The 57,671-nt window shown below is 46.2% G+C and carries 52 protein-coding genes, 1 pseudogene and 1 riboswitch (1 of these 54 running past the window's edge); of the genes and pseudogenes, 32 read left to right on the forward strand and 21 right to left on the reverse strand.

Annotation, left to right across the window (positions count from 1 at the left end; all coding sequences use genetic code 11):
- Positions 1-149: 149 nt before the first annotated feature.
- The 3 genes and pseudogenes from A6049_RS24000 to mmuM all read left to right on the forward strand — a co-directional run bounded on the left by A6049_RS24000 (position 150) and on the right by mmuM (position 3,893).
- A complete protein-coding gene (locus A6049_RS24000) occupies positions 150-1,349 on the forward strand; it encodes a Ger(x)C family spore germination protein (RefSeq protein WP_063567062.1) in 1,200 nt (399 codons plus the stop codon).
- A 65-nt stretch (positions 1,350-1,414) separates the two neighbouring features.
- A riboswitch (SAM riboswitch) is annotated at positions 1,415-1,517 on the forward strand.
- 94 nt (positions 1,518-1,611) lie between these two features.
- Positions 1,612-2,865: pseudogene (locus A6049_RS24005) on the forward strand (amino acid permease); the annotation flags it as partial.
- 44 nt (positions 2,866-2,909) lie between these two features.
- Positions 2,910-3,893, forward strand: coding sequence for a homocysteine S-methyltransferase (gene mmuM / locus A6049_RS24010; RefSeq protein WP_063567063.1), 984 nt, complete (start codon positions 2,910-2,912; stop codon positions 3,891-3,893).
- A 165-nt stretch (positions 3,894-4,058) separates the two neighbouring features.
- On the opposite strand, the gene A6049_RS24015 is transcribed toward mmuM, so the two are convergent.
- From A6049_RS24015 to A6049_RS24050, 8 genes are all read right to left on the reverse strand, one after another.
- Entirely contained in the window at positions 4,059-5,210 is a 1,152-nt protein-coding gene (locus A6049_RS24015; RefSeq protein WP_063567064.1) for a PQQ-binding-like beta-propeller repeat protein, read from the reverse strand.
- 33 nt (positions 5,211-5,243) lie between these two features.
- On the reverse strand, positions 5,244-6,440 hold the full coding sequence (locus A6049_RS24020) for a hypothetical protein (protein ID WP_063567065.1): 1,197 nt from the start codon (positions 6,438-6,440) through the stop codon (positions 5,244-5,246).
- A gap of 35 nt (positions 6,441-6,475) precedes the next feature.
- Positions 6,476-6,709 carry a hypothetical protein gene (locus A6049_RS24025; protein ID WP_017692142.1) on the reverse strand — a complete coding sequence of 78 codons (234 nt, stop codon included), beginning with the start codon at positions 6,707-6,709 and terminating at the stop codon, positions 6,476-6,478.
- A gap of 139 nt (positions 6,710-6,848) precedes the next feature.
- On the reverse strand, positions 6,849-9,251 hold the full coding sequence (locus A6049_RS24030) for an ABC transporter permease (RefSeq protein WP_063567066.1): 2,403 nt from the start codon (positions 9,249-9,251) through the stop codon (positions 6,849-6,851).
- 3 nt (positions 9,252-9,254) lie between these two features.
- Complete coding sequence (locus A6049_RS24035) at positions 9,255-10,013, reverse strand: ABC transporter ATP-binding protein (RefSeq protein ID WP_205412039.1); 759 nt, start codon at positions 10,011-10,013, stop codon at positions 9,255-9,257.
- Between the two features lie 144 nt (positions 10,014-10,157).
- The gene (locus A6049_RS24040) at positions 10,158-11,600 is read right to left on the reverse strand and encodes a sensor histidine kinase (protein WP_063567068.1); all 1,443 of its coding nucleotides are present in this window, start codon (positions 11,598-11,600) and stop codon (positions 10,158-10,160) included.
- 21 nt (positions 11,601-11,621) lie between these two features.
- Positions 11,622-12,326, reverse strand: coding sequence for a response regulator transcription factor (locus tag A6049_RS24045; RefSeq protein ID WP_063567069.1), 705 nt, complete (start codon positions 12,324-12,326; stop codon positions 11,622-11,624).
- Positions 12,327-12,524: 198 nt separating this feature from the next.
- Positions 12,525-13,343, reverse strand: coding sequence for a helix-turn-helix domain-containing protein (locus tag A6049_RS24050; protein WP_082935232.1), 819 nt, complete (start codon positions 13,341-13,343; stop codon positions 12,525-12,527).
- 144 nt (positions 13,344-13,487) lie between these two features.
- On the opposite strand from A6049_RS24050, the gene A6049_RS24055 reads away from it, so the two are divergent.
- On the forward strand, positions 13,488-14,264 hold the full coding sequence (locus A6049_RS24055) for a sugar phosphate isomerase/epimerase family protein (RefSeq protein WP_063567070.1): 777 nt from the start codon (positions 13,488-13,490) through the stop codon (positions 14,262-14,264).
- A gap of 27 nt (positions 14,265-14,291) precedes the next feature.
- Entirely contained in the window at positions 14,292-15,311 is a 1,020-nt protein-coding gene (locus tag A6049_RS24060) for a Gfo/Idh/MocA family protein (RefSeq protein ID WP_063567071.1), read from the forward strand.
- Positions 15,312-15,641: 330 nt separating this feature from the next.
- On the opposite strand, the gene A6049_RS24065 is transcribed toward A6049_RS24060, so the two are convergent.
- The gene (locus A6049_RS24065) at positions 15,642-16,589 is read right to left on the reverse strand and encodes an aldo/keto reductase (protein WP_063567072.1); all 948 of its coding nucleotides are present in this window, start codon (positions 16,587-16,589) and stop codon (positions 15,642-15,644) included.
- A gap of 21 nt (positions 16,590-16,610) precedes the next feature.
- Positions 16,611-17,615 (reverse strand): Gfo/Idh/MocA family protein, encoded by a 1,005-nt coding sequence (locus tag A6049_RS24070; protein WP_063567073.1) that lies wholly within the window; start codon positions 17,613-17,615, stop codon positions 16,611-16,613.
- Positions 17,616-17,733: 118 nt separating this feature from the next.
- On the opposite strand from A6049_RS24070, the gene A6049_RS24075 reads away from it, so the two are divergent.
- From A6049_RS24075 to A6049_RS24085, 3 genes are all read left to right on the forward strand, one after another.
- Positions 17,734-18,570, forward strand: a complete 837-nt coding sequence (locus tag A6049_RS24075) for an AraC family transcriptional regulator (RefSeq protein WP_063567074.1) — start codon at positions 17,734-17,736, stop codon at positions 18,568-18,570.
- Positions 18,571-18,679: 109 nt separating this feature from the next.
- A complete protein-coding gene (locus tag A6049_RS24080; protein ID WP_063567075.1) occupies positions 18,680-19,087 on the forward strand; it encodes an Rrf2 family transcriptional regulator in 408 nt (135 codons plus the stop codon).
- Between the two features lie 39 nt (positions 19,088-19,126).
- On the forward strand, positions 19,127-19,576 hold the full coding sequence (locus A6049_RS24085) for a nuclear transport factor 2 family protein (protein WP_063567076.1): 450 nt from the start codon (positions 19,127-19,129) through the stop codon (positions 19,574-19,576).
- A gap of 127 nt (positions 19,577-19,703) precedes the next feature.
- Here the strand turns inward: A6049_RS24085 and A6049_RS24090 are convergent, their stop codons facing one another.
- Together A6049_RS24090 and A6049_RS24095 are read right to left on the reverse strand one after the other, a co-directional pair.
- Positions 19,704-20,918, reverse strand: coding sequence for a sugar efflux transporter (locus A6049_RS24090; protein WP_063567077.1), 1,215 nt, complete (start codon positions 20,916-20,918; stop codon positions 19,704-19,706).
- Positions 20,919-21,124: 206 nt separating this feature from the next.
- Positions 21,125-22,501 carry an MFS transporter gene (locus tag A6049_RS24095; RefSeq protein WP_063567078.1) on the reverse strand — a complete coding sequence of 459 codons (1,377 nt, stop codon included), beginning with the start codon at positions 22,499-22,501 and terminating at the stop codon, positions 21,125-21,127.
- 212 nt (positions 22,502-22,713) lie between these two features.
- Here A6049_RS24095 and A6049_RS24100 point away from each other — a divergent pair, with 212 nt between their 5' ends.
- From A6049_RS24100 to A6049_RS24115, 5 genes are all read left to right on the forward strand, one after another.
- The gene (locus A6049_RS24100) at positions 22,714-23,037 is read left to right on the forward strand and encodes an ArsR/SmtB family transcription factor (RefSeq protein ID WP_063567079.1); all 324 of its coding nucleotides are present in this window, start codon (positions 22,714-22,716) and stop codon (positions 23,035-23,037) included.
- 141 nt (positions 23,038-23,178) lie between these two features.
- Positions 23,179-23,367 carry a hypothetical protein gene (locus A6049_RS34190; protein WP_072735590.1) on the forward strand — a complete coding sequence of 63 codons (189 nt, stop codon included), beginning with the start codon at positions 23,179-23,181 and terminating at the stop codon, positions 23,365-23,367.
- Between the two features lie 84 nt (positions 23,368-23,451).
- A complete protein-coding gene (locus A6049_RS24105) occupies positions 23,452-24,366 on the forward strand; it encodes a helix-turn-helix transcriptional regulator (RefSeq protein WP_063567080.1) in 915 nt (304 codons plus the stop codon).
- A gap of 30 nt (positions 24,367-24,396) precedes the next feature.
- Entirely contained in the window at positions 24,397-25,395 is a 999-nt protein-coding gene (locus tag A6049_RS24110) for a C39 family peptidase (protein ID WP_240321525.1), read from the forward strand.
- A gap of 17 nt (positions 25,396-25,412) precedes the next feature.
- Positions 25,413-26,429, forward strand: coding sequence for a hypothetical protein (locus A6049_RS24115; protein ID WP_063567081.1), 1,017 nt, complete (start codon positions 25,413-25,415; stop codon positions 26,427-26,429).
- A gap of 175 nt (positions 26,430-26,604) precedes the next feature.
- Here the strand turns inward: A6049_RS24115 and A6049_RS24120 are convergent, their stop codons facing one another.
- A complete protein-coding gene (locus A6049_RS24120) occupies positions 26,605-28,167 on the reverse strand; it encodes an FAD-dependent monooxygenase (protein ID WP_063567082.1) in 1,563 nt (520 codons plus the stop codon).
- A 177-nt stretch (positions 28,168-28,344) separates the two neighbouring features.
- Here A6049_RS24120 and A6049_RS24125 point away from each other — a divergent pair, with 177 nt between their 5' ends.
- Positions 28,345-29,055 (forward strand): MarR family transcriptional regulator, encoded by a 711-nt coding sequence (locus A6049_RS24125; protein ID WP_063567083.1) that lies wholly within the window; start codon positions 28,345-28,347, stop codon positions 29,053-29,055.
- A gap of 272 nt (positions 29,056-29,327) precedes the next feature.
- Positions 29,328-29,510, forward strand: coding sequence for an aspartyl-phosphate phosphatase Spo0E family protein (locus tag A6049_RS24130; RefSeq protein WP_063567084.1), 183 nt, complete (start codon positions 29,328-29,330; stop codon positions 29,508-29,510).
- Between the two features lie 61 nt (positions 29,511-29,571).
- Here A6049_RS24130 and A6049_RS24135 read toward each other — a convergent pair whose 3' ends face one another.
- Together A6049_RS24135 and A6049_RS24140 are read right to left on the reverse strand one after the other, a co-directional pair.
- On the reverse strand, positions 29,572-30,450 hold the full coding sequence (locus tag A6049_RS24135) for a carbohydrate ABC transporter permease (protein ID WP_063567085.1): 879 nt from the start codon (positions 30,448-30,450) through the stop codon (positions 29,572-29,574).
- Between the two features lie 12 nt (positions 30,451-30,462).
- Positions 30,463-31,422, reverse strand: coding sequence for an ABC transporter permease (locus A6049_RS24140; protein ID WP_442950743.1), 960 nt, complete (start codon positions 31,420-31,422; stop codon positions 30,463-30,465).
- A gap of 265 nt (positions 31,423-31,687) precedes the next feature.
- Between A6049_RS24140 and A6049_RS24145 the strand changes: the two genes are divergently transcribed.
- The 6 genes from A6049_RS24145 to A6049_RS24170 all read left to right on the forward strand — a co-directional run bounded on the left by A6049_RS24145 (position 31,688) and on the right by A6049_RS24170 (position 41,959).
- Complete coding sequence (locus A6049_RS24145; protein ID WP_063567086.1) at positions 31,688-33,448, forward strand: sensor histidine kinase; 1,761 nt, start codon at positions 31,688-31,690, stop codon at positions 33,446-33,448.
- Positions 33,423-35,015 (forward strand): response regulator transcription factor, encoded by a 1,593-nt coding sequence (locus tag A6049_RS24150; RefSeq protein ID WP_063567087.1) that lies wholly within the window; start codon positions 33,423-33,425, stop codon positions 35,013-35,015. Before A6049_RS24145 ends, A6049_RS24150 begins: the two co-directional genes overlap by 26 nt.
- Before the next feature lie 99 nt (positions 35,016-35,114).
- Positions 35,115-36,767: an extracellular solute-binding protein gene (locus tag A6049_RS24155; RefSeq protein WP_063567088.1), complete on the forward strand. Its 1,653-nt coding sequence runs from the start codon at positions 35,115-35,117 to the stop codon at positions 36,765-36,767.
- A 303-nt stretch (positions 36,768-37,070) separates the two neighbouring features.
- On the forward strand, positions 37,071-38,759 hold the full coding sequence (locus A6049_RS24160; protein ID WP_063567089.1) for a DUF6138 family protein: 1,689 nt from the start codon (positions 37,071-37,073) through the stop codon (positions 38,757-38,759).
- Positions 38,760-38,824: 65 nt separating this feature from the next.
- Positions 38,825-39,871, forward strand: a complete 1,047-nt coding sequence (locus A6049_RS24165; protein WP_063567090.1) for a hypothetical protein — start codon at positions 38,825-38,827, stop codon at positions 39,869-39,871.
- 348 nt (positions 39,872-40,219) lie between these two features.
- Entirely contained in the window at positions 40,220-41,959 is a 1,740-nt protein-coding gene (locus tag A6049_RS24170) for a hypothetical protein (RefSeq protein ID WP_145921950.1), read from the forward strand.
- A 211-nt stretch (positions 41,960-42,170) separates the two neighbouring features.
- On the opposite strand, the gene A6049_RS24175 is transcribed toward A6049_RS24170, so the two are convergent.
- The gene (locus A6049_RS24175; RefSeq protein ID WP_063567092.1) at positions 42,171-43,274 is read right to left on the reverse strand and encodes a stalk domain-containing protein; all 1,104 of its coding nucleotides are present in this window, start codon (positions 43,272-43,274) and stop codon (positions 42,171-42,173) included.
- Between the two features lie 611 nt (positions 43,275-43,885).
- Positions 43,886-44,092: a hypothetical protein gene (locus A6049_RS24180; protein ID WP_063567093.1), complete on the reverse strand. Its 207-nt coding sequence runs from the start codon at positions 44,090-44,092 to the stop codon at positions 43,886-43,888.
- A gap of 337 nt (positions 44,093-44,429) precedes the next feature.
- Between A6049_RS24180 and A6049_RS24185 the strand changes: the two genes are divergently transcribed.
- From A6049_RS24185 to A6049_RS24205, 5 genes are all read left to right on the forward strand, one after another.
- The gene (locus A6049_RS24185; RefSeq protein WP_063567109.1) at positions 44,430-46,058 is read left to right on the forward strand and encodes a copper amine oxidase N-terminal domain-containing protein; all 1,629 of its coding nucleotides are present in this window, start codon (positions 44,430-44,432) and stop codon (positions 46,056-46,058) included.
- A gap of 310 nt (positions 46,059-46,368) precedes the next feature.
- Positions 46,369-46,821 carry a disulfide oxidoreductase gene (locus tag A6049_RS24190; RefSeq protein WP_063567094.1) on the forward strand — a complete coding sequence of 151 codons (453 nt, stop codon included), beginning with the start codon at positions 46,369-46,371 and terminating at the stop codon, positions 46,819-46,821.
- 17 nt (positions 46,822-46,838) lie between these two features.
- A complete protein-coding gene (locus A6049_RS24195) occupies positions 46,839-47,285 on the forward strand; it encodes a FixH family protein (protein WP_063567095.1) in 447 nt (148 codons plus the stop codon).
- 173 nt (positions 47,286-47,458) lie between these two features.
- Entirely contained in the window at positions 47,459-48,940 is a 1,482-nt protein-coding gene (locus A6049_RS24200; RefSeq protein ID WP_063567096.1) for an alpha/beta hydrolase family protein, read from the forward strand.
- A 24-nt stretch (positions 48,941-48,964) separates the two neighbouring features.
- On the forward strand, positions 48,965-49,372 hold the full coding sequence (locus A6049_RS24205) for a MerR family transcriptional regulator (protein WP_063567097.1): 408 nt from the start codon (positions 48,965-48,967) through the stop codon (positions 49,370-49,372).
- 114 nt (positions 49,373-49,486) lie between these two features.
- On the opposite strand, the gene A6049_RS24210 is transcribed toward A6049_RS24205, so the two are convergent.
- From A6049_RS24210 to A6049_RS24225, 4 genes are all read right to left on the reverse strand, one after another.
- Complete coding sequence (locus A6049_RS24210) at positions 49,487-50,164, reverse strand: succinylglutamate desuccinylase/aspartoacylase family protein (protein WP_063567098.1); 678 nt, start codon at positions 50,162-50,164, stop codon at positions 49,487-49,489.
- Positions 50,165-50,259: 95 nt separating this feature from the next.
- Entirely contained in the window at positions 50,260-51,228 is a 969-nt protein-coding gene (locus A6049_RS24215; RefSeq protein WP_063567110.1) for an ABC transporter ATP-binding protein, read from the reverse strand.
- 22 nt (positions 51,229-51,250) lie between these two features.
- Entirely contained in the window at positions 51,251-52,051 is an 801-nt protein-coding gene (locus A6049_RS24220; RefSeq protein ID WP_063567099.1) for an ABC transporter permease, read from the reverse strand.
- Positions 52,048-52,824, reverse strand: a complete 777-nt coding sequence (locus A6049_RS24225; RefSeq protein WP_063567100.1) for an ABC transporter permease — start codon at positions 52,822-52,824, stop codon at positions 52,048-52,050. The genes A6049_RS24220 and A6049_RS24225 overlap by 4 nt, the downstream gene beginning before the upstream one ends.
- A 305-nt stretch (positions 52,825-53,129) precedes the next feature.
- Between A6049_RS24225 and A6049_RS24230 the strand changes: the two genes are divergently transcribed.
- The 6 genes from A6049_RS24230 to thiD all read left to right on the forward strand — a co-directional run.
- The gene (locus A6049_RS24230) at positions 53,130-53,972 is read left to right on the forward strand and encodes a DegV family protein (RefSeq protein ID WP_063567101.1); all 843 of its coding nucleotides are present in this window, start codon (positions 53,130-53,132) and stop codon (positions 53,970-53,972) included.
- Positions 53,973-54,107: 135 nt separating this feature from the next.
- Complete coding sequence (locus A6049_RS24235; RefSeq protein WP_275078665.1) at positions 54,108-54,827, forward strand: response regulator transcription factor; 720 nt, start codon at positions 54,108-54,110, stop codon at positions 54,825-54,827.
- The gene (locus tag A6049_RS24240; protein ID WP_481853295.1) at positions 54,824-55,756 is read left to right on the forward strand and encodes a sensor histidine kinase; all 933 of its coding nucleotides are present in this window, start codon (positions 54,824-54,826) and stop codon (positions 55,754-55,756) included. The genes A6049_RS24235 and A6049_RS24240 overlap by 4 nt, the downstream gene beginning before the upstream one ends.
- Positions 55,757-55,885: 129 nt before the next feature.
- Positions 55,886-56,809: an ABC transporter ATP-binding protein gene (locus A6049_RS24245; protein ID WP_063567102.1), complete on the forward strand. Its 924-nt coding sequence runs from the start codon at positions 55,886-55,888 to the stop codon at positions 56,807-56,809.
- Positions 56,802-57,500 (forward strand): ABC transporter permease, encoded by a 699-nt coding sequence (locus A6049_RS24250; protein ID WP_063567103.1) that lies wholly within the window; start codon positions 56,802-56,804, stop codon positions 57,498-57,500. Before A6049_RS24245 ends, A6049_RS24250 begins: the two co-directional genes overlap by 8 nt.
- Before the next feature lie 104 nt (positions 57,501-57,604).
- Positions 57,605-57,671: the 5' end (the start) of a bifunctional hydroxymethylpyrimidine kinase/phosphomethylpyrimidine kinase gene (gene thiD / locus A6049_RS24255; protein WP_063567104.1), read on the forward strand. It continues 746 nt past the right edge of the window; the window shows 67 of its 813 coding nt (coding positions 1-67); its start codon is at positions 57,605-57,607; its stop codon lies off the right edge, out of view.

A 57,671-nucleotide genomic window follows, 5' to 3' on the forward strand; every position in this document is an offset into this window, starting at 1 on the left:
ATTTATATCATCGCCTTAATTCCCAAGGATGTGAACGAAACATTTCAACTGGGGGATGCGGTGGGTAATTTATCCATTTACCTATTTGGAATTCTGCCTACAGTCCTGCTGTTGATTAGCATCCTCCGCAAAAAAGGAGGGAAGTACGCATGAGTCGCAAAGTCAGATTAGCGCTATTGCTGCCTGGATTAATGCTGCTGTTGTTTACCTCTGGATGCTGGAGCAGCAAAGAGATTGAGGATCTTAGTGTGTACGTGGGACTGGGTATTGATGTTGCCAAAGAGACAGAATTTGAGAAGAGTGTGAATGAACAGGGTGGACACTATCCGAAAAGGAATAATATCACAGCTACGGTTCAGATTGTTCCTAAGGGATCATCCAAGGAAGAGAGCCAGCAAGGATCCCCTGGAGCAGGGAAGTCCTATTTTAACGAACAATTAACAGGCGATTCAGTTATACAGATATTTCGTCAGTTCTCTCTGAGAAGAGACCGGCCGCTGATTGGACATCATCTGAAAGTCATCGTGGTGTCCTCCGAGGTGGCCCGGAAATTCAGACTGGATCAACTGCTTGATTTTGTGTTGCGTGATAATGATATTCGGCCAAGCTGTCTGGTTGTTGTCAGTGATCGCAGGGCACTGGATGCATTGACGTCCAACGATCCCAGTGAGATTCCTTCATTCTACCTTACCGGACTTGTGGACAATGTGTATCGTACCAATAAAATTCTGCCACCAGTGTCACTCGCCAAATTGGATGCAACCATGCAATCGGGGTCGAGCTATTTGCTGCAAAATGTCATCTCCTATGAGGGGGAACACAAGTTTTCGGGAGCGGCCATTTTTAGCGGGAAAACGAACCGATGGATCGGAAGTCTGAATCAGACGGACATGGAGGGACTATCCTGGGTACAAGGAAAAGCGAAAGGTGGAGTCGTTAAGACGTATACACACAAAGACGGCAGCACTATAACCTACGAGATTAAACACATAAAATCGAAAATTATTCCCACAGTTAAGGGCGACGATATTTCATTTCATGTTCAAATTGAATCAGACGGCTGGTTTATGGAAAATTGGACAGCTCCGGAAGCGCATGGTTCTGAGCATTATCTGGATGGTCTGGAGAAGGACTTCGGTCATATGGCTGAACAACAGGTAGATCAATTGCTTCACAAAATGCAGGATGTCTACAAGGTGGATGCAGCAGGGTTTGGCGATAAGCTGCGAATCAAATATCCACGGGTATGGAAGAAAATTAAAAATAACTGGGACGAAACGTTTAGTGAAATTCCAATCACGTATGATATTAAAGTTAAAATCACAAATCAGGGATCATCGACGGAATAAGAGAGACGTTTCTTTTTAATAGTTGACACAAGCATGATAGATCGCTATTTTTATAAAAAATCATTTTCTTATCCAGAGAGGTGGAGGGACTGGCCCTTAGAAACCTCAGCAACAGATCTGAAGGATACTGTGCTAATTCCAGCGGGTGAACAGCCTGATAGATAGGAGCGTTTGTTTTTATTTGTCAGTAACGGCGCACTCTTCAGGAAGAGTGTGTCTTTTTGTTTTGTTGTTTTCTGGATGAAGAAGTAGGGGAGCAGACATGAATAACAACAAAGATACAGGGCATTTTCAGCGCAAAATGCAGGCACGTCATGTAATCATGCTCTCACTTGGTGGTGTCATTGGTACAGGTCTTTTTCTTAGTTCGGGTTATACCATCCAGCAGGTAGGACCGATCGGTACCATTCTGTCTTATCTGATCGGAGCGATTGTCGTCTAGCTGGTCATGCTCTGTCTAGGTGAACTTTCTGTTCATATGCCAGAGACAGGGGCGTTTCATAGCTATGCGGCAAAATATATTGGACCAGCAACAGGATACACTGTAGCCTGGTTGTATTGGCTCACTTGGACGGTTGCCCTCGGTTCCGAATTTACAGCGGCCGGGCTGTTGATGCAGCGCTGGTTTCCTTCAGTGAATGTTTGGATCTGGAGCACATTGTTTGCTCTTATGATCTTCCTGTTCAACGCGCTGACCGTCAAATTTTTTGCGGAATCGGAGTTCTGGTTTTCCGCAGTTAAAGTCCTTGCAATTTTAGTCTTCATTATTCTTGGGGGCGCAGCCATGTTCGGTATTATTCCAATGGCAGATTCGGAACCTGCACCGTTTCTATCCAATATTACAGCATCTGGTTGGTTCCCCAATGTGGCTACTGCGATACTAATGACGATGCTTGCCGTAAACTTTGCGTTCTCGGGTACCGAATTGATTGGGATTGCTGCCGGGGAAACAGAGAATCCGGAGAAGACGATTCCAAAAGCGATCCATACCACACTGTGGCGTTTAATTATCTTTTTTATCGGAACGATTATTATTCTCTCGGCCTTGTTGCCTATGTCGGATGCCAGTGTATTGGAAAGTCCGTTTGTAGCGGTAATGGAGCGGGTGGGAGTACCCTATGCAGCAGACATTATGAACTTTGTTATTCTGACGGCGATTCTCTCTGCTGCCAATTCGGGCCTCTATGCATCTTCACGGATGCTCTGGTCTCTGGCTGACAAGAGAACGATCTCTCCGTGGTTTGCCAAGTTGACCAAACGCGGAGTACCATTGAATGCGCTTCTGATTAGTATGGTGGGTGGTGCACTGGCTCTGCTGTCCAGCATCATTGCGCCAGGTACCGTGTATATTACACTGGTCTCCATTTCAGGTCTGGCTGTCGTTGCGGTATGGATGAGCATCAGTGCTTCACAGTATATGTTCCGCAGACAGTATATCCGGGAAGGACATGCGGTCAAAGATCTTGTCTATCGTACGTCACTGTATCCAGCGGTGCCTATTATCTCGTTTATATTGTACAGACTAATCCCATAGAACAGATCCTGCGTGAGTATCCGGTCATGATTCTGGATGGAGCGCTGGCCACGGAACTCGAACAGCATGGGTGTGATCTGGATGATCCACTATGGTCGGCTCGTGTATTGCTCGAGAATCCAGATGTTATCGTTCAGGTCCATGCGGATTATTTCCGCGCAGGAGCCGACTGTGCAATTACATCCAGTTATCAGGCGACGGTGGAGGGGTTCCGCAAGAGAGGAATCGGCGAGCAAGCAGCGTTGGACCTTATTCGCAAGACGGTGGAACTGGCTGCACAGGCGAGAGATGACGTATGGGCAGAAGTGCAGGACGGGGGATTTGAAAACACGGCAGTCAAACCGGAGGGCAATCTGGTATTCGGAACGGCACAACAAACGTCTGATGTCTTGGAGACAGGGGTCTTGGCTCGGCCACGACCGATGGTTGCTGCATCCGTTGGGCCCTACGGCGCTTATCTAGCTGATGGATCGGAGTATGTCGGTCACTACGGCGTGTCGGATGAGACGTTGGCTGCATTCCATCGTCCGCGTATGGCGGCGCTGATTGAAGCGGGTGCTGATATTCTGGCGTTTGAGACGATTCCTTCGTTGCAGGAAGCACAGGTGCTGGTTGATTTACTGAAGGAGTTTCCTCATGCGTATGCCTGGTTATCTTTTTCTTTAAAAGACGGGACGGCAATCAGCGAAGGCACGCCGATTGAGACATGTGCACGATTGTTTGGTTCCGAGCCGCAGATTGCTGCGATTGGCCTGAACTGTGCTCCCATGGAAGTGGTGACAGAAGCCGTAAGTATTCTCAGCCGTGCCAGCGACAAACCTGTTATTGTGTATCCGAACTCGGGAGAAGTATACGATGCTGCAACGAAGACGTGGAGTGGACAGGGAACGTGTGGCAGTATGAGTGATGCTTCGGAACAGTGGGTTGCTGCGGGTGCAAAAATTATTGGCGGCTGTTGCCGCACGACGCCACATCAGATTGGTGAACTTGCAAAGAAGTGGCGGAATTAAAAGACTTGATGTAGAGTTGTACCCCGAAAAGCTAGAGATACAACCAAATATAAAGAAGCCCTCACGACCCATTACTGGATTGGTGAGGGCTTTTTCAGTGTGATTTAGCGTTAACATCAACATGAGGACATTCCTCTTGTGATGCTTTTGATGCTTCTGATTATGCTATTTAATTAACTGAGTGCTAACTAAGGTACGACCTTCGTCGCTTAGGATGTACAGACCCGTTGTGTTATTGAGAAATAGACGTTCCTTATGAAGATCAAATTCGCCATTTTTGTAAGTGTACAAAACCTTCAGGTTGTTTGTGTCCATAATTATTAGTTCTAGTTCATCTGCGTCATTCTTTTCAGATTTAAACATCAAACTTGTGCCATCCAAAGCCATATTGGGATATGATACTGGCAGGTATGCCTTCTCAGCAATTAATCTACCTGAAGATGAATATAGCTTGATTCGTTTATTTTTATAATCCACAAATATAAAACGACCTTTCAATGCAAAAAGCTCTGTTGAATATTCCTTATAAGGAAGTTGTTTTGTCCAGTTTAGCTGCCCTATGCTGTTGTAGCCTTTAAGCGTTATTGTTTTTTTGTAGATATTATAATGCAGGAATGTGCCGTCAGATAGACTCTTAATCCCATTGTAACCTTTACCACCAGTAATCGTTTTAATTTTTTGTCCGCTGGTCAGGCTAATCAAGTAAAAATCGGGATTATCGCCAAATTTACTGCCGACAATCACATCACCATGAATCTGCTGCATAAAATATGGAACCTTGAACTTTCGACTTAAATTTCCACTAGCATCGTAATAGTAGAGTACATTGCTTTTATTATCATGGGAGACTGAAATCAAATATAGACTTCCATTTTCGCCTGGAATGGCTGATTCAGCCGAGTATAGTCTCCAATCTTCTGGCGGCCCGGGCAGAGGTGCTGTCCAACGGATCTGACCTGTGGCTATATGCTTGGCACTCACTTGATTATCGGCAAAAATAAACATGTATCCATCATCGGAAAGCGTGTACTCGTCGTCCGTTGGAATCGACCAAAGGAGCTCCCCTGTTTTGGCATCTACACTGTCGATATAATAATCATTATTCTTGTCTACTTTAGTTACGAGAAGACTTTCATTCCCCATGGCATCTGTAACACTCTTCATTGAATATGAGCTTGTTGCACTCTGTCCACCGTTGGTAATATCATACCCCCATTGGAATTGCAGCAGATCTTTAGCCAGAGCTGGCTCGGATGGGATTGCAAGGAAGAAGCATAGGCTGGCTATAAGCCAATAGTTGATTCGCTTTAAACTCATGATTGGTAGACTCCTTATGTAATGTTCTCTGGATTATGGAAGTAACTGATACTTTCTTATCGTCTGCCCGTCGGAAGGCAGGAAAAATAATTCATTTTGCTTATTGAGGAACAATTCATCTTGATTAAACCTTACATCGTTCCAATCGTTCTGTGTCACCCGATAGAGCTCTCTCAGATTATTTGAATCTCTAATCACGAGTTCTATTCCCTGTTCCGTGTATTGGATGTACATAAAACTCTGTAAATCGATTGCCATTTTCAGAGGGCTATTTGGATCACCTTGCATGTAGAAGGGATTTTCATTGACTCCTGTAATGAATTTTCCATCCGAATTCATAAGCATGATATTGCCTGCGGTTTGTTCCAGATACAGCACACGATTATGGATGATAAATATCTGGGGAGGCCCTTTTTTAAAAGAAAAATCATACTTCCATTTCAAAGCTCCCGTAGGCGAGTACGCCCTCAACTCAAGTTCACGGTTATTGATAAACTTCCGGGTTATTAGGGTTCCATCGTCCGTAACCCTATTCCCGTAGGGCAAGGTTGTTTCATTGGTCAGCACCGTTAGCTTCTTACCTGTAGAAAGATCAAAAACATGAGTATACGGACTTTTGTTGCCCGGTTGACCTAAAATAAATTTGCCTTCTATTGTGTAGTATTGCATATAGGGGAGAACAAGCTTTTTGCTTCGATGTCCCTGTTCATCATAATAATAAAGAGTTATATATTTGTTTTTGTGATAAGTAAAAGAATAAACTGTTCCGTTTTTGGTGAAATCTGAGGACTGACCTTCACGAAAGTAAGGGTTTATTGAGGACCATATCGGTTTACCGGTTGTCAGATCCGAGACCGTAATAATATCATCAAATCTTTTTTCATAGTCATCAGTTTCAGCAGGTTTGAAAGTATACATGTAACCATCACTGGTTGAACCATAATCAGATTCTGGCTTGGACCATCGGATGTCCCCGGTTTCACCACTAATGTTCTCCACATATATGAGGTCCTCATTCACAACCTTTCTCACCAGAATGTTTAGGTTGCCGGATGAATCCAGTCTGAAGTAATGCGGAGTGAATCCATCCCCCCATTGGCCAGAATCGACCTGCTTGACCCATTCAAGTTGTGGCACGGTCTTAGCCCAGGCCGAAGGCGTGCCAATCGACAACAATCCTACACTCAGGATGCTGATTAATAAACAAATTCGAATACAAAACCATTTCAAAATAAACAGCCCCTTAACAAAGATCGAGGTCAAACTTAATCTGGACCTACCGTTTCATTTTTAATATCCTGCACCAACCGTATGATCTCCGCAACACCTAGTAACAATAGTCCTGCTATAATACCGTTCATCATAACTGGAAGAGCCAAAGACCATTGAAAGCCATTGAACTCATTTTGCCCAACGAGGATACCGGCAATAATGGATAGAATGATGCTAATCCAAGCGATCCACTTCAACAATTTACTCGTTTTATTTTTGTTGTACAAAGAAATTAACTCCTTTACCATAGTATGCCATTAAGTCTATCATATCTATCATTGCTAGGTATATAGGACTATTTTTGTGTCGGATTTAGAGTTTTGTTGAAATATATTGTCATGTGTTTTAATGTCTGTCTGCTGCATATTATTCAATAACAAGAATGCGCGGGGATGCCTGACGAATCACCTTGGTTGATCTCCAGGAGCCAAAAGCTGCTGCAAGGATACTCAGAGAAGAGAAAAGTATAATCCCCCACCAATTCAGAACCAACGGGATTTGTACGATACCGTATCCAGAGAGCACCTTTTCAAGCAATAATGGAAGAAGGTACACACCTGCAATAACGCCAAACATCGAACCGATCAGGGATAACAATACAACTCCCAATGTAATAGAGGACCGAATACTGCCGGATGTCATTCCAATCGACTTATAAATGCCATACGTCTTGCTCTCTTTGCGAATACTGATCCGGCAGGTGCTGAAGATAATGATAAATGTAACCAAAATGAACAGCAGACCAATTAGAGCCATGGGGTACACAAAAATGCTTGCAGCTTCTGCATAAACAGAATCCAGCAGCGTTTTTTGTGTGACGATGGAAGCAGAGTCTTTGAACCGCTCATTCAATTGGTTAGCAATAGCTCCTGCCTGTGAAGGATCGTTGACATTGATAAACGCCACATTTACATCTCCGTAATCCGGATTCACGCTTCGAACCGCTTGAGCTGTGATTCTTCCGGATACCGACAAGTCGGAGATGGCCTGATAGATGCCCGAAATCATGAACGTGCGCTTCTCTCCTTCAATGTAGAGATCAATGAGATCTCCAATATCCTTGTTGAACATCTTGGCAACACTAACCCCGATTGAAATTTCATTTTCGAGTTCCGGATTGTTTCCTCTCAACGTCTCAAAACCAAGATCTTGATAGCTTCCATCCAGTACTCTTAGATAAAGACTGGTAGACTGGCTGGCCACGTCGGTTGAATCATCTGGAAGGATAACCCCTGTGATGTTCCCTTGCCAGCCCACATTTTTGATGCGAGGGTCCTCTTCCAGCACCTGCTTTAACTCATCCTTGGGGAAGGTAGATTTGTTCACAACGACGGCGGCGATGTTAGCATTGTCGTAGCCCCAATTGGCAGCTGTCTGATAAATTCCGGTAATGCTGGTCAGTACAACATATCCAAGGACAAGCACAGAGGCAGCCATCGTGGTTAACAGCAGCATCAGAACAGAGCTCTTGGTATTCTTGATCAGATTTCGTATGCCAATGACGGCGGCTACTGGCAGCCGGGCAAATCCAACCCGGTTGGCTAGAGGCGAATTCATTCGTCGGGCCAAGCGGGTATTTTCAGTTTCCGACATACCGTAGCGGATGGCTTGCACAGGCTCGATGCTGCGCGCCTTTTTGGCGTATAACACAACGAATAATATTACCAGCGCAAACAGCAGTATGCCGACTAACATGGCTGCTCCGATGCCTTCCATCGGTACATCTCCATTGCCAGTTCGCAGAGAAGACACAGAAATGTTGATAATGAATTTGGATACAAACACGCTCAGCGCCAGTCCTGGAATAACGGCAATGATGGACAGCAAAGCATATTGAATAACATAGGTACCGATTGTTCTCCCGGAGGTCAATCCCAGTGATTTCAGAATCCCTATTGTTTTGTAGTTGGCCAGAATGGCATCCGAAATGGTAAATCCAATGGTGATGAGAGCGATAACCATCATGACAGCACCCAGGAAAATCATAATGAATCCAATAATCTGATTGATAATCAGATAGAAGGAAGAGATACTCTCAAACTCCATCTTGGTTTCCAAGAAAGGGGTATGGGTCTCACTGGTGTAACGATCCCAATAGCTGGAGTTGGTTCGATAATCATCAAAATGGATACCCATCATATAATTATCTTTTCCTGCGAGTGCCTGGAAGTCATTCTGGTAGTCTGTACTGTTCATCCAGATCCTTGCCGCATTGGTGAATGGTGCACCGTAAGGAACATCGACTACAATCGCGGATACCCGAAGATCAAGCGCGGAAGACCCTGTTTTGAAATTAACGGTATCTCCTACGGCTATATCATAGGCATTCGCCATTGAAGTGGGAATCCATACGCTCCCTTGTTCGGGAGCCGAACTCTGCGCACCACTCGAAAAGATCAGTTCATCGACGGCCCAGGGCGGCTGAGGGGTATTCATCATGTACAGATAAAGGTTGGGAATGTCCATGCCTTTGAAGGCGATTCCGGACAAGGTACGATACGTGAGCAAAGGTGAAACCTCAACTCCGTCCTGTTCAGCCCACCATTCATAGACGGCTTTAGGATCATTCAGTCCTTTATCAAACGTCAATATTTGATGGGACCCGTTGGTCCGGGTGTGCATTTCGTTGAACAGATTGCCCGTGTTGGCCAGAATAATAACCGCAGTAGATACCAGTAGTGTAGATAGCAAAATGAGCAAGGTGATAAACAGATTCTGTGTCTTATTTTTGCTCAGGTAGGAAAGGCTCAGTTTCAACATAGCAGCCATAAATTACTCCTTTCCCGACACAAACGCGAAGACCATCGATTCCCGATTCTGGATCTGGTGTTCGTCATATTTGTCAAACTCGAGAATACCTCCAACCTTGCCATCCCGGATAAAGATCAGACGATCCGCCCGGCAGGCTGCCTTGATATCATGCGTAACCATCACAACAGACTGTCCCTTACGGTTGATATCGGTCAGGATATCCAGCACGGCTTTCCCGTGCTCATAGTTGAGGCTTCCCGTGGGTTCATCTGCAAAGATGATGTCCGGTGAATTGATCAGCGCACGTGCAATAGCTGCTCGTTGCTGCTGGCCACCCGAGGTTTGGGAGGGGAGACGGCTATTCTGTCCGTCGATATCCATTGCCTTCATGAGGTGGGTGGCACGTGCCTTGACCTCACTTTTTTTGCTTCCGGCAATGTAACCTGGCAAGGCGATGTTATCCTGGATGGAAAGACCGGGCACCAGATTGATACTTTGGTAGATGTAGCCGATTCTACGGGTACGGAATTCGGACATTTCCCGCTCACTATAGGCGTCAATACGCTGATCCTGAAAATAAACCTCGCCGGCTGTTACTTGGTCTAGTCCGCTTAACAGATAGAGCAGCGTTGATTTGCCTGAGCCGGAATTACCCATGATGACGGTGAAATCCCCTTCATAAATATCAAGATCAACATTGCGTATGGCATGATATTGTTCGCTTCCAGTATTATATGTCTTGCATAAGTTTTGAGCGCGGATAATGGATGTTTTGGTCAAGCAGATCACTCCCCATGACAGTATACGATTCATTCTAATAGGGGAATGTTGAGAAAGACTTATCAAATTATGAATAAAGTATTACAGCCCTATTGGTAAATGGATTGAGATGAAGAAAAGAAGGTTGGAAATGAACTTCTATGCTCAGCAGATTGGAAGAGTAAACTGAAACAGAGTGCCCTGTCCCTCTTTGCTGGAAAAGGAAATATGTCCTCCATGGGCTTCGATTATACTTTTGCAGATGGACAAGCCGAGACCGGTTCCCTCATGAATATTCCTTGCGGAAGGTGAGGAATTCCCCCTAAAATATCGTTCAAACACAAAAGGCATATCCTGAGCTCGAATTCCCTGCCCTGAATCGGCGATACTAATCCTCAATTTACCTAAATCAAGTTCCGCGTTAATCCGAATAGAATCTCCCGGGACGGTATGTTTGAGCGCATTGGAAACCAGATTGGACAGGACCTGTTCAATTCGTATGGGGTCCATTCGGATAAGAACATTGGGAATATGCTCCGGCTCCTCATAAATCAGACCGTTCATTCGTACGATATGTCCAATAGGGTTCAACATCGTTTCAAATGCGGATCGACTGTAAACCTCACGCGGCTCCACAGAAATCTGCCCCAGCTCCTGCAATGCATGAACAAGCAGGTCCTCGACAAGACGAGCTGTTTTGTCCGTATTGGTCTGCATGACTTTCATATACTCCATCAGAGTTTCTTTATCGGAGCATATTCCTTCCAGAATAGCTTCTATGTAGGCTTTTACTGTTGTAATAGGTGTTTTGATATCATGAGAAATATTGGTAATGAGTTCTTTTTGCGCAGTTTCCTGCCGGATACGAAGTTCGCTTAAATGCATAATTTCTGTACGCATCAGATCAAACATGGCGTATAGTTCGCTCATCTCATCCATGCGGTTATACTGTACCGGTTCATTATATTGTCCTTTGAGAATGGATTCGGCATGTTTCTTCAACTGATGAATGGGGGAGAGCAGCTGTGTCTTTAATTTTCTCTTCATCAACACTAGATAAATGCCAAGAACCATAGAGGTGATCAAAAGCGTACCCAAAATAAAGAAAGGGAATGTCACCGTTTCTTTCACCATAACCATTGCCTTAGGAATCGTGAAGAGGGCATTGCCAATCTGGCTTCCTTCGGGACCAGCCATAAGAGGGAAAGCGATGTTAAGCGAATCGTTTCCGTTCGTGGCCTGTGCGGCATGATTCAGATCATAATGCAGGGCTGATCGCAGATTGACTTGTTTTCCTTCGGAGGTGGGAGAAGAGGACAGCAATATAGTCCCATCCAATCCAACATAAGAAAGCTCTACCCCGTTTTCCTTGACGATAGAAAGAAGATTTTCTCGTACTCTTGTTTCCTGCAGGAGATGAATATTCTGTTCCAGGTTAAGCAGGATGGGGTTAACCCGGAGACGAACTTGCTGGATGGACACAGTAGACTCAGTCGAATTTCGGTTTTCTAGCAGATTAAGAAATAAAACCAGACTACATCCGATCAGAATAAACAGGAGGAAGAACGATGCTTTGAGCCATCGTGCCGACCAGGTGTTCAGTGACATGTTGTCTCCTCCAATCTTTGCCTATTCATGATTGAATTTGTATCCCACGCCCCAGACGGTCTTTAGAACAGCAGGATGGGAGGGGTCTGCCTCAATTTTTTCTCTTAGTCTGCGAATATACACGGTTACCGTATTTTCATCTCCGTATGCAGCATATCCCCAGATCGCATCCAGCAATTGAGACTTGGAGAAGACCTGATTTTTATTGCTCGCCAGATAATGCAGGAGCTCAAATTCCTTGGCGGAAAGAGAAACCTCGTTACCGTCTAAAGTGACCTTATAGGCTTTCTTATCAATCTCCAGGTTAGCCAAACGTAGTAGATTTGTTCCGTCTCGTTCGGTCGCTAAAGATAAACTGTCATATCGTCTAAAGTGTGCATTAATTCGTGCGAGTAATTCGCTCAGGGAGAAGGGTTTGGTCATATAGTCATCCGCCCCGAATCCCAGGCCGAGCACCTTGTCGGTATCACTGCCTCGTGCACTCAATATGAGAATTGGAATGTTGTTTCTCCGCCGAATTTCCCGGCATACATCGATCCCGTCCAGATCCGGAAGCATGATGTCCAGAATAATATAATCCGGCTGGAGCATGTCCATCATTTTCAACCCGTCTTGTCCATTGCTGGCCACTGCGGCTTCATACTGATTTTTGGTCAAATAATCTCGCAAAATGCGCGAAATATCATGTTCGTCTTCGATAATTAAGATTTTACGTTTGGTTTCCATTGAAATCTCTCCAAATAGTAGAGTGGTAGAGTATAAGACTAACCTATGTATGAATCTGTAAGAATACTATATTTTAACTATACAGTTTTGTTTTCGTGAAGTCATGGGAACTACAAGAGGTTTTTTTGAAAGAAAGCAGCCGATTGAAATCAGCTGCTTTCATTATGAAGAAGGAAGAGGATCGAGCCACAACTACACTTATAAATGCTCCAGATCAATGGATTGATGGGCCTGGGATTTGAGATATTCAGCCGGGGACATTCCAAAGTGGGATCGGAATACCCGGTGAAAATAGGAATAGCTTGCAAAGCCGCATGTTTCGGCAATATGCTCTAGGGTCATATCGCTGTACTTCATACGCTCCAAGGCAGCGTTCAGCCGAATCTCAATCGCATACTGGATCATCGTTTGGCCATAGTGCTCCTTGAACAATCGCACCGCACGAGACAGGCTTAGTCCTGCGTAGCGGGCGGCTTCTTCGAGTTTGAAGGTCACAGTGGCATGCTCTTCAATGAATCGTTTCAGCTTCAATGTCGAGGAAACAGAACGATCCGTCTGGATATTCTCCTTGATGGCCCGATCGATATACAGACACAAACCACGCAGCAGTACGTCATTCAGTTCTATATTTTCCTCCAGCGGTCCACGGCGTTTCTCCAGGAGCATACTGCGCCAGAGACTGACCAATTTATCATCCAGCCCGATGTGGCTCACTGTGGAACGGTGGTAACGCTTCCACCAGCTATCAATCCAATCCCCTTCACAGAACAAATAATAGTCTCCGCTGGACAATCGGCCCTCCTTGTGAGGTTCTTCAACCACGAGATAGTAGTCGTCTCCGGGTTTGAGTAGCAGTAAATCCCCGCCAGTCATCTTAAATTCTTCATCCTGCACATATACCTTGCAAGATCCTTCGGTTTGCAGACGGAACAGATAAGTCTGCAACTCGCCCTTCATATTATGATTAAACGCCTTATAGTGATAGGAATAGTCACAGATCAGTACTGAGGTTTCCAAAAGATGTAATCCTCCAAATTTAAAAATTTGATCAGATAGTTCATGTTCTGACGATATTGTATATGTTCATTCTAGCCTGTTTTGCGTTAGGATGATACCAGATAGAGCAATGAAAGCAAATTTGAGAGCAGAGGTGCATCTATTATGAAAAAACTTAATATTGGTTTGCAATTGTTTACACTCCGTGATGAAACTGCAGCAGATTTCCGTGGAACTTTGCGCAAAGTAGCAGAGCTTGGTTATGAAGGTGTCGAATTCGCCGGATATGGTGACATTCCTGCCGAAGAAATGAAAGCGCTATTGGATGAGCTTGGACTAAAAGGTTTTAGCAGCCACGTTTCATTACATGCTATGCGTGAAGATCTGCAACAACAAATCGACTACCTCAAAACTATTGGGGCTCAATATATGATCTGCCCTTACCTGATGCCTGAAGATCGTCCAGAGAATGCAGAAGGCTGGACAAAACTGTTCAACGAATTGCAACAATATGGTGCAGAAGCGACTAAACAAGGTCTGATCTTCGGTTATCATAACCATGATTTTGAATTCCACGGTCAGGTTGGCGACGAAAATGCCTTTGATGCAATGTTTGTTCAAACGACACCTGAAGCGGTTCAAGTGGAAATGGACGTATGTTGGGTACAATTTGCCGGACAAAATCCGATTGAGTATATCAACAAATATGCAGGCCGTCTGCCGTTGCTTCACTTGAAAGACTTCAGCAAAGACGAACAGGGCCAGATGAAGACACTGGAACTGGGACAAGGTTCAGTTAATCTGCCAGCTGTTATTGAAGCGGCTACAAGTGCAGGTGTAGAATGGCTGATCGTGGAACAGGACGTTTGCCAGAATCCACCGCTTGAAAGCGTAGCCAACAGCCATAACTGGCTGAAACAGAATTACTTGAACCAATTCTAATTTATTTGTCAAAGGAGACATTTGTACATGAGTAAAATTAAAGTTGCTGTATTCGGCTGTGGAGCCATTGCCGAGCGCAGACATATTCCAGAGTACGCTGCCAATGAGAACGTAGAACTTGTCGCTTTTGCCGATCCGATCGTGGAGCGTGCGGAGAAGATGGCCGAAACTTACGGCGGTAAAGCTTACTCTAGCTACGAAGAATTGCTTGCAAGCGAAGAAGTGGATGCGGTCAGCGTTTGTACGCCGAACTACCTGCATGCTTCGATGGCCATTGCTGCTGCGAATGCCGGTAAACATGTACTGGTGGAAAAACCGATGGCGGTTACTACCGAAGAAGGCGAGCAAATGATTGAAGCTGCCAAGAAAAACGGTGTGTATCTGATGGTTGGACACAACCAACGTTTGATGCCTCCACACGTAAAAGCCAAAGAAATTCTGGACTCCGGCAAACTCGGTAAAGTCCTGAATTTCCGTACTTCCTTTGGTCATCCAGGTCCGGAAGGCTGGAGCGTAGACGGTGCAGAAAGCTGGTTCTTCCGCAAAGAAGAAGCGATTATGGGAGCCATGGGTGACCTGGGCGTGCACAAATCGGACTTTATCCGCTATTTGCTGGATGATGAAGTATCCGAGGTTGCTGGTTTCATCAGCACACTGCACAAGGAAAACACCAAAGTGGACGATAACGCAACATGCCTGCTTCGCATGAAGAGCGGTGCAATCGGTACGCTGGTAGCGAGCTGGACACAATACAGAGCAGGAGATAACAGTACGGTTCTGTGGTGTGAAAATGGTGTGATGAAGATCGGAACGGTAGATGGTGACGAGGTTATCGTTGAGCTGACTAACGGTACGGTTGAAACATACAAAGTAGGCGCAATGTCTACCAACGAGAAACAAGTACCAAGCGGCGTTATTGACGCTTTTGTCGAGTCGATTGTAACGCAAACACCTCCAAGCATTTCCGGTGAAGAAGGTCTGCGTTCCCTGCAAGTGATTCTGGCAGCATTTGAATCCGAGAAGACTGGTCAGATCGTGAAGCTGTAATCGTAACGATATCATCGTCATTACTTTAAAAATTTGACTATCTCATATTAAAAAGGGGCTTACCTCCAGAGAAATATTTCTGGCGGGTAGTCTCTTTTTATTACTTTTTCATGACAGCCAGATGGGTAGAATCCGTAATAGAGGACAAGTCTGGACCCGAAGTTTGGCGATATGCTGATCCTAGCGAAAAGCGATTATTGATCCTGCCTGCGGCATGGCTACAATGGTTGAATGGTTAGCTGGCATTCCAAAAAGGACTGACCACTCCGCTACATCGCGGAAGAGTCAGTCCTTTCACTATCAAGATTGAATTAAAAGTGTATGCCAGTTTTACACGCTTGGTTTCACATTACTGCCCAAATCCAGCCAATCCAGTTCTTCACGAGTTAGTGTGATACGAGAACCTTCGTCACAGGAGAGCAATTCTGCCTGATTCTGGGCACCAATCAACGCACAGGTTGGAAACGGCTGATTTAATACATAAGCGAGAGCAATCTGGATGGGGGAAGTCTTTTTCGACTCGGCTAATTGTTCCGCTCGGTGCAAACGTTCCCAGTTGCCGTCACTGTAAAATACACGAACCAGATCTTCATTGTCCCGCACTTCAGGTGTAAACCTTCCGGTAAAGAAGCCGCGAGCCTGGGAAGACCAGGACAGCAAAGGAAGCTTGGTGCGTTCATGCCATGCCAGTGTTTCATCGTCTGCCGATACACAGCCGGCCCAGAACGGTTCATTCGCTTTGGCGAGACTGAGATTCGGACTGCTGAATGTAAAACCTTTCAGACCGTTAGCAGCTGCATATGCATTAGCTTCTTCTAGCCGCTGCCAGGTCCAGTTGGAGGCGCCGATCGCGCCGATTTTGCCGGATTCAATATGTTCGTTCAATGCTTCGAGAATCACTCCAACGGGTGTGTTGGGATCGTCCCGATGCAGGGCATATAGCTCCACATGTTCCGTTTGCAGCCGTTCCAGACTGGTTAGAAGGTCACTGCGGATAGCATCAGCGTTAACGCGTGGGCCATTCTGGTCATGATGCGCACCTTTGGTCAAAATAACGATCTCGTTACGGTTACCCCGTTCCTGCATATAACGTCCGAGCACTTCTTCACTCTGCCCGCCACAATAAATATGCGCGGAGTCAACGGTATTACCGCCAATCGCCAAGAATGCATCCATGTTCGTAGCTGCTTTCTCATAGGAATCATGGTAAAAATAATCGGTTCCTTTAATCAGTCGGGAGATAGGTTTACCTGCACCAGCAATTTCAATGTATTCCATAATTCAGTTCATCCTCTCTACTTATAGTGTAATGCGTGTACGTTCTTCCGCTGAACGAAGACAAGCTTCGAGTACTTTCATATTGGCTATAGCATCGGATGGATCGAAGCGCAGAGCTTTACCTTGAAGCACAGCTCGTGCCATATCGTCGCCCTGGAGGGAGTAGTGATTGACCTGTGGGACTTCAATCTCCTTACGCTCACCGTCAACAGTTACGAAGAAGTTGGAGCTGCGATCCCTATTGCTGATAAAGGCAGAAGGAACCTCAATGATGCCATCTGTTCCAAGTACCTCCAGTGTGTTGCGGAAGGCTGCCCACATGCTGCTGTCAAAGGTGACGCCAATATGATTGTCGAACTCAAGCAAGCCGGAAGCCATCATATCCACATGATCATGTTCAGGGGAGAACATGCCAATGACGGTTGCCGCCGAAGGCTCTTGGCCAAGTATCAAGCGTGCTGCACTGATGGAATAACAGCCGATATCATACAGCGCACCGCCGCCCCAATCACGCCGAAAGCGAACATTACCTGTTGAGCCTGAACTGTTGAACGAAAATGTACTATGAATGCCGCGGATCTCACCAATTTCTCCGCTGGCGATAATATCCTTAATCTGATCATAACGTGGATGATGTCGGTACATGAGAGCTTCAGCGAGATGCACACCAGCGTCTTCGCAGGCTTGCACCATTTCCCGAGCTTCCTGCTCCGTCAGTGCCAGTGGTTTCTCACACAAAATATGTTTACCAGCTTCTGCGGCACGGAGTGTCCATTCCCGGTGCAGATGGTTCGGAAGCGGGATGTAGACCGCATCAATGGAATCGTCAGCAAGCAAAGCTTCATAGCTGCCATAAGCTTGAGGAATGCCGAGTTTGTCAGCAGTTTGTTTTGCCTTTTCTTCATCTCGACTAGCAATGGCAGTCACTTCATTCAACTCGGATTGCTGCAAACCTGGAATAACGGATCCTACGGCAATGCTAGCGCTACCAAGAATTCCCCAGCGCAGTTTTTGATCTGAATTCATTTGTTGTTTCCTCCTATGAATGAATGTATATTGTGATTATAAGTAATAGATGATTGAATTAAAATGATAATATATTGAAATGAGTTAACACAATATTGTTTAGAAAAGAGAATGGGCCATGATGAGACAGACTGTATTGTTAACCCTACAGGATATTCCGTATTTTTGTTATCCAGAATCGGTTGGACTTTATGTCGACCACCCTGAGCACACCGTATTACGAGAGGCTGGCGCACTTAACAACTTCAATATTCACTACGTTGCTGCGGGCAAGGGGTACGTCGAAGTGGAAGGGGTTGTGCATGAGCTTCGTGCGGGTCAGGCTGTACTGTATTTCCCACAGCAGCGGCAGCATTACTACAGCAGCGAAGATGATCCATGGGATGTGCGGTGGGTTCATTTTTACGGTGAACGGCTGCATGATTATATGATTGAGCGGGGGTTGCATCGCAACCTGTTGTGGACGCTGCGGCAGCAGGCTCCATGGGAAGAAGCACATATGGCCCTACTGAATGAAGCCGAGCAGAACCGGATGCTGCGTCCTGCCCAACTATCTACCCTGACCTACGCTGTGCTGGCCGAATTCGTGCAGCATGCTGTTCCACTGAAAAGCACACGCACAAGCAAGGCTGAGAGCCGTATCCTTGGACTTCTTCCACAGATGCAGCAGGAGGCATGCCAACCGTTTTTGTTACAGGATTGGGCAGATATGGCGGGTGTGAGTTCGTATTACTTTTGCAAAATGTTCAAGAGTGCCGTGGAAATGACCCCGATGGAATTTATAACCCGTTCGCGGTTGCAGATGGCGAAGCAGTGGCTGCTGGAACGGCCAACGGCCAACATTGGACAGATCGCAGAGGAGGCGGGGTATCCCAATGCCAGTTATTTTAACCGCCAGTTCTTAGCCCATGAGGGAATGACTCCAACGGATTATCGCGGGCTTTACCACAGTTAAATGTAATGATGTCCGTTTGTTTGATTTTGCGGTAATTCTCGACGTTTGACAGAGCGTTCAATCAAGTCTATTATAGATAAATTAAATCCGTATACAATGAGGTGCCCTCATGAAATATTCGAAAGCTACAAACTATGCCCTACACACCATGCTTTTTCTGGTTGCGACCGAACCGGAACAACTGGTCAGTGTACATCAATTAGCTGAGATGCAGAAAGTATCTCCAACCTACTTATCTAAAATATTGACCAAGCTGGTTAAAGCCGGCATGATCGAATCGACTTCTGGTGCCAATGGTGGTTATCGGCTTAGCCGGAAGAATCCGGATCCTTCATTTTTGGAGATTATCCATGCCATTGAAGGACAGGCTTCCCTGTTCGAATGCTCGCAGGACCATAACGAAGGCTGCCTGATTCAGCAGGTGATGGTTCGTGCGGAAGAAGAGATGGAGAGCTATTTGAACAATAAAAAAATGTCTGAGCTGGCTGCCCAGATGAAGGCTGCACATTCCGTATAATATATTTGCTTACATCTTAGATTTCTGGAGGGACAACACATGAGCCAAACAACCATCACAGGACTGGAACAACTGCTTGCACTGGAAAACATTCGGAACACCAAAGCTCGCTATTGCCGTTATATTGATACGAAGCAGTGGGATACATTAGGTGAAGTGTTCGCTCCGGATGCCGTAGCTGATTTCAGTACAGAAGGCAATCCCATCCCGGTATTAACAGGTCGCGACACCATTGTTCAAGTATTCCGAGATTTGGTGCATGTTGCCGTAACTGTGCATCATGTTCATAGCGCCGAAGTTGAATTTGTATCTGAGAATGAAGCCAATGTCATCTCTCCAATGGAAGATTGGGTGACGTTTCCTGAAGGCAATGACAATAAATCCTTTCACGGCTTTGGACACTACCATGAAACGTTTGTCAAAATTGATAGTCAATGGCTCATCCAGCATACTAGCCTGAAGCGTCTTCGTCTGGATCTGTTTGAATAATGTTTGTATTCATATGGGAATATTAAAACGATAATAACGAAAGCCCCAAGATCGCTATAGCTGCGTCCTTGGGGCTTTGTTTTGTTCAAGCTTTTACGTTCACTCAGGCTTGCATCCAAGGATCTGCTTAGAGTGAAAGGGTCTGACGTTTCTCTTTTGATAATTGTTGTGTGACAACAAGCATGCCTAATGAAATCAGAACGAGCAGTAGACATACCCAATAGGAATTTCGATATCCCCACGCTCCGGCTGTCCATCCCCCGACCAGACTACCAAATAATCTTCCCAACGTGGAGGCATTGGAATAGAGTGTTGACGCATAGCCGGGCATGGACGGAAGCAGATCCTGCATGTAACTGATACCGATAGCAGAGATGACGGCGACAAAGAATGCGAGCAATAGTTGTCCTGCCAGCAAGTGCCACAGTTCCGTGGAGAACAAAACAATGACATAATAAGCGGCACCCATCAAGGAGCCCCATAACATGAGTGAGCGGTTGGGATATTTAGAGGCGAGCAGACCCAAGCCTAACATAATCGGAATCTCGAGCCCCGCGCAAAGACTGGAGATCCAGCCAACTTCCCGGGTTCCCCCGCCCAGATGGTGAATAATGAACAGTGAAGCATTCAGATTATTCATCCAATGTGCCATATACAGGAGTGTAGTAATGAGAAAAGGCATATAGATTCTTGCATCCTGATGCAATTTCATTTGTATTCCGCCTGTAGATGCACGGAGGGTAGAAGGCTCGGGAGCCTTTTTTAAGAGAAAGAAAAATAATAACGCATTGATCAAAAAAATAAAACACGTTGAACTAAAAATACCGGTGTATCCAATATACGCAATCAGTAAAGTTCCGAGTAAAGGTCCTGTAATAAATCCCAGTGAAAACGCGGAGCGCAGGGTTGAATTGGCCACAGCATGATCGACGTCCGTTGCGGTATTGACCGCTTCTCTTGCAGCTGCGAACAATTGTGGCATCGCGGGAGATCCGAGCGCAGTCAGCACCGTCATATAGATGAATAATAAAGTGAAGTCGTGAATCCACAGATAACCGGCAAAAGCAAGAGCATTGCAAATCATGGCAGACACCAGAATTTTTTTGCGAGCCCCGGGTTGATCCGATCGTCTGGCGATCCAGGAACTGAACAACACACCCGCCATAAGAGTTACGGCAGTGAATAATCCGAATGTTGCGATGGATACTTCAAGGCGGGTTGTAAAGTAGACCGCAAGAAAGGGCGCGCTGATTGAAATAGCCATACCTTGCAATAACATACAAACGAGAAACAGCCGGTATGTAGGGATACGAAATAGTGAATTAAACTGTTGAAGCTTCATGTGCGAAAGACATCCCCTTGATTTTATCATTTTCAAAATATCTATACGATCTGGTTATAATATAAGAATAACAGAGATCAAGTAATACGTATTGATATCTTATAGTCTAATAACAAACAAAAAAGCCAGAGATCAGACCCTATCGGTCCAATCCCTGGCTTTCTTATATGAAGAATCTATTATAAGTAAGATCCTTTAAAACCTGCTTAGTGTGAAGCAACGGTTTTCTTCCGTGACTGCATTCTCAGATACACCTGTGAGAAAACAATGGATGCCAGAGCTACTGCGGTCATGCCCCAGAAAATGTTGGTGTACGCCGAGGCTAACGGCAATTGCTGCATGGCTGTCAATGCCACGCCAGTTACGGCAACACTAAATGCACCACTGAAAAACTGGCTGAGCTGGAACAGTCCCATGCCTGCACCTACTTGATCCATCGTCAGATTGCCCGACAATTCATTAGATACACTTGTTGTCAGTGCAGAGAAGCCTACGCTAAGCAGAATGTATACGGCCATAATGGCATAGATGCTGTCGTCTGCAAATAGAGCAAACAATCCGGCCGCAGCGAGCAGCAACCATGGTGCGAACTTGAGCAGTTGTGTATTGCCGTGCCGGTCAATCATGCGGCCAATCCGATTGGATAACAGCATGGACACGATTGCACCCGGGAAGATGACAAGCCCGGACTGGGCAGGAGTCAGGCCGTACAGATGTGCCAAAATTTGCGGTAGCAGGAACAGCGTCGAGAAGTTGTTAATATACGAGACAATCCCCAGTGAGCTGAGCATCATATATTTTTTGTTTTTGAACAGAGCCGGTTGCACAAAGGGATCAGCCGCACGGCGAATTCGTAGCCAGAACAGGACCAGTGCAGCCGCACCAATAACGAGGGTTACCCATTCACGTGAAGTCAGGAATAGCAGGACACCGGTTGTTCCAATCGCCAGTAACAGCGCGCCGAGTAAGTCGAATGAACCCTTTTGCGGCATCTCACTTGGAAGCAGTTTGAAAAATACAGGGATCAGAAACAAGGTTAGTCCGGTAATGATAAACAGATCATGCCATCCGAGAAACTGTGTAATACTGCCGCCGATCACAGGACCGAGTCCAAGACCCAGTGAGCTGGCCGACATGACAACAGCCATGGATTTCCCCCGGCGGTCACTTGGAATGTAACGAGTAATAAGAACGATAGCTAGCCCTGGTACAGAAGCTGCACCCGCAGCCTGAATCAGTCGCGCAATGAGCAGAAGGATAAAATGGTTACTGAAGAAACCAAGAACGGATGCCGCACCAAGCAGTGTAAGACCGGTCGTAAACAGGGTACGAATTGGCACAAAATCCGATAGACGTGAGAACGTGATCGAGGAAATAGCAAAAACGATGGAATAACCGGTGACAATCCAGGAAGAAGAGACGGATGAGAGCATAAATTCAGCTGCAATTTTGGGCAGGGCCAGATTGAACATCATCGTATTCATAACGACAAGCACAACCGTGAAGCCAAGTAGACTTACGATTAACCCTTCCTGTATTCCTGCTGTCCGTTCCCCAGATGATGCAGTTGCGGTGTTGTTCATAAAAACCTCCTAGATTGATGTGTATTTCGCAACATTTCAGAAACGGTGTGTAACATTTGCAAAATGTGGTATAGAGTGAATCCCATGCCTGACAGCAGGGATACATAAACGAAATATGTTTGTAAGTTCGATTGGTATCGAACATTAGAAATATATCATGGAACTATGCTAAAATACAATGGATAGTCTGAAAAAAAAAGGAGACTACAACGATGAAAATTTTGCACCATCCTCAAGTGCAGGATATCGAACTTTCTTCCGTATTGTACGCATTAAGTGATCCGATCCGTCTTGGGATAGTAACAGAAGCAGCCAGAAATGGTGAGCAGCCATGCAGTCATTTTCGTGTACCTGTTGTAAAATCTACGATGTCACACCATGTTCGGACCCTGCGGGAAGCCGGAGTCATTCGGGTAAGAGTACAAGGTACACAGCATTTCCTGACGCTAAGATCCGAGGATCTGGAAGTGCGTTTTCCTGGTCTGTTGCAGCCTTTATTACAAGCGGCAGCTCAGTCTGAAATACATGATTCCTAAAAAATGTCCTTTCTTCAAGTTGAAGAGGGGACATTTTTTTATGTTGGGTATATTCCATACTGCTGCGACATTCTATGTCGTACCATGCCCTCTATAATAACGGTGAACACACAAACCATATCGAAAAGAGGTTCACAAACGTTGGCAAAAACAAAAAGAGGACGCGTCCTGTGGAATCTACCATCCCGAGGAAGAGGAACATGCCCGGTGTGCAGCAGCACCCGGATTAAATTGTTGTATTCGCAAACGAAAACTGATGGTACAAGTTTGAAAGTATGCAAGAAATGCTCCAAAGCTGTGCAGTCCAGAGTGGACAAGGTAACCGTATAATATAACAGGCCTGTTCTTCGGAACGGGCCATGTCTTTTGGTATAATACAATTACGAAATACGGAATAAGCCAGGGGGCGAGTAAATGAGCAATATGCATCGTATTCACTGGTTTGACGAGCAGATTCGGAGTGGACGTTTTCCGAACAGCAGCTGGCTTGCACGTGAATTTGAAATATCCCGGCGCCAGGCCCAGCGTGATATCGAATATATGGCGATTTCTCTGCGTGCCCCTCTGGTGTATATAGCAAAATATCGGGGGTATTGTTACGAGGATCAGACCTACCGGTTGCCCCATTTATATATGACGGAAGAAGAACAGCGGGTGCTTAAGTATCTGGCGCATCGTTATCGGCATTACAGTTATGATCAGTCGGATGCGGTAAAGCGTGTGGCGCATTTGCTGGAGCGTTTTACGCTCGAGGAACAGCAAACAGGAAGTAGTCAGCTTCCTGTGTTTAAAGCAGATCCGCAGCAGCTTCAGTTCTTTGAGATTTTGTCCCATGCGATTGCCGAATCCCGCAAAGTACATATCCATTACAGAGATCATGCCGGAGAACGGCAATTTACCTGGTGTCCATTGAAGATGCTGTCCCAGTTCAACGCCGATTACGTGGTTGGTTATGAAATGGACCCTTTACAGCAAACGGCCATCCGGCTGGAGGGTATGATTTATGTACAGATGACGAACGAGACGTTTCAGTGCCAGACAGACGGGTTGCTGGGTGCATGGGAAGAGGCGCTGCCTGTCCGTAAACCGTTTGTCGCTGAGATAAGACTGAGAGAAGTGCAGCAAACAGAGTTGTGGCAAGGATATCGGATTCGGGAGAAGCAAGATCAGGTTCACTGGATTGAATTTTATGATACGGATGCTTTCCTACAGCATTTGTTCATTAGCGAGTGGGAGGAACTGTTGTCTCCAACGTGGCTTAGACGAAAGTTTCAGCAAAGTGCTGAAAGCATAATCGATAGGCTTGCCATGATCTCAAAGCAAACCTGAGTTAGTACAACCATAGAGAGGAGATTTTTTTTGACTGAAGTTGTGTTAGAAAACCTGATGATGAAGCGGGAGTCCAAATCGTATGTGGATAGCCTACACGCCATATTGACCCATGCGGGTCTGTTTCAGGGTTCCAAGTATGTGCTAGCTGGATATACGGGTATGGCATTCAAACTATCGGTGCATCGCAGACTACTGCCCATGTCGGTTACAGCCTATGGTCAATGGGGAGAATCCCATCGCCCTGGAATCGATAACTTGGGGATATTCACGATCTGGGATGGGGGACGGACACGTCATCCCACATTCGGGTATTACCAGCGGGATGCGGTGAGTTGGGTAAAACGCAGTTTGGATGGAGGCATCGGGGTGATTTACTGGATTCCGGAATTTGGTGTCATTCATGGGTATGATGACGGTGATCGCATCTTTTATGTGCAAGATGGCTGGAGTAAGGAACCACAGATTTTGCTGTATGACAATTTCGGATTGAACTTCACCGGGTTCTGGTATTGTCAGGTCTTTGGTGACCAGGTACATGTCCCTGAACAAGAGATGCTGTTGGAATCATTGAGATTGGCAATTGAGGATTGGGATATCCCTTATCGTCTACTGCCAGATCGGAATATCGTTTCGGGCAGAATGGCTTATCATGTGTGGGTGCAAGCCCTTCGGGGTGGAGATTACGATGCATCGGGTGCTGCGTATATTTTGGAATCCTATTGCCAGTCCCGAACTGAAATTCAGATGTATTTGCAGGATGTGCGGGGGATATGGCCCGAACTGGACCGAGCCTATGCATGTTATGAACAGCTTGGAGCATTGATTATACAGATGAAGGCATGCATGATTCAGGAACATAACAGAAGGATTATGCAGGCAGACGCCACAGAGAAGCTGGCACAGGTTTTATTGGAAGCGAAAGCACTGGAAGAGCAGGCTGTTGATTATTTTCGTTTGATATCCCTAAAGTATCCTGACCGCAAACGGTCCACCGTGCCACGTTGGGGAGCACATTCGGCAAGGTAGGAAGGGAGAAGTAGAGGATGGGGAGCAAAACACTGCCTGATTGGATTCATTTTACACGGAGCAGGAATTCTTCATGTGAACACATATCATGGAACGGAGCGGGCTCTTATATAGATGCGATGTACAGAATTCTGGTGCATAAACAGTGGACGGATTTACCGCGTCACATGATTGCGGGGATGACCGCAAGTGTGTTTCGATTAGTAGTGGATCGGCGTCTAACGACAGAATCAATCTCAGCGTACAACTGGATGGCCGAGAACTTTGTAGCTGCTGATTTCATTGGTGTCACGACCGGACAACACGGGGGATTTTCGTTCGAGCCGACCTTTCCGCTCTATCAGAAACAGGCCCTGTTGGATATTAAAGCTTCCATTGACCGGGGTGTAGGGGCCATTCTGTGGCATGACCAGTTTGTCATCTGCACTGGATATGATGATGGGGAGCGGATGTTGTTTATCTGTGAAAGTGAAGGGAATAAGGTCCTTCATCTGCCCTATGATTCTTTTGGTCGGAACAGTACACCATACTGGTACTATCAGGTGCTTGAATCCCATTCAACTGTAGACATATGGGAAGTATGTAAGGAATCATTAATTCAGGCCGTATACAAATGGGAGACCCATGATTACATGCTACCACCTCAGGATTACGCATGTGGACCTGCTGCTTATGCAGCCATTGCTGATGCCCTACAATCTGGTGTATATGAAACCGATCAAGCTGCCATTGTTTTGCGCTATTATGCTGATTCAAGAAAGGATATGGCCTCCTATGTTGCAGAGCTTGAGCATTTATCCAATCAGATGAATCATGTTGTGCAGGCGTACGCGTTACTCGCATACCTATATGCTCAGATGATGGAGAAGGTTGAGGATTCAACAGCGTGGGATGCGAAGGAACCAGGGCATGTGCTAAGGGTGATCCATCTGATTGAGCAAGCAGGGGAAACGGAACAGCGTGCCATTGATGCCATTAAGCAGGCCTTCCCAGAGACGATTGGCAATCGTTTTGAGGATATTGGATTAAGATGAATGGAACAGTGCACATACTTCAAAATGGAAAGATTATTGACAAATAGACCGGAAATGACCGCTGAGTGCGGTCGTTTTCGGTCTTATTTGAGTTTAAGTAAGCCACATATATGGGCGGGTTGAAAGACGACCCTCATACATTAACTGCACTAGCATTCATAGTCTCGCATGAGCTTCAATTCGAGTTGGATCCGATGGAACATGGCGGGGCCAACATTCTGGCTACATTGTCGAAGGTTGCCTGCCAGTCGGTCGTAATGATGTTCGCGATATAACCATCTGGCCGTATCATGACCAGCGTGTCGCTGGTGATGCCGTAGATACGAGTCAATTTGCCGCTGGAGTCATGGAGGACGTTTTGTTCTGAATCGTGTGCGGTATCAACGACGTAGCAGTGTAATTCGGCACCGCTGGTCGGCCAGTTCAACTTGGGAAGTATCTTGGCAGCGTTAGGACCAAAGGCAAGCAAAGTGAAGTGAGGCCCCTGATAGATGTCGAAGAGACGCCGTTCCCCACCGGGTCCGTTGCAGGGAGCATCTGGCGCCCGGTCACCGACATGAAGGGTTTTCGTGGCCGATTCTTCGCTAGATGCGAGCGGCCCACCATGGTACGAAAGTCTAAGCTGTCGCTCCTCATCTCCGCGCTTCAGGCTAGCCAGGCGATTTTTGTCTAGATTGGCGTACAGCTCGCTGGATTTGCTGAGGACTCGAGCGGCAATGGGTTGACGCTCGGCCTCGTAGCTGTGAAGCAGACTATCGGGTGCCCCAGCAGTGACCTGCCCTATTTTCCAGCCGAGGTTATAGGCGTCCTGTATACCCGTGTTGAGACCCTGTGCACCGGCCGGGGTATGGACATGAGCAGCATCGCCTGCAATGAAGACACGTCCCGACCGATAGTGTTCAGCCAGTCGAACGTTGGGGCGAAACACCGAACTCCAGGTAATGTTGTAGAGACGCAAACCTGTGAGTTTGTGGAATTGAGTGGCCAGTGCGGCTTCGTCAAGGTTAGGCTTTTCATCTGGTGCCAGCCTAATCATGACTTGGAACTGATCGGAGTGTGGCAGCGGGCAGGCACCGACAAACGTGCCACGTGTGCGTGGCCACATATGCCACCTATTGCGAGACAGTTTGTCGATCGAGCCGTCAATGATGAGCGTACGGTCAGAGTCGGTAGTCTCTCCGATAAATCGGATACCTGCCCCTTTGCGAACGCTGCTCGAACCGCCATCTGCTCCGACGAGATATCTGCTGCGAACCTTCTCCCCGGAAGAGAGAGTCGCCGTTACTCCATCGGCATCCTGTTCAAATTGCTCCAACCCGTTGTTAAATTCAATGGTTAAGCCGAGACGTTTCAGTAGGCGGTGTAAGATGGCATCCGTTCGGTGTTGCGCCAACAGGAGAATGTTTGGATACGGATCGCTCGGTGTTGGTTTATTTTGCTGCTGCATGCGCCAAGGCACAGTTAGCGGTCCAATATGAAAACCGGCAAGCGGGTAAGAACTTCCCTCTGACTGAGCCTCTTCCAGCACGCCGAAGTCCTCCAAAACCTCCTGGGTTCTTGGTTGAACTCCCTTGGCACGGGAACCTTGAAAGGCGTGAGGGGCTTTGTCAACGAGTCGGACACGAAGGCCGCGTCGAAGCAGGTCGACTGCAAGAGCGGAGCCAGTCGGTCCAGCTCCAGCGATGAGTACGTCAATATCGTAATGTTGGGTCAGTTGAATCTCCTCCTGATCACCCATATCGCAATGGATGAGATATCATGCTTTGTTTATTGTTTCTGAGAAACTTTTTAATTTCCGATGAAACAATCATAGTTTAATCCTTTACTGCTGTCAATATTGTTTCCAGGAAACTTTAATTGTCGGACATACCCTGATATACTGGTATGAAGCTAACAATCGTTGGAGGAAAATTGAATGATCAACCCATCGGAAAAACAAAATAGAGATCACTTAATTCAAGAAGTATTGGAAGCAGTGAAAGATATACAGATCAGATTCCAATCAGAAGATGACGAAGAAAAACAGTGGTTGCTCCAAAATAGTCCTAATCCGGCTGTTGAAGAGCTAATCAAAGAAATGACGGTGACGATGCTGCATGTGCTGGATGCTATTGGTACACTCGAGCCAGTAAACGGCATAACCATTTCAAAGCAATTCGGCTTCTCCAAAGGGACGGTCTCCAAAATCACGAGAAGACTCGTGTCTCAAAACATCATCGTAACCGAGTCACTTCCGGATAACAAAAAAGAAGTTCTATTCCGTACCACATCGCTCGGAAAAGAGATTTATCGTTTGCATCAGGGCCTGCATCATCAGATTGATCTTGGGGTTCATCATTTCTTGCAACGGTATAACGAGGATGAGTTACAGTTTCTCGTCAACACTCTCCAAAAGACGCTGCATACATCATGGATTCATACGGAAGCAGAGGAGGAGGCTATTGAACCCGCCCCAAGAAAGGCGCATACTACTGAGGATTCAGAAGCTCATAGGGCCAATAGTTCTACATCATTGACCGATGAAATGAATGAAATCATGTCTATGCTCAACAAGTTGGATTCCCGTAATTTGAAGAAAGCAAAAACCATATTAAATGATGTTTTTTTTGTAGACTATGAGGACTAGCCACATAATATTTCATAAGGAAATGGTGTGCAGGTTTCTGCGAACAATAAATGTAGCTATAGCAAAATACCGGATAAGGCTGATAGGCCTATCCGGTATTTTTTCGTATTTTGCCACATCTGAGTCCATTGCTCATCCTTATTTCAACCTGTACAAGAAAAAATAACCATAAATTCGATTTTGGGGTAATGTGAAGCTCCCTTTGTTCCGAATATTATAATAGATGGTCTTTTTTGGATGGAGGATATTGAAGGACAACAGGGGGCGGGAGTATGGTGCATAATCCGGAAACCATTCAGGAATGTATCGAAAAGGCACGACAGAGGCTCTACCAGATTGCAAACGCTCATAAAGAACTGTGGCATCCGGAGGTCATTCGTCAATCGATGGTTCTGGATGAACTCATTAATCAATATAACAATGCCATTCGCGGAAAGACATCCCGAAGTAAATAACGGCGCGTTATAAACCTCGGGATGAAATGATGCGAATGCATTCAGTTTTAGTATACGAACCTTATTCTTTTACGGCCCCAAGCACAATTCCTTTTACAAAGAAACGCTGCAAGAATGGATACACGAGGAGGATTGGCAGTGCCCCAATAAAGATCTGGGCTGCGTTAACGGTACGCTGCGACATGTTCTGAAGCTGCGTCGCATCGACATTCATATTGGAGAAATCCTGTTGCACGATAATGGTTTGCATTAACGTAGCGAGCGGATATTTGGCTGCGTCATTCATATAGATCAACCCGTCGAACCAGGAATTCCACTGCCCCACCATGGTGAATAGGGAGATCGTTGCAATGGCCGGCATGGACACAGGCAGATAGATGCGGAACAATGTGGTGATATGGTTGGCACCATCGATGAACGCCGCTTCTTCTAGCTCTTTGGGCACGTTACGGAAGAAGTTCATCATGAGAATCAGGTTCCAGACCGCCACAGCGCCCGGCAAAATCAGAGCCCACATGGTGTTGATCAGTCCCAGCTTTTGAATCAGGATATAGGAAGGGATCAGTCCGCCACTGAACAGCATCGTGAAGATGAAAAACCACGCGTACAGTGAACGTCCCTTAAAGTTCAGACTTTCCTTGGATAAAGGATATGCCGTCAGGGTGACCAGCACCATACTGAGCAGCGTACCGAACACGGTACGTTGCACTGAGATCCAGAGCGCGCTGAGAAAGTTACTGTTACCAAACGTTTTGGTATAAGCGTCGACTGTAAAATCAATCGGCCAGAGCGTTACCAGATTGGCGGAAGCTGCTGCTTTACCGCTGAAGGAAACCGCCAGAATGTGGACAAGCGGCAGCACACACAGCAGCGAGACGGCCGCGATGAAGAACAGGTTGAAGCCGTTAAATATACGGTATCCGGTCGTTTTGTGATACACCTTAATTCCTCCTTAGAAAATGCGGTAATTAGCGATTTTGTAAGCCATCCGGTAGGCAGTAATAACGAGGAACATGGCGACAAAGGATTTAAACAAACCAACCGCAGTCGCAAAGCTCATTTTGCCATTCAAAATACCCATCCGATAAACAAACGTGTCAATAATATCGCCTTTATCATATACAAGTGGATTGTACAGATTGAAAATCTGGTCAAATCCAGCATTAAGAATATTCCCCAGTGATAGCGTTCCCACCACAATGATCATCGGCACGAGTGCAGGCAGCGTAATGTGTAGGGTCTGCTTAAGCCGTGTTGCCCCGTCAACTTCGGAAGCTTCGTACAGAGCAGGGTTAATGCCCGCAAGGGCTGCAAGAAAGACAATGGTACCAAATCCGAATTCCTTCCATACATCACTGATGACCACGGTTACACGGAACCAGTCGCCATCTCCCAGAAAGAAGATCGGTTCAACGCCAACAGCCGCCAGCACCTGGTTAATCAGTCCGCCTTCAGGGGAAAGCATGTCCAGCAGGATGCCGCCCAGTACAACCCAAGACAAGAAATGGGGCAGGTATACGAGCGTCTGTGAGAACCGTTTGAACGTGGAATTACGTACTTCATTCAGCAAAATGGCAAACACAACCGGGGCCACGAGTCCGGCCACAATCTTCATGGCGGCAATCAGTACGGTGTTCCAGATGACCTGAACACTATCCGGATATTCGAACATGAATCGGAAGTTATCCCATCCTACCCATTTGGAGCCGGTGAATCCCAGCCATGGTTTGAAATCCTGAAACGCAATAATAATGCCGCCCATAGGCACATAGGCGAACAGCAATGTGAGCAGTACCGAAGGCAGCAGCATTAGATGCAGCGGCCAATTGCGTTTGAAATTCCAGCGGGTACGTTTGCGTGGATTGTGTGTTTCCTGCCGCACCGGCGTATTGGTCGTTAGTGGTTGTTCCATAGCCATCAGGTCCCTCCTTTATATCGTCCAGCCTCTGCATAATGAGGCCAGTAAGCCTCTGCAAAAAGTGGAGCAACTGAATTATAGCAATGGAAACGGGCGGGCTATAGAACAACATTTCAAGGCGGATGTTGATTTATTAACTTGTTAAAAACGTATACCGAATAGTGACTCATTTGAAATTCAGTATAGATATGTAAGGGGTTTCAATATAAAATAGGACTTCGATGTGTATCTTTACTTTAATCCGGGACAGGGTGAAGCAATGAAATTTACAGTATTCTCAAAAACAGTCATGCTGCTGGTCTGCTTGCTGGTACCCATCTTGCTGCTCTATACCTACGCGAATCAGGCGAACGTGGACATGATCGTCGAGGAGAAGCAACAGTCCAGCTTGAACCAGTTCAACTATTTTAGCTCTCAGGTGGATAAAAATATTGAACAGCTCTCGCTTTACGGGCTGACTTTGCTGCGTGATCCAAGCATTCTACACTATCGTTACATGACAGAATCGACCAGCCAATATGAGAAAAACAGCATCTATCTCGATATTCTCGACAAATTGTCACTATACCAGTCCACCAGCCGCTGGAAGAACGATATTACCATTGTTCTGCCTCAGGCAGAGCTGGTCCTATCCACCATGTCCAACCGGACGGTCTTCAATGAGAAGATGTTAAACTTTCCACAGCCAGGCCGATGGCAGTTGAACGAAGGCAGCTTCACTTATTTCTTTACGGATAACTACGAGTGGAATGAAAAACCTGTGACCACGGATGTACGAACGGTGATGGAGATTGATTTTGACCCGATGAACATTGTTGCCATGCTGGATGATTTCAAGGAGGCCCAGGGAGGAGATCCCTTTCTTCTCGTCCCTGGCAACGAGCCTCTGTTAAATCGGAGTGCGGACCCCGAGCTCGTGGAAGCGGTGATGCGGGACATGCCATTAACCGAATTGGATAGTGAAGGCAACCATCAGCTGGAGGTGGGGGGCAAGCAGTACTTGGTCAGTTATGTGCTCTCCAAACAACTAAACGGAATCTATGTTAACCCGGTTGTACTGGATGATTTGCTTACGCCGATGGACAAGAGCCGAAATATGTTTATAACCTCGATTTTGCTGCTGCTCGTGCTCAGTATTGGCGCTGCCCTGTTGTTATACCGAAAGGTACAGGTGCCGATACAACGTCTGATGAGAGGTTTGCAGCAGATTCGCAAAGGACAGCTGTCCACACGAATTCCGGTCGATCACTCCCGGGATGAATTCGCTTATCTGACGCAGAGCTTCAATCACATGGCCGAGCAGATTCAGGAGCTGATCGAAAAGGTATACGAGGAACGCATTCGCTCGCGGGAAGCGACGTTGAAGCATCTGCAATCACAGATCAATCCTCATTTCCTGTATAATTGTCTGTTTTATATTAAAAATATGACGCAGCTCGGCAACCGCGAAGCGGTTATTGCCATGTCGCTCAGCCTGGGAGATTACTATCGCTACATCACACGTGATGAGAACGATATGACGACCGTGGAAGAGGAAATCCGGTTGTTGGACAATTATTTGTCCATCCAACAGATGCGCACCAACCGTTTGTCGTATGAGATCGCTGTACCGCAAGAACTGATGCAGCAGCACATTCCGAGGCTGCTGATCCAGCCTATTGTGGAGAATGCAGTCATTCACGGCATTGAACCGATGGAGGGTAGCGGTCACATCGTAGTTACAGGTATGGCAGCACAAGAGCAAATCGATGGAAGGGAATACACACGATACAGTCTGTTTGTCGATAACGACGGTGTTACTTTGACGTCGGAAGAGATTGCTAGTCTTGAGCGAGAAATCAATGAACCGATGGGTGAAGAAATAGGCACGGGTACCTGGAATGTACACCAGCGGCTCGTTACACGATATGGTCATTCTTCAGGGCTTCATTTTGGAGTGATCCCTTATGGGGGTCTCAGTGTGGAAATACGATGGTTTGAGGAGGAATATCCTAATGATGAATCTAATGGTCGTGGATGATGAACATTCAGCGGTGGAATCGATTGCAGCCTCCATACCGTGGAGAGAACATGGGATTGGGCACGTATATAAGGCGTACTCGGTGAAAGAGGCATTGCAGCAAATGGCCGCACATCAGGTCCATATTATCATCACCGATATTCGTATGCCGGGCTTGTCTGGTCTGGATTTGGTGAGTCATATTCGTCAAAAGTGGGAGCGGACCAAATGTATCATTTTATCTGGACATGCATCCTTTGATTATGCGAAGCAGGCACTCCGTCATGGAACAGTGAGTTATCTGCTGAAACCAGTGCGGGATGAGGAGTTGATTGAAGCCGTGCAGCAGGCCTCCGTCCAGATTCGGCTGGAGGGAGAGAAACAGTTGATGCACCAGCGCGCCATGTATTCGGTGAGAGAACATTTACCGGAGAAGCGGGCGGGATTAATGAAGGATGTGCTGCTTGGACATAAATTTGTAGAGAGCGAACTTGTGGAGAAGCTGGAGCAATTCGAGATTGGATTCCGTCCCCAGGACAAAATGCAGCTGCTGCTTATCCGCTATGATGACCCACAGCCAACAAACAAGGCATTCCGTTTAATGAAATACGCCATCTCTAACGTCGTGGAAGAAATCTTTGGCAGCAGCTATCATCTCTGCCATACGGACGATGCGTATGATGATCTCGTTTTCATGGCAAGTCCGAAACAGGCACAGTCTGAACCGGAACTGCTGATGGGGCGGCTCGGAGAACGGCTGCTTCACAGTGTGAAGCAGTATTTAAACGCGACGATTTCACTATCAGTCAGCCGGATAGGCCGTTTTCCAGAGCAAGTTCCGCAGCTTTACCATCAAGCTGTAAGTGCCTTGCGCAAGCAGGCGGAAGCAGGCAAAGGGTTGCATCTCAATGCGGCTGCCGGCTCCCATGGATCAACATTGAAATCACTTGCGGCACTTTATGAGCCACCCGGACTGACCGCACTGCTGGAAGCAGGACGGATGGAGGACGCCAATCGCAAGATTGATGCGATTTTTGCCGAGTTATCGGATAGTGTGTTCCCGGAGCATGTCTATGTTGCTTTTCACTATCTCGCAGCCGCATTCTCCTACATGGCTCATCGGGAGGGCAGACAGTTGTCCGATGTCCTTGGTGAGCAGTATCAGCAACTGTTGAAGGACGGCTACGGCGTGTCACTTCGGAGTCTGGAAGCATGGACCCGGAGCGTGATGGAACAATGGGCTCTAAGCACAACCGATACGGGCCAGGAAAGTGGATCGAACATGATCAGACAGGTCCAGCAATGGATTGACCACCATCTGGGAGAAGATCTTTCCTTGCAAGTTATTGCGGGGGAGGTTCATCTGCACCCGGTATATTTGTCCAAAATGTATAAACAATCGACGGGTGAAGGCATTAGTGACTACATTATCCGTTCCCGGATGGAACGTGCTGTTCACTTGCTGAAACACACGGCAATGAAGATTTATGAAGTCGGTCAGGAAGTGGGATATAACAATACCCCTTATTTCATTCAAGTATTCCGTAAACATTATGGCCTGACCCCGCAGGATTTTCGGAACGGTTAACAAATCAATATGAACATTGAAATTGTGATATATGTTTGCTTCCCCGGCTGCACTATCCTTTTCATGTAAGGGTATTCAAAGTGATTGAGGAGGGGTTTCATGTATAGAAAAATGATGACTGCATTGCTTGCACTGACGATGGTTGCCGTAACGGCATGCAGTTCGGGGGCAAAGGAAGAACCATCCAAGGAAGCGGCTGCACCACTTGCGCTGCAAGATGGTAAGTATGAACCTGCGGTTCAGATGAGCTATTTGCGAGCCTGGAATGATGATACAAAGTTTAAGAACGGAGAAACTGCACAGAACAACGTGCACACCAAATGGGCCAAAGAACGTTTGGGCATCGATCTGACCACACCTTGGGCTGTATCCGTGACCAATGATGCTTTTTACACGAAGCTTCGTCTCTCCCTGTCGGCTAATGAAGAGCTGCCGGATATCGTCTCCATCCGTGGTGACTACAATCTGGTGCGTGAGTTGATTGAGTCGGGTAAATTCGCCGATGCAGGTGAACTGTTCGATAAGTATGCATCTGACACATGGAAAGGGGCTGCTGAATCCGCACCGGAAGAGTGGTACCCGTACATGTATGAAGGTAAACGGTATGGCGTTCCGATCTTTGACTATGCTTACAACGGAGACCCGGTAATGTTTATCCGTGAAGACTGGCTGAAGAAGCTTGGACTGGAAGAACCAAAAACGATCGATGAGCTCGTTACGGTGATGGATGCATTTACGAATCAGGATCCGGATGGTAACGGTAAGAAAGATACGTACGGTCTGACGGTCGGCATGAAAAATGCCCTCAATACCTGGATGACTGAATCTGGCTGGATCTTCGGAATGTATAACACGATGCCAGGACAGTGGAATCTGAATGCAGAAGGAACACTGGAATACGGCTCGGTTCAACCGGGTGTGAAAGAAGGACTTGCAACGATGAAAGACTGGTTGTCCAAAGGCTATCTGCCGAAGGAAGCCGGCGTATATGATGAGATTAAGGCGGCTGAATTGTTTACAGCAGGCAAAGCGGGAATCATTGTGGGACCGCACTGGATGCCGAACTGGCCGATCGATGATGTGAAGAAAAATGTGGACGGCGCTACCTACAAAGCAATTGCCCTTCCAACCGGACCGACTGGCGAGAGCCATCACCACGGTTCAGGTGCTAGCAACGGGGTCGTGTTGATCAACAAGGATATGGCAAACCCAGAAATATTCTTCACGTATCAAAATTATTTGTTTGATAACTTCGCTAATCCAGAAGTGGGTGGGGAGTTCGAACATGGCTTTGCCCAAGGATATGACTTTGATATTGTAGATGGCAAAGTGCTTGGTGAAGCTGATTTGAAAGACGGCGTATCCCCGCTGAAGTATACACTTACTTATGATGGTGCCCGTATTCCTAACCTGATGATGGATACGTTGGCAGAACTCGCTACAGGTAAGGAAGCAGAAACACCTTTCGAGAAAAATACGAAAATTGCCAACAAACCTGAAGTATTTGCTGCGGCTCAAGTCGTGGTAGCTCATAAGGATGATGCAATCAAGAACAAATTTACGGGTGCACCTACGGATACGATGAAGATGAAGAAAGATGCGCTCGACAAGCTGGAGAAAGATACGTTCAGCAAAATCATTTACGGTCAAGTTGGCATCGATGAATTCGACGCGTTCGTAACGAAGTGGAAATCCATGGGCGGCGATCAAATCACAACGGAAGTCAATGAATGGTTCAAAACAGTCAATTAATACCGTGAATGATTTACGAGATGAATCATACTAAAGTAATACAAGAAGGAAGAAGTATTTCGTGAATACACCGGATTTGGGCGGAAAGTCGCCTGAATCCGGTGTTTTTGTTTTGTATGCGGAATGCTTAGACATGTACGGAAGAGCTTATCCATTAATTTCTCTGCGTACAACCGTGCGTAAGACTTATTGTTTCGCAGATGCGTGAGAGAGTAAGATAATAGGTAATATACGAACATCAATACGTAATTTTAGCATAGATGGTTTGAGGAATGATCTGATAAATGGGAAGGTGGTCGAAGCATGAGTACACTCTATGATCAGGCAATGGAAGAGATGATTGAGGTCATTGAAGAATGGTTTAGTGAACAGTTGAAGCGGGACGACCTGGAAAAGGCTGTGAAGCGAACAACGCTGCAAATGGGGATTTTTAATGATATTTTGCTGGATTACAGACCTGGACGGACTACAGTAGACAGTGTGGATCTTGGATTGGATGAGGGATTGAAATCGAAGAATCCCGGTCCCTTTACCGAGGAACAGGTACGAAATGAGATCCAGCCCAAGCTTGTAGAAGTGGTTCAAGAGAAATTGGACAAGCTGGCGGATACACCGTTGATCGACTATCGGTTTACCTTTCGCGGGAAATTTCCAACGACAGAAGGAAAGCTGCAAGTGACCATGCTCGAATATATCAACGAAGGGAAAAGGCAGCAGTTGCTTGAGCTCATTCATACATACGTAGACCATAAGCTGCTAAAAGGTTCATATCCAACAAAGCCGTTGGAATCCTTTTTTTTGACGCGTCACCTGCTTGATCCGAAATTGTTCCCTGAACCGGACGTTGCGTGGACTATAGCACAATATGATCGCATACAGGAGTTAAATAAAGGGCGTCAGGAAGCTCTGGCGGAGCATCGTGGTGATATTATTCGTGCGATAACGTCTTGGGCGGAGAATCATTTTTTGCCACGTTACTTTGATGTACAGCCTTCTGCATACAGCGCCAATGTATATACACTTAAGCCAGGTGCTTCTTTGGAGGAGGACCAGCCAAAGATTGAGCATGGGCAGCAGGTGGCACAGCCTATCGATCTGCTGCTGTATGCAGCCGTGATGATTCTTCGTTATGAGCCTAGTTACAGTAAACCGAAAGGCCTTACTTTCTTGGAACTGGCCAAACAATTGGGTAGTAGCCGTGCGGTTCGTATGATGACGGAAGGTAGCGGAACCTATGCCAAGGAAGATATTCATGTGAAAAATGAGCAGATGGAATGCACAGCCAACGATGTGTTCTCGATCATTACTATCATCATTCGCAAGGAAGAAGTAGCTGCCTACAAACAGGCCCTTGGTTTTATCACCCGTTTGCTGAAGCAGGGCTTCCCCAAAAGTTACAAGATCAAGCTCAAATCCAGCGTGAAGCAGTATCTGCCGATTAAAGGGCTTGCGAAGTCGGATACCCATCGATTTTTCGCAAACGCACTGGAGTACCCGGAGCTGCGTCCGCTACTTGAAGAGTATGCACGTGCAGCGATCGAAGAGTTCGAATTTTATGCGGATACAGAGGGTGAAAAGAACTGTATGCCCGGCAGTTATGCAACCTTCGGACTTGGATTGGCAGATGAGCGGTATTTCCCGTTGGTTGAATATTACATGGGTGAAGTGGATGATGAGCACCAGTTGGTACAGGATAAATTCACCGTTGCCTTTGCTGAGACACATGGTGTAACGGCCAGTTCCATACCTGCATTAGTTACCTGCCTGCGTCGCTCTACGGATTCCCTGAAGCTGAAGATTCAGCCAGAGTTGGAGGATGAGGAGAAGCTTGAACTTCTGGTCCAATCGCTGCAAGGAATGGAAACCTATGAAGTGGAGCATGTGTTGTATCCGATCTGGGGCAAGGTAGAGAAGCTTGCAACGCTGGCACGCAAGGCTGAGGGAAGACGGAAAGAATTGCTGTTAGAACTGTTAAAGGCCGCAGGGAAATAAGGAAAGGCCCGTTAGGGCTTTATAAAGGTTAATGTATAGGGATACAAGTAAAGGTGGATGAGTATATGGGGCCATTGAATCGAGATGCATGGAAAGGGCTGTCTGCTCAGGAAAAAGAGGAATTGTTGCGTGTGATGGTCAGTCATTTTCCTACAGGTATGAAGTATGAAGGCTTGGAGACATTTGAACGATTCGGTCAGCGAATCGAGACAGGTGTATTTTCGTATGATGAGCAGAGATTTGTGTTTGTGCCTGGTGATCGGGTGACACTCGGCTGGGATCGCTGGCAGGAGGGGATGAACGAGGAAACTTCCTCAGATTTGCTGGAGACGGTCAGTGAGTACGGCGTGGAGGATGTGGATTTTTTCTTAAGCAGCCAGATGTCTCCGGTTAGGGAAGTGCACATGGCTCCCATGCTGGTGGAGTGCAGGAACCATTCACTTGGCTGGATTGAAGTGACGGAAGCTGAAGCGATGGCGCAAGAGAGTGCCTATTTTGCAGAAGAGTTGGAGAAGTTTAAGTTGTCCGATCTGAACCAGTATGAACTGCATCAAGAGTTCCGTCTGGTTCGTCAAGGTGAGGCAGTACAGGTATTTTGGTTCAATGAAGATTTGACGTTGGAGTATTTAATCAATGAAGAAGCAAAAGCGGGTTTTGGTTTGCTTACTGAAGATGAGTGGGAGTATCTGTATGGAGGGGGCTGCCGTACGTTATTTCCATGGGGAGACAGCTTCGACTACACGATGAAATTGAAGCATTTTGGAAGCCTCGAAGAGGTGGAGGGAATTGTGGATGAATCGGCAGAGCCGGACCCTTCTCTAGTAGTTGAGAATGACCGTCCGTATGATCTGGAGCTGCCCAACTTTTTTGGCGTCCAGTTTGCTGGAGATCCCTATAACTATGAGCTTACGCTTGATGCGTCTGGAAACATGATGCCCAAAGGTGGCGACGGTGGCGCGATGATATGTGGCGGCAATGGGCCATTGGTTGGGTTTCTACCCGCTGCAGCTGTATACTATCGTGATGGTAATGCAGGGGAATTGGACTGGGAAGATATGATCGATTATATGAACTATCGGAGAGTGATTCGTTTAAACGATTTGGAGGTGTAAACGTTATTAAAAAATAGATCTTCGACTGCGAACTGGAAGTAAATGTAATGAATGTTTAGGTCGGAAGTTCTATACTTAACAGGTCACATAAAATATACATTACTAGAGAAGGAGTTAAGTATGTCCAGAATATCTATTTGTTTAGTTACTGTGTTGGCTTGCGTTATGCTTTTTTCCTTACCCGGACTAACAGTTGCAGCTTCTAACCCTGGAACCAATAAGCAAAGCACGCAATCCGCAAGCACTTCTTTAAAGGAACGTGTGAGGCACAGCATTAATTTTGCGATCAGAGAACATGAGGTTGTTGTAGAAACCATCCGAACGAGTTTTGATACAGGTGAAAGAAAGGTGAATGAATATCACTTTACCGAGAATGCAGTTCTCCCCCAAATTTATACGGGCTCAACGATAACTTCAGGGCATTCTGATACAATTGTTTCCGATACACCACTAGGCTTAAAGGGTTACATAACTTACTATGCTACGGATAACAATCAATATTATTACGTCTTATATGAGTATGATTACAGTAGCAACTCTCTTCGCAAGGTACATGAAGGTGAAAATAGAATTTACTTGGAGCCACAATTAGGGATATTTTATACGCTTTATGTAAAAGAAGAACATAAACCAATATACTATTCCATGACTACAGGCAACAAGGTATATACTGGCGGGCAAATTTTGCTTGAGAAGGATTTTACCGATACGGATTATGCCATCTCACCACTCCCGCAAACCCGTAACGTTGGTGTATATTGCACAAGTAAGTACCAATGTAACTATATTGAATATGGTGGTGCCAAAGGAAAGACAGCCAAGGTGAAACAGCTTTGGATGAAGCATGACATAAAGACAGGGCTGTCTACCAAAGCTTTTCAGGCAAGTACAGATGTTAATCTGAATATCTCACAAACCAACACAAGAGACCGCAAATCCGATTGGACTGTTGTTGCGACCAAGAATGGAAAGAAAATAACACTTCTGAAAGATCGTATTGGCTATGTTCATACGTCTGTCTCACCAGAAAGAAAAACGCTGATACTGGTTACTGAGAATGGACTGGATAGTAAGATGGAATCGTCCACGGTTCATTTATATGACCTAAAGACCCTCAAACTGATTCGAACTTATGATTCTCCCTATCGTGCTCGCACAGAGGGTGTTCAGTGGATAACAGAGGATGAATACATTATTGAACAGTATTTTTCAGCTCCAGGTTCATTTCCTCCCTCTCTATATATCATTTCAGAGAATAAACATCTGAAACTGCAATATGATACATACCGAGAATGGAAGGGCTACTGGGATTCATTTCAATTTTCTGGCATATTCTTTCCTTTACAACCCGTAGCCATCAAGTCCGGAGAGGGAGTATTGAATTATAAGGGACAACCTTCATTTTATTTGGAGGGGCAACATTATGTTCCTCTAGAGGAATTTGCCAAGGCTTTTCATATTCAATATGTATTGGGTAAGGACCAAATCACATTCAGTCGTGGACAGCGTTCTTCCAGTGTGGCTCGATCCTCAAGTAAATTGCTGACACTCTATAACCAGACCTTTATTCCTTTGGGACAATGGAACAAGGATTTGGGGCTCAAAGTGTCTGAAACGAAGGCTTACTGGAGTAACAAAGAATTATTAATTAGTGATGATGAGCGTAATACGAGTACAGTCATGACACCAGAAAACCTTGCTTTTCATGCGAGTGCCCGGCGAATGGAAAGAGTAGGGGATATGTACAAGTTGGATCAGATCAATACAAATTCATTGGAATCATCTGAACCGGATCGTATTAACGGTGTGGTTCTGAATTTTGACCGAACTTTGACTTTATCAACTTCTACTCTCCATTACATGGATCTAACTAGAGTGTTGTTTACCAATCAGGACTATACCAAGGTGCTTGGGACGTTTTCCATAACGGACATGCCAGAAGCGAGGTGGGGAATCAGTACGGAAAAGATTCCAGAGCAGGCGTTACAAGATGGTGTTCTGACCATGATTATACCAACGAAGGAAGATGAATCTACACTTGTCTACACTTTGAAACTTCCAGGCCCTTTTGACAAAAATAATTTCTAATCCTAGATGCTCAGAAGTACAGCTGAAATTTTATATAGCTGTGCTTCTGGGCATTTATTGGATCAATATAATGAAATTTGTTGTCTGACCGTACAGATGATTTTTACATAAGAAAAAAACACATCGAAGTCTCACTTGTTTATAGAGAACTTCAATGTGTCTTGATATAAATATTTATTTTTATGTTAGTTGATTTTCTAATAATTAGCCTTTATTTCACTTTTTGCACAGATACAGCCATTTGCTCCAGCTGTGTATGAGTCAACCCATTATTTGCCGAGCTAAGGGTTACATAGCGATCATCCAGTTTGAATGTCAGCATGTCGGTTTGATCCGGTGTGTACCATTTGGCGGTAACACCGTTTGGCAGTTTAACATTTTTGCCGTCATAGCTGAAGGAATAGTCTTTAGGCGACACAGTGACATTCATGTGATTGAAGACAAAGTTTACACCATCGCCGCCAGCAGCTACGTTTTTGAATGAATCTCCGGCAATCATGTGTTGTGGTGCGTAAGCAGTCTCGAATCCTTGGAATTTCGCAAAGGCTTTGCGGATGGCGGCTGACTGTTCTTGGGTATATTTCACATCAGCGAAGCCCGTAATGCCCTGATCATTGCCTTGAACCTTTTGCACAGATACAGCCACTTGCTGCAACTGAGCCTGAGACAGCTTATGGTCAGGTGAGCTTATTGTGACATAACGATCATCCAGTTTGAACGTGAGCATACCCGTTTGATCGGGTGTGTACCATTTGGCTGTGACACCATTGGACAGTTTTACGTCTTTGCTATTGTAACCGTCCGAATAGTCTCTTGGAGACACATCCACTTTCATATGATTAAAAGTAAAGCTTACTCCATCGCCGCCAGCACCTACACTTTTGAACGTATCACCTGCAATCATCTGTTGAGGAGCGTATGCTGTCTCGAAGCCGTCGAACTGTGCAAACGCCTTTTGAATGGCTTCTTTTTGCGCTGCGCTATAGCTCACATTGCTCAATGTAGAAGGATTGCTTGTAGCTTCGCCGATGATCACCTGTCCTTTTTTACCGTCATACGATACAGGTACATGCAGCGCATCAGCAATGGCACGTACAGGCAGATAAGTTGAATTGTTGTAAGTGATTGGAGCCAGTTTCTTGCCATTGCCATCCGTTGGTGAGTATGCCGCACCGTCTACATTGAAGCTGATCCCGTGGTTGAGATATGCCGAGATCTTCTCCAGTTGAGTACCTGCGAATACGCCCGTTGCTCCTGTTAATGTCATGCCCAGTACCATCATCGTTGCTGCGGATTTCTTGAAGTTTTTCTTCATGTGTATAACTCTCCTTTAGTTTATATAAGTTGATTTGGGGGATTTACACCTTACCACTCCGAGTGCAGTACCAACTTCCGATCGCTCTTATCCCCAGATTTTCTTGAATCCTTTTATAAGGGGAAATCCGGGGATAAAGGCGAACGCTACGCTTCTTCAGATTGGTTCTGCCCTCTCCGTTATGGTGTAAAAGTCAGATTCAACTTATATATTGTGTTTTTTTAAATGGCTTGCTGTCCTTATGGCTTTATATTACCCGCTGAACATATCCAGAATAATTCTGAATTATCTCCAACTTGTAAACATGTGTAAGGATCTTGGCATTTGGAATTTGTTATTTACAGAGGAGAGCATTCACATTATAGATGTTGGAGAAGCAAGGAGAGAGAAATGGGAGAGAATGTAGATGATTTTGAGCAGGGATACACGCAGGAAGGTAAGTTTTTCAGCAGGAAAAGTCTTTATGAACAAATTCATTTGTGGGTGATACGTGGACTCTTGGCCATCATAAGAGAGAGGGGAATGGTTCGCCAAACCATCCCATATGTACAACGAAATTTTAAAATTACTCGAAAAGTTCAGACATGTACTTTGCTGAGAGTAAGCGCTATTCAGTTCACTAAATACAGGACGAAACCGCCTATGCCGAGAACGATGGCACCAACGTATACATAAGTAAGTTTGCTCAGATTTTGCTTGGTCCTGCGATCATATTCGGGGTTGCTGGTCTGATTCGCTTTCGAATTCCCGATGATCATGGTAGCAATTCCACCGAACAGGGCAATGCCAATAATTAAAATATAGGGCAGCAATGTCATGCGATGAACCTCCTTCATTGAAATCAATCGTTCTGTTCATTGTACTTCAAGTTTACCTTGGATGTAAGCTTATTATTGATAAATTAAGGAAAATAAAGTCCTTCACTTACAGTATGTATGCAGTGCTGAATGGAGCGAATCACTGTAATTTTAAAATTTTAAATTTGAGATAAACCTTGTTGTGGCGCGTATTTGCGGCTTTCCTGGACGGAGGATGCAATTTTTTTTGCCCAGAAAGGTGATCCAGATTGAAGAACCCTGCGTTACACCCTATGAAGACGACGACGAGGAAACAAAGGATAAACAAAACTAACCGAGGAGTGAACACGTAATGAAAATGAAAATGAAGAAATTTATCGCACCCATGCTGAGCTTGACGTTATTAATGCCAGGAATCGCCGGGGCTGCTGCAGCACCACAGACACCAATGACTACAATGAAGGCAAGTGTTAATACACCTGCTGCTGACCTGAGAGCGAGCCTGGATCACCTGTTATCCGAACACTTTGCACTCGCAGTAACCGCAATGGCGAAGGCATATGACGGAGCAAAAGATGCAGACGCAGCTTACAAAGCACTCGACCAAAATGCATTGGATATGCAGCCGGCAATCGCTTCCCTTTACGGTGATGCAGGAGCCAAAGAATTCGAACGTATCTTCCGCGCTCATAACAAATATACAGATGATCTTGTGAAAGCAACTAAGATGGGTAACCAGGCTGGAATCAAACAGGCACAGAATAATATTAACGGTTTTGTAGAAGAATTCTCTACATTCCTCAGCACCGCAACGGAAGGCAAATTGCCAAAAGCGGCAGCTAAAAATGCTTTGAAAGTACATGAAGATCTCGTGCAAAAAGTATTTGATGAATATGTAGCAGGTGACTATACAGATGCATACAAAGCTTACCGTGAAGGTTTCAAAGAAATGTTCGACGTGAGTAAAGCACTTTCCACAGCAATCACAACACAAATGCCTGAGAAATTCGAGAACAGCAAAGCGGACACACCAGCAGCTGATCTGAGATCTGCACTGAACCACTTGGCTTCCGAGCACTTCGCTCTGTCGGCTCTGCAGATGCAAGAACAATATGATGGCCGCACAGCAGCATCCAATGCACTGGTTACAGCTGAAGCTGGAAACACAGCGGATTTCAAAGCAGCGATCGCTTCCATTTACGGTAATGACGGTGCCAATGCGTTCGAGAAAATTTGGGTAACCAACCACGTGAATGCACAAAGCGACTATGTAACAGCCGTTAAAAACAATGATGCAACCGCTCGTGCAGCTGTCGAGAAACGTATTGACGGATTCACAACGGAGTTCGCGACATTCCTGGATTCCGCAACAGCGGGTAACTTGCCAAAAGCTGCCGGACAGCAAGCATTGACTACACATGAGAAGCAAGTACAACAAGTATTGGATCAGTACGCTGCGGCTAACTACGGAGGTTCGTACACGACCAACCGTGAAGGATTCAAAGTTATGTTTGGTGTAGGTCAAGCCTTGGGTAATGCAATTGTCACGCAATTCAATGATAAATTCCAAGAGCAACCCACTACACCGACAATGCCTGAAACAGAGACAACAACTGTATGGATGCAGCTGAACAGCAAAACGCTGAAAATCAATGACAAAACAACCAACATGGACACCACGCCAATGCTCTGGAAAAACACAACCTACATTCCATTGCGCTTCTTGAGCGAAGGAATTGGTGCAACCGTGAAATGGGATAAAAAAGCACAACAAGTAACTGTAATGGCTGGCAATGATACACTGAAGTTCTGGGTGAACAACAATGTTATGGAAGTGAACGGCATGAAGAAAAATGTGGGCGCAACAGTCTTTGTTAACAAAGATGGACGTACACAAGTGCCACTGCGTTTCATCGCTGAGCTTCTTGGCTGGGATGTAAAATGGGCGCAAAAAGATGGCTCCATCACACTGACTAAATCCATGTAATCACTATTTATAAAAAGAAGAACGAAAAAAGCTGCCCCATACGGCAGCTTTTTTCGTTTTCATTTCAGCGCCTTTACCTTCATCTTACTTGGTGAACCTGCAATCCAATCTGCATCACATGGACGCAAAAAGGCCACATCAAAATATTCAAAAATTTGGTATAATTGAGGGAGCCAGCAACCTCGCCGTAACGTATAATTGATCACGGTACGGTGGTGGACTGTACATAATCGGATTCACTAGCCCGTTGGAGTCATGTATGTTGTATTATTATTCGGTATGATCAAACAAGAAAAGGGGGTTCAAGCGGATGGACACAGCTTCAAAGCCTGAGCGACGGGCAAAACATATTGATACTCGTCTGTTTATTGCCTGGGCCGTATCAGTCATTGCGACTGGGGGCAGCCTTTATTTTAGTGAGATTAAGGGATACATCCCCTGTGATCTGTGCTGGTTCCAACGGATCTTCATGTATCCGTTAACGATTTTACTGGGCATTGCCTACTTCAAGGATGACGTGGGCATTACCAAATATGTTCTTCCGCTTAGTTTCATCGGAGGCGGAATCTCGTTATATCATGTTACAATTCAGCGTATCTACTCGGCTACAGGTAGTTCAGTGGCATGCGGACAAATTCCGTGTTATACCGATTATTTGAACTGGTTTGGTTTTATCACGATTCCGTTACTTGCACTGATCGCATTTATCATCATTATTGTTATGCTGTGGGGAATTGGCAAAACACCAAAATCTTCTTTATAAGAAAGGACAGATGATTGATGAGCGGACAAGTCCGTTGGTTCATGCCCTTCATCATTCTGATCCTCCTGATCGTGGGGTGTTCGGAACAGAAGCAGCTCCAGTCAGGTGAGATGCCGGAGATGATCAAGGTGAAGCTCATGGTACCGGACAAGGTGTCCATTAAGGAAAATGTTTCCTTGCAGATCCAGCTTACACAAGGGGGGCAGCCTGTGAATGATGCGGACCGTGTACAGTTTCAGATCTGGAATGAACAGGATGAACCCGAGGCACCATCTCTGGAACAAGGCATGATGAGTGCAGAAGAGCTTGAAGCCAAGGGGGCCATCACCGCGAAATCAGCAGGTGAAGGATTGTACGAAGCAAGCTACGCGTTTGAGCAATCCGGAGTCTATATCGTACAGGTCCATGTTACTGCTGGTGCAATGCACACCATGCCTCGAACGAAGGTAACTGTGGAAGAATAAATCGATGAATACAGCCCGATAATGTTTACGTACAAGCCACTTCCGGCCGCGTCATTTATCGGGTTTTTGCATGTGTAATTCGTGATTGTAAATTTCTCGTTTTTATACCTTGACCTTGAAGTATACTTCAAGGTTTATCCTTGATGTATTACAACATGTTGGAGGTAAGAACGATGAGAATTTTGGAATGGATTTTGGTCATTGTGACGGTTATTAGCGCAGTCGTCATGTTGATGGCTCCCAAACGTCGGGCAGTGAAAGTAGGTACGTTGTCGGCATTGGCACTGGTTATTCTATTGCATGGGGTAATCGATCGTTTTCGTGTGCAGCTGTTGCCCACCTATATCGTAGCCCTTGTTTTACTGACTGTATTGGCGATTCAACTGTGGAAGTCCGGACGCAATATGCAGAACATACAAAAACCGAAACGTCGTTCGTGGTTCAAAACCATCTTGGCATCTATTCTGGTGCTGGCTCTCAGTGCAGGTTCAATGGTGCTAACGTCGCTTTTCCCTGCATTCACGATGCCTGAACCGACAGGTTCATTCGCCATAGGCACCTATTCGCAGCAGTTAACGGATGAATCTCGGGAAGAGACCAAGACGGCTGAAGCGGGTGATAAGCGAGAACTTATGATTAATGTCTGGTATCCTGTAGATCAGGAAACAGCCAAAGGATTACCGCTAGAGCATTATCCTGCCGAGTTGGGAGAGGCGATCAGTCTCGTATTTGGCATTCCACCGGTGGTGTTCAGTTATCTTGATACGATTCCCACGCATGTGGTCAAAGGCGCTGAGGTGTCTGCCGCACAGAGCAAGTATCCAGTATTGCTGTTTTCACCTGGAATACGCTCTGCACGCTTTCAAAGTATGACCGCGATTGAGGAACTGGTAAGCCACGGCTACATTGTTGTTGGGATCGACCATCCGTATACCTCAGCTCAAGTGACATTCCCGGATGGACATGTTGCTTCTTATGAGCCGGATCCTGAAGACCTAACGTCAGAGGAAGTGTATCAACATAATATAGAAGGTGTTGGCATTCGTGCAGCTGACGCAAGCTTTGTACTGGATACGCTCACCCAGTGGAATAAACATGATCCGAATCAACTGCTCGAAGGCAAGCTTGATCTGGATCATGTCGGTATCTTTGGTCACTCTTATGGTGGTGCGACAACAGCGGAAGCACTAGCGCAGGATAGCCGTTTCAAAGCAGGAGTCAGTTTGGAAGGCGGATTCTGGGGGAGTGTATCCACTACAGCCTTGAAACAGCCGTTTATGTATATCATGTCAGGTGGAACAGCCAAAAGTTTTGACCCGAACGCCACTGCCAAGGATAAAGTGTTTTATCCTGAGTTTGAAACGGATTTGGATCGGGTGATGACAAGCAGTCTCAATGATACGTATTACTTGACCGTGGATCATTTCTTCCATCAGAGTTTCACGGATATTCCGTTAATTTCACCTAAACTGTTTGCCAAAGGCATAACACCAGAGCATAATGTGGACATTACAAGATCATATACATTGGCCTTCTTTGACCGTTACTTGAAGGGAGAAGAGCAGCAGCCTTTGCTGGAAGGGTCGTCAGACCGTTTTCCCGAGGCCACTTATGATAACAAGTATACCAAGCTGCGGAGCAATCAGGCGGAATAACTCGGAGATGGATGGAGGAGTAGCATGAAAACCATGACAAGAGGAGAGTTAGCCAAACGTACGGGTGTGAGCATGGCAACGCTCCGGTACTACGAGGACAGTGGAATTCTGCCTGCTCCCCGTCGTTCGTCCAACGGATATCGTGTGTATACCGAGGATTATCTGGTTAAGGTCAAATTCATTAAGGATGCTCAATCGCTGGGTTATTCTTTAAAAGAAATACAGGATACGTTACAGCTGCTTAGTCAAGAGGACATGGAGAGTGAAGCACTTAAAACACTTGTACGTGACCGAATTGAAGAGATTCAGTCGCATATCGATAACCTGCAGCAGATGCAGACACTTCTTGCCGGGTTGCTCCTGACGCCAGAGCATGATATTCACAATTACATTGAATCTTTCCGGATCAACAAGGAAGATGGCAATTCATAAGATAACCCTGTAACCAATAAACACCTTCATAGATCATCCCTGACGCGTTTGGCGTGAGAGATATCTTTGAAGGTGTCTTTTATGTTTCCGGCTCTTCATAACGATTCAAGCAATTCAAAACAGGCCTGCTTCGCGCAGGAAATGGTCCACAATTTCTGTCTGATACTTGATCCGGTCTGATCGGTTCAGACTCCAGCAAGTCTCTACGGTAACCGAGCGAGCTTGAAGCAGGCGAGCTGCGGCTGTTCGTGCTGAACCGGGCAACTCGTGCTGCTTCAAATTGAAGTACCTGTCACGAATGGGAATCGAACGATTCATTCGCCCTATAATTCGTTTGCATACCGGAACAGCCTTGCTGCCCGGATTGGTAATCAAGGTTTGTCCCAGTACCCGTGAGCTGCGTTGGGATAATCCATTGGCTTCATGTAGGTCCAGCCACCAGGCAGGTCCATATTGACGGGCAAGCCGAAAGACAGCGGAAGCAAGCGGATGTTTGGCTTTGCCAGAAATATGCCGTGGGAAGGTGCGATTTAAATCAGGTTTTCCTCGGCTGTTGTTTCGATAAGCCTTTTGATTCACTCGTGGAATAATAATGAGGAGTCCACGAGCCACGTGTCGCCGCCCTGCCATGCAATCATTAGCCAGCTTCTGCGCAGCGGCCATGCTCGCGGTTTCATTTCCGTGAATGCCCGATGTAATCATGATGACGGGTCCGGGCTTCGTGCCTCGAACGAGGTAATAGGGAGTGGCGTGTGCACTGGATGCAGCAAGTGTGTGTTTGGTAACAAGCATGACACTTCACCTCCGCTATTACAGTACGTCATGTCCTTCCCGCATGTAACGGCATTTGAACAGGCCCTCATCCAGTTCTGAATAAAATAGGCCAGTCAGTACACTCGATGAATAATATCCTCGAAATCCGGTTCTTTCATCTCGACATCCTCTATCTCGCCCCATTGTTCGAGCTGCTTCAGAATGTCCATCGTGCTCCACTCTTTTCGATTTACCTCGACAGTGACGATCTTGCCCTCTGCCCCTGTGATCTGAATGGTGGTTGATATAGCATCCGGGATATGATACGAACCGCGATACGTCACTCGAATAATCGTTGGCAGACCGATGGTTTCGCGCAGAGAGGGGATGGAGCCATCATACGTAAGTTGACCGTGATTGATCACCATCACCCGACTGCATAGCTGCTCAATGTCGTCCATGTCATGAGTGGTCAGCAAAATCGTTTTGCCAAACTCTTCATTTAACGTACGAAGAAATTGACGTATGTTCCGCTTTGCGTTCACATCCAGTCCAATCGTCGGCTCATCGAGAAAAAGCAATTCCGGGTCATGCAGCATGGAAGCTGCCAGGTCGGCACGCATTCGCTGTCCAAGCGAGAGCTTGCGGACAGGCGTAGCCCAGAACGATTCCAGATCCAGCAGCTCGGCGAACTGGGCCAATCGTTTCGTTTTGTCCTCCGCACGAACTCCGTACATCTCGGCCAGAATATCATACGAATCCTTCACGGGCAGGTCCCACCAGAGCTGGCTGCGCTGTCCGAACACAACACCGAGACGTCCAACCGTGCGGCGTCTTTCCTGGTGTGGATTCATACCACCGAGCAACACCTCACCCGAGGTCGGATGAAGGATGCCCGTCAGCATTTTGATCGTGGTGGATTTGCCAGCCCCATTGGGGCCGATATATCCAACAAATTCTCCTTTGCCAATATCAAAGCTAATGTCTCGAACCGCTTCCTTGGACAGATACTCACGTGAAAACAAGGTGCGAAGCCCGGAGAACCGGCCCTCGCGAACCACAGGGGTTTTGAATTCCTTTTGCAGATGCCGCGCTGTAATCATAGTCATGACGATATTCTCCTCCTTAGCTACCTGTACTTTGATATTTGGTTAAACCGAATTTCCAGAAACGCAGACTTGCGGCCAGACTCAGGAAGGCTACAACAATAATGGCACCAAGAACCCACGCACCTAGTTCGCCGCGAAGCAAATAAAGTGACGGAACATAGTTAACGAAACCCACCGGGATTACGGTCAGCAGAATGCCAGACATCCATTTGGGATACAACGTCAGCGGATATTGGGCAGCCGTACGCGCCGCATCCTCGGTGATCGTCTGCAATTCCTCAATGCGTGTGGTCCAGAATCCAAGCGTTGCCGTGGCAAGCCCAATCGAAAAAAGAATGATGGCACCGGTCAAGATGACGAGCAGTGAGAAGGGGATGACAGTCCAACCGATCTGTCCGCTATGCATCATGCCTGCCAGAGACCAACAGAGAATAAAACCGCCTTGTAACACTTCACCAGCCATGATCCGGAAATTTTGTGGCAGTAAGGCCAGCAACACGGGCATCGGACGGGTTAACAGTTGATCGAGTTCGCCGCCGACCAGATACTTTTCCAGATGATGCACTTCGTTGCCAAACGTTCGATACAGTGTCTTGGATAGGGTCATGATCGCGAAGAGGTAACCAATTTCATGAAGGGACCAGCCTTTAATGGCTCCGAATTTGTGCAGCACCAGAGCAACCATCAGAAACTCGGAGATTTGAATCAATGCGGCCAGAACGGAGGCCATGACAAAATTGAACTTGTATTGCATCCGACTGCGGATGCTTGTTCGAATGAGCATTTTATATAAAGTGAGCCAGGAAGTTGTTTTCATCCGCCCTGCACCTCCACTTTACGGCGCAATACCTGGGTGATCGCCAGACAGACGAATGTCATGAGGACGCACCAAATCAAGGTTCCCCATAACAAGGAGCCATTTTCATAACCCAGATAGATTCGGGTCGGGACATAGAGCAGGAAAGGATAGGGAGATAACCAGGCAATTCGTTCCAACCAGTCTGGCAGCCATTCCAGCGGAATGAAGAAACCAGCAAGCAGATTCATCATGGCGTGATTGCCCCAATGCAGCCAGGAGGACTCCGTAGTCCACATCGCGGTGGCGCCAATAATGTAATTCATACAGATGGATAAATAGGATGCGCCGGCAAGACCAATTGCGGCAAATAACAGGGTTGAAGCTTCTGAGGGCCATTGCAGAGAAAATACGATGGAGAAGAGTAGGTAAATTGGAATGCTTTTGTACACGAACTGGTAGGCAATCTGCCCCCATTCACGTGCCATCAGGTGGGTGAACAGATGAACCGGCCTCATGAGATCAAGCGCGATCTGCCCTGTCCTGACCGTGAGTGGAATACCAAGTCCATTGGTGAGAAAACCCGAGATCCAGAGAGAGGATTGCGTAAACGCAATGTAACTGACCATCCCCTGTGTCCCGTATTCTCCGAGAGAGTGGTCGGCCCCGATACCAATCCAGAGACAGGCATACATGTAACCGAACATGGCGCTTGCCAGGTTATGTACCATGTGGGCCCCGCGGTATTGCAGGTTCCGGGAGTAGGCTTTGGAAGCCAGAGTGAAATAAAGCATGTGACACCTCCGATAAGTTGGTTGAACGGCGGTTCCGTTCACTTCAGTCAAGGCGAAAAAGAGAGAAGGACAACAGCATACCAATTTATTCCTTCACAGGCAAGACATTTTTTTGGCATATACCGGAAGAAATGAGGCTGTTCAACAATGCGCCACAAGACAGTGGTTTGTCCGTTCCTTTATAATTGGGGGGCAAAGACGCAAACGTTTACAATATGAACTATTCAAATTTTAAATAATCCGCCGGGCATGTGCCTGACGATTGAGGATACAGCTTCAACAATCCGGCAAGAGAGAAGGTTGGCATGAGTAAAATTGCATGGGTCACGGACAGTACGAGCACACTCGATCCGCTATTTGCTGAGCAGAATCATGTGTACATCGTACCTCTTCGCATCGTTTTTGGAGAGGAATGTTATCGAGAGACAGAAGACATCTCGTCGGAATTATTCTATGAGAAACTGGATGGGGCTTCACGCGCAAGCAGCTCACAGCCGCCGATTGGTGAATTTATTGAACTGTATGAGTCGTTGAAAGGTAAGTACGATGAGATCATTACCATTCATTGCTCCACTGCGCTTAGCGGTACGCTGCACACATCGATGCAGGCTGCCGAAATCGCAGGTGTGACGGTTACCGCCATCGATTCCAGAGCAGGCGCTTATCCGTTGCGGGAGATGATTTTGCAAGGACTGGAATGGCAGAAGCAAGGCCATACAGCTGCCGAGATCAAACTTCACATCGAACAGATGATAGATAACATGTCCTTTTACCTCATTCCGGCCAGTCTTCAGCATCTTCACCGCAGTGGACGTGTGTCGGGAACCCAGCTTATTCTTAGCCAATTGTTGAAAATTCATCTGCTGCTTCGATTCGAAGAGGGCAAAGTGGTTGTGAATGAGAAAATTCGTACGTTCAAACGGGCCAAACAGCGTATGCTGGATGTGCTCAAGGTGGATATGGGGAAAGTGAAGCATGTATGTATCATGCACGCGAACAATCAGGAAGAAGCCGTTACAATCAAACAGCAGATTGCAGATTTGCTTCCCCGCTTGAAGACGGAAATTATGCCTTTTATCCCTGTGGTCGGAATTCATGCAGGTGCGGGCACGATTGGACTGTGCTGGATACGAAGCGAGACGGTATAAGGTTGTAAATGAGACCTGGCAGGAGGTTCACTTTGAAACATGAAGTGGCGAACCTGCCGGGTTTTTCGTATTTCATTGCCAATTGATGCAAACTGTGAGGTAATAAAGGAAAACGTTCAAGTTGGAGGGAATAGCGTGTCAAGTTATCGCTTGCTGCTTGTTGAAGATGATCGCTCAATTAGTGAAATGGTCGGTCCTTATTTGGAAAAAGAGGGCTATGACGTCTCTTATGCATATGACGGACTGGAGGCGGAACGTCAATTCAGCCAATCACCGTCAGGCTATGACTTGGTCATTCTCGATCTGATGCTGCCACATAAAAATGGTATGGAAGTGCTTCAGACCATCCGTGCCACCAGTCTGGTGCCTGTGCTCATCCTGTCTGCAAAGGACGGAGAGGTGGACAAAGCCCTCGGCCTGGGATTCGGCGCTGATGATTACTTGAGCAAACCATTCTCGCTGATCGAGCTGACAGCTCGGATCAAGGCGGCTATTCGTCGTGCCAACTATACCGCACAGCCTGCAACTGTGGTCGCTCCGAAGGTACAGCGCATTCACATTGGCGGACTTGTGGTCGATACGGAAACGTATGAGGTGGAGCGTGATGGCATACCTGTAAAGCTTACATCCAAGGAATTTGGTATTCTCAAAATGTTTATCACCCACCCTGGCAAAGTATTTACCAAGGCTCAAATCTACGCCTCTGTCTGGAATGATCATTATTATGGCGACGAAAATATCATTAATGTTCATATGCGTCGTCTGCGCGAGAAGCTGGAAGTTGACCCCTCCAACCCCCGGTATATTAAAACATTGTGGGGTATCGGCTATAAGCTGGAGGTGGACCCGGCGTGACGTTGATCTTTGCCTTTTCAACCGGGATATTGGCTCTTATCGTCATTCTATTAAGCGTAAGGCTGCATAAACGTAGTACCCATCTAACTTACATACATGAGAAATTGACCTCTATTATAGATAAGAACACATTTGAACGCCTGCTCGTCTTTAACAGTGACCCCCAGATAAGCCAGCTCCTTAAGGACATGAATCAGCTGCTGGATCATGCACATCGGGCTGAGGCGGGTTATGCCAATCAGGAGAAGGAGATGCGCAACATGCTCTCCAATATCTCACATGATCTGAAGACGCCGCTTACGGTTGTGCTTGGTTATAGTGAAACGCTGCTGCATAGCACTTCCTTAACCGATCAGGAACGCGTAATCATGACTGGCAAAATCCAGGATAAAGCGCAGGAGGTGCTGCGTCTGATTCATTCCTTTTTTGACCTGGCAAAGCTGGAGTCGGGGGATAACGAGCTTGCTCTGACTAGGGTCAATGTAAGCGAATTGTGTCGCTTGAAGATGATCTCTTTTTATGACATGTTAACGAATCTGGGTCTGCAAGTGGAGCTGTCCATTCCGGAAAGCGATGTCTTTGTGAAAGGCAATGAGGAAGCACTGGACCGTGTGCTGGATAATTTGATCACCAATGCCATGAAATATGGAGCAGATGGCAAGGTGCTTGGCCTTTCACTGGAGTATTCAATAGGCGAACAAGTAACACTTAGCATCTGGGATCGAGGCAAGGGCATTCCTGAACAGGAGCACAGCCGTGTATTTGAACGTATGTATACGCTGGAGGATTCCCGTAATCGTCTCTATCAGGGAAGTGGTCTGGGTCTGACCATTACGAAGCGGCTGGTGGAGCGGATGGGTGGAAGTATTGAGTTGCATAGCGTACCTTTTGTACGAACTGTATTTTCGGTTTCTTTGAAACCTTGTTAGGCGCAATTTATACCTTTCACGATAAGCTTAAGGTTTTTGTAAGATTTGATTAATAAAAAAGAAGACTTTTCTCTTTACAATACAGATATAAGAACTCGTCAGGGACGAACGTAAAGGAGAATAAAGAACATGACCTATATTGCGCGGACCATAGGTGTGACTAAGACGTATGCAGGGGCAGAGGTTGTATCGAACGTCAATATGAGTATCAAGCAAGGGGAGATTTACGGGTTTCTTGGTCCGAATGGTGCGGGGAAAACGACGATGATGAAGATGCTCACCAACCTCGTGAAGCCGACTGTAGGCGAGATTGAATTGTTTGGAGAAAAGCTCACGCCTACTTCTTATGAATTGCTGAAACGAATGGGCAGCATCATTGAATATCCTTTTTTCTACGATAATCTGTCCGCCAAGGAAAATCTGGATCTCCATTGTGAATACATGGGGTTTCATAACAAAAAGGTCATTAACGACATGATTGAAAATGTAGGTCTCAAGGATACTGGCAAGAAGCCTGTTCGTGACTTTTCTCTGGGGATGAAACAGCGTCTAGGCATCGCTCGTGCGCTGATCACAACACCGGAACTGCTCATTCTGGATGAACCGATTAACGGGCTCGATCCCGTAGGCATCAAGGAGATGCGCGATTTGTTCAAACGTCTCAGCTCCCAGTATCGCATTACCTTGTTGATCTCCAGCCATATCCTCGGGGAAATTGAGCAGGTTGCAGACACCGTTGGGGTCATTCGAAATGGGCGTCTGGTTGAAGAAGTATCCATGGACAGCATTCGTGGGAGCCACAGCGAGTACATTGAGCTGCAAACGTTGGACCCACGTAAAGCGACCTATGTGATGGAACATCAGCTAGCGTTGAAAAATTATAAAATGATCGATGACCATACCGTACGTATCTATGATCCAGGCATTGCTCCATCGGAATTGACAGGCAAGCTGATCGGGCATGGCGTTGAGATTGAATCCATTTTCAAACGTGCTCATTCATTGGAAGAACACTTCATGAGCTTAATGAAAGGGGATGGGGACGTTGCTTAAACTGATCCAGCTGGAACTGCGCAAACATCGGTTTGCTCGAAATTTCAGAACGGCAGGAATCGCCAATCTCGTCCTTATCCTGTTTCTCATCATGATAGGATTCACCGACCAAGGGGCAGAAGATTATACTTTTGCTGATTACCATGTCTCCTTCATGTTAATAGATACGTTCGCCAGAGCCGTATTTATCATCTTGGGCGGTGCGCTGATAGCGAAACTGATTATTAGTGAGTATCGAAATAAAACGATGAACGTCATGTTTACCTATCCGATCAAGCGCCAGAAAATCATTGCTGCCAAGTTGATTATCATCTTTATTTTTACCTTTATGATGATTTTGTTTACCGATCTGCTGATGGGAGCCTTGCTGGTTATCACAAACCAATTCTACTCCTTCATTCCCGACACGTTGACGATGAGTGATGCACTGGTACTGCTGCTGAAGTACACGATTAGTTCCTTGTCCGCTGCGGCCATGGCTCTGATCCCTCTATTCTTCGGAATGCGCAAACATTCGGTCACGACCACACTGGTATCATCCATTCTGCTTGTACTTGTGGTGTGTTCCGGATTTAATGGACCTTCTGTGTCAATTAACTCTATCGTCTTCATTCCATTAACACTGGGGGCGATCGGACTGTGGATTGCTTCGCTGTCCATGATTCGTCTGGAGACAAAAGATGTGAACTGATTCCTTTGGAAACCATACTCCGTATGGCTTCACATGCCATTGACATCTGCTCGTACAAGGGATAGGATAATGTCAACTGAAGGACGAAGGAGAATGCAACTACCATGACGATTCCAAAAACATTAACAATCGCTGGTTCGGATACGAGCGGCGGTGCTGGGATTCAAGCAG

Origin of the sequence: Paenibacillus sp. O199 (genome assembly GCF_001636635.1) — a bacterium.
Classification (GTDB): Bacteria; Bacillota; Bacilli; order Paenibacillales; family Paenibacillaceae; genus Paenibacillus; species Paenibacillus marchantiae.

Bases quoted from the DNA above. Each gene is read 5' to 3' on its own strand.
- A6049_RS24000 (WP_063567062.1), top strand. From the start codon at position 150: ATGAGTCGCAAAGTCAGATTAGCGCTATTGCTGCCTGGATTAATGCTG.
- mmuM (WP_063567063.1), top strand. From the start codon at position 2,910: ATGATTCTGGATGGAGCGCTGGCCACGGAACTCGAACAGCATGGGTGT.
- A6049_RS24015 (WP_063567064.1), bottom strand. From the start codon at position 5,210: ATGAGTTTAAAGCGAATCAACTATTGGCTTATAGCCAGCCTATGCTTC.
- A6049_RS24030 (WP_063567066.1), bottom strand. From the start codon at position 9,251: ATGGCTGCTATGTTGAAACTGAGCCTTTCCTACCTGAGCAAAAATAAG.
- A6049_RS24040 (WP_063567068.1), bottom strand. From the start codon at position 11,600: ATGTCACTGAACACCTGGTCGGCACGATGGCTCAAAGCATCGTTCTTC.
- A6049_RS24045 (WP_063567069.1), bottom strand. From the start codon at position 12,326: ATGGAAACCAAACGTAAAATCTTAATTATCGAAGACGAACATGATATT.
- A6049_RS24055 (WP_063567070.1), top strand. From the start codon at position 13,488: ATGAAAAAACTTAATATTGGTTTGCAATTGTTTACACTCCGTGATGAA.
- A6049_RS24060 (WP_063567071.1), top strand. From the start codon at position 14,292: ATGAGTAAAATTAAAGTTGCTGTATTCGGCTGTGGAGCCATTGCCGAG.
- A6049_RS24065 (WP_063567072.1), bottom strand. From the start codon at position 16,589: ATGGAATACATTGAAATTGCTGGTGCAGGTAAACCTATCTCCCGACTG.
- A6049_RS24070 (WP_063567073.1), bottom strand. From the start codon at position 17,615: ATGAATTCAGATCAAAAACTGCGCTGGGGAATTCTTGGTAGCGCTAGC.
- A6049_RS24075 (WP_063567074.1), top strand. From the start codon at position 17,734: ATGATGAGACAGACTGTATTGTTAACCCTACAGGATATTCCGTATTTT.
- A6049_RS24080 (WP_063567075.1), top strand. From the start codon at position 18,680: ATGAAATATTCGAAAGCTACAAACTATGCCCTACACACCATGCTTTTT.
- A6049_RS24085 (WP_063567076.1), top strand. From the start codon at position 19,127: ATGAGCCAAACAACCATCACAGGACTGGAACAACTGCTTGCACTGGAA.
- A6049_RS24090 (WP_063567077.1), bottom strand. From the start codon at position 20,918: ATGAAGCTTCAACAGTTTAATTCACTATTTCGTATCCCTACATACCGG.
- A6049_RS24095 (WP_063567078.1), bottom strand. From the start codon at position 22,501: ATGAACAACACCGCAACTGCATCATCTGGGGAACGGACAGCAGGAATA.
- A6049_RS24100 (WP_063567079.1), top strand. From the start codon at position 22,714: ATGAAAATTTTGCACCATCCTCAAGTGCAGGATATCGAACTTTCTTCC.
- A6049_RS24105 (WP_063567080.1), top strand. From the start codon at position 23,452: ATGAGCAATATGCATCGTATTCACTGGTTTGACGAGCAGATTCGGAGT.
- A6049_RS24115 (WP_063567081.1), top strand. From the start codon at position 25,413: ATGGGGAGCAAAACACTGCCTGATTGGATTCATTTTACACGGAGCAGG.
- A6049_RS24120 (WP_063567082.1), bottom strand. From the start codon at position 28,167: ATGGGTGATCAGGAGGAGATTCAACTGACCCAACATTACGATATTGAC.
- A6049_RS24125 (WP_063567083.1), top strand. From the start codon at position 28,345: ATGATCAACCCATCGGAAAAACAAAATAGAGATCACTTAATTCAAGAA.
- A6049_RS24130 (WP_063567084.1), top strand. From the start codon at position 29,328: ATGGTGCATAATCCGGAAACCATTCAGGAATGTATCGAAAAGGCACGA.
- A6049_RS24140 (WP_442950743.1), bottom strand. From the start codon at position 31,422: ATGGAACAACCACTAACGACCAATACGCCGGTGCGGCAGGAAACACAC.
- A6049_RS24145 (WP_063567086.1), top strand. From the start codon at position 31,688: ATGAAATTTACAGTATTCTCAAAAACAGTCATGCTGCTGGTCTGCTTG.
- A6049_RS24150 (WP_063567087.1), top strand. From the start codon at position 33,423: ATGATGAATCTAATGGTCGTGGATGATGAACATTCAGCGGTGGAATCG.
- A6049_RS24155 (WP_063567088.1), top strand. From the start codon at position 35,115: ATGTATAGAAAAATGATGACTGCATTGCTTGCACTGACGATGGTTGCC.
- A6049_RS24160 (WP_063567089.1), top strand. From the start codon at position 37,071: ATGAGTACACTCTATGATCAGGCAATGGAAGAGATGATTGAGGTCATT.
- A6049_RS24165 (WP_063567090.1), top strand. From the start codon at position 38,825: ATGGGGCCATTGAATCGAGATGCATGGAAAGGGCTGTCTGCTCAGGAA.
- A6049_RS24175 (WP_063567092.1), bottom strand. From the start codon at position 43,274: ATGAAGAAAAACTTCAAGAAATCCGCAGCAACGATGATGGTACTGGGC.
- A6049_RS24180 (WP_063567093.1), bottom strand. From the start codon at position 44,092: ATGACATTGCTGCCCTATATTTTAATTATTGGCATTGCCCTGTTCGGT.
- A6049_RS24185 (WP_063567109.1), top strand. From the start codon at position 44,430: ATGAAAATGAAGAAATTTATCGCACCCATGCTGAGCTTGACGTTATTA.
- A6049_RS24190 (WP_063567094.1), top strand. From the start codon at position 46,369: ATGGACACAGCTTCAAAGCCTGAGCGACGGGCAAAACATATTGATACT.
- A6049_RS24195 (WP_063567095.1), top strand. From the start codon at position 46,839: ATGAGCGGACAAGTCCGTTGGTTCATGCCCTTCATCATTCTGATCCTC.
- A6049_RS24200 (WP_063567096.1), top strand. From the start codon at position 47,459: ATGAGAATTTTGGAATGGATTTTGGTCATTGTGACGGTTATTAGCGCA.
- A6049_RS24205 (WP_063567097.1), top strand. From the start codon at position 48,965: ATGAAAACCATGACAAGAGGAGAGTTAGCCAAACGTACGGGTGTGAGC.
- A6049_RS24210 (WP_063567098.1), bottom strand. From the start codon at position 50,164: ATGCTTGTTACCAAACACACACTTGCTGCATCCAGTGCACACGCCACT.
- A6049_RS24215 (WP_063567110.1), bottom strand. From the start codon at position 51,228: ATGATTACAGCGCGGCATCTGCAAAAGGAATTCAAAACCCCTGTGGTT.
- A6049_RS24220 (WP_063567099.1), bottom strand. From the start codon at position 52,051: ATGAAAACAACTTCCTGGCTCACTTTATATAAAATGCTCATTCGAACA.
- A6049_RS24225 (WP_063567100.1), bottom strand. From the start codon at position 52,824: ATGCTTTATTTCACTCTGGCTTCCAAAGCCTACTCCCGGAACCTGCAA.
- A6049_RS24230 (WP_063567101.1), top strand. From the start codon at position 53,130: ATGAGTAAAATTGCATGGGTCACGGACAGTACGAGCACACTCGATCCG.
- A6049_RS24245 (WP_063567102.1), top strand. From the start codon at position 55,886: ATGACCTATATTGCGCGGACCATAGGTGTGACTAAGACGTATGCAGGG.